The organism is Acinetobacter rongchengensis (assembly GCF_003611475.1).
Lineage (GTDB): Bacteria > Pseudomonadota > Gammaproteobacteria > Pseudomonadales > Moraxellaceae > Acinetobacter > Acinetobacter rongchengensis.
On the sequence record NZ_RAXT01000022.1, the window covers coordinates 1 to 47,825 of the forward strand.

Consider the following 47,825-nt stretch of genomic DNA (forward strand, 5'->3'; position numbering starts at 1 on the left):
TGGTGTGATTGCTAAACCTTTAATCATGGTGATGATTCCTTATTTTGTTAAATATTTACGAAGTCACGATATTTACTGTAAAGCACTACCTCTTCACCTATTCCCGTTCAGCCTGATCAATCACCTCTATATTCATCGGTCACAAGAGATTGAGTGCATCAAAGATTTACGCAAAGCTTCTCCAACGCCCTTTCTCTGTTATTTGGAGGGAGGGCAAGTGGGGCGGCTTTGCGCATTTTTTAGGTTTAAGGAGGAGGGCTAGAGTTGGTTAAGAACTTGAATGAATATTAAATCTGCGACTACCAATACGGGTTTGAGGATACTGATCTAATAATTCGGGCTGTGCTTGGAGTAATGCTTTCTGGTCTAACACCACACTATCCTTCGATTTCTTCCATGTCACACTGCCCTGACTAAATATGGCTTTTTCAGCATCCTTCATTAATATCTGAATACGATGCTTGAGATAGTCATATTTGGTTTGATGATGTGCTAGATGCTTCTCCTCATTCAGTAGATCAGTAAAAAGTTGATCTACTCCTGACAAAGTAGATAAATCCACAGTTTGTAAAGGTATATGCTGCGGGTATAAGAGTTGCAAAGCTTTTGCTGCGGATTCACTAGCATCGACATGAGGTGGTATATCGTTTTCTACACAAGACCAGAAGATTTTTTCTGAAGCAATCAGACGATTGATCACAATTTCATTGCGTTCAACTTTATATATCTTGGCTTCATGTCCACAGATTAAGACACAGATATGAGCTGCTTGTTTACCTGTAACAGCCAATTGATGCTGTACTTGAATGAGCACATACATAGGCACACCTTCTCGCCAATGCTTGGTTCCCCACTCTCCAACTGATTTACATTCTAGAAGTTGTACTTCATCACTGCCTACGACTGCATAATCCAGATTGGCTAACATAAAAGCTTTGTCTTCATCTGGATGTTGTAAAACTGCATTGACCCGACGAACCTTATTACCAGTACGCTGTTGATAGTAATCTGCAATCAGCGGTTCTAACTTGTTCCCCCAATACAAAGGTGAATAATGGTTCTTAAAAGGTTGATCTGGAGGCGCTTGCATTCGACCTGTTTTAACCATCCATAGTTCCAACATCGACATATGTGGATTTAAACCACAAGCTGCTGCGGCATCACTACTTCCAATGCCTTGTTTTCTTACTTGTAACCATTGCTCACGACTCATACCTTTGGTTTTAGCCAAACGTTTAGCTGAATTTGGCTGTGATCTAGAAGTCAAAGCGGTTTGGGGTGGATTTAGGTTTAAAGCCAAATGAGCGATTGCATGACTTGATGAGGTTTGAGTATTTGGATTCATCATATTCTCCATATCTGTAAAAAATTAAAAATTTGGGCATAAAAAAAGCCGCACCTGGGGGAGGTGCGGCAAAAGGAAAAACGACTTATTAAAATTGATTCAGGAAAGGTTCAGCTTAGGCTATTCATTTAATAAATGAGCCCCTATGTATGTTGAATTTAAGCCACCATTCTTAACGCTTGCTCTACTCCTCGTTGTTTAATGGCTGCCCCCATACCAAACCAAGCCGAATCCAATCGATGGTCGATACTCATCGCTCGTCGTTCATGGTCACAGAACTCTGTAATGGCACAAAGTAAACCGTAAGCTGTATCTTTGGCTGAACTGAGTTCTGCCCCACGCCCTTGTCCATTGAACATCGTCATGACTTTTGACATTGCTCGTCCATTCGGCTCAGTTTTACTGTCTGATCGAGATGAATTTATTTGGTTAGGTATTGCAACATTACGATAGAACTGAATGATGCTTTCATCCTGTTCAGCAATGCTTAGATTGGTATTGTTAAACACCGCATCGAAGTAAGCTGCGGCTTCTTGCTGTGTTACCTTCCGTTGACTGAGTTGCTTCATCTCGTACATATGCTCATCCCATGTACGAACTGAAACACCCAATTGCTGCTTTACTTTTTCTGCATCGAAACGAGTGCTGTGTGGGACTTTAACAATGCCTGCACTATTCTGCCCTTTTAGCGCAATCGCCAAAGTGTTATTACAGACCACTCGAATTGAAGTGAATTGTGCAGTTGTAGCAAGTGTTCCATCACAAGCCGTTGCTAATAGAATATAGCCATTACTGACATCCTTGCCTTTTAAGGCTGCGGTCTGCCCAGTCTTAGCCAATGCCCAGAACTTCTTACCGCCTTTGAGTACACCTGCTGTCTCAAGTTCAAAACCTGATTGTTCAGTGAGGTCTCGATAAAACTCCAAAATAGAACTTGGTTGCACTTCTTGAAAGCGTTGGCTAACAACAGATAACGGTGCATGGGTATCAGAACGATACAAAACTCGTTGCTCTTCAAAAGGCATAATAATACTCTGACCTTTCTCATTCTGAGCCATATAGCTGACATTGGAGGATTCAATGCGCCAGTCCATACCTGCTTGCTTCGCCCAAACTTCAATTGGCTGATCTGGAGTAAGCTGATTACCTAGACCATGCCAAGGGGTTTCACCGACATACGCCATTTGTTCAAGTTGATGTGCCATGATGATTTCCCCTGTCCCTAGTTGAAATTGTGCTGACAATTGTTGCAATGGAAATAGCCCGTTGGTCGCTGTGGTTGTGAGGGTTGAATAAAACTATCAATCAAGCCACCAACAACAGCACCAGCCAATCCACTCAATAACGGTGAAAAAGGTGTAGGCAAACTTTTAGCAATGCTTGCCCCAATACCTGCACCTGCCATCGAAGAAAAACCGTTATTACTAGACTGCTGTGTGGTTGCACGACTGATATTTTCTGAATAACAATATGGACATGTAATATTCATAAGATATACCTCATTAAATGAAAAAAGGCTTATCGATGGATAAGCCTATGTTTTTGAATGTAGGGAAAAAGAAAACATTCAATCTTCATGTTAATGATGTATATCTATGATTTTTTAGGATCAACCAAACGTCCTCATTTTCCTACAGACCTTAACCCTTAAATACTGTTCTTCTTTTTCTGGTCGTACAAGATATTTAAGTGTGGTCAACATATTCTCAACTTGTTGAACATCTTTAGTTTTAATCATACCAATACCTAGCGTACCTTTTTTCTCAAACTGGCGTAAATATGCAACCGAATGGCAATTAAAATAATATCCCTGTTGAACAGTAATTTTCTGCCATATCTCATTTACACGCTTTGCAATCCCATAGCCGCTATTATGCTCATGTCCTTTATAAACCAAAAGTAGATGGCAGTGATACCCCTTGTCCGCACCCTGCTCTAAAGCCCAAGCATACTCAATCAGCCCATCAAAGATTCTATCCTGATTATGGATATACTGTCTTAACGTCCGCATATCATGATCAAAATCCTCAATACCGATCAAATGACGATATTCTCTCTTATACATCAGGTCTAGTCTTACCACTAAAATTCGAGCATAACGTTTAGACACAGCTTGCATACGTTCAATTAATTGCTTGGTATTTTCACCCTCACTATACCGATGATCTCTGAGCTTACGCTTATGTTTTTTGACATAATTATCAAATCGACATTGAATATAATCAAATGATAGTTTTTTTAATTGATGCTCCAACTCATCTTCACAACCAAGATAATCATTCATCTCATAGCGCAATTCGATAAATGCTTCAATACACCCAAAATAGTTATAATCAGGATTATAGATCTTATCGAAATCAATTAATAATCTGGTTAACTTATTAAAAAAACCTCTAGTTTGTTTTTTATATTTGCAAGTATCAAGAACAAAATCCTCAACCCCCATCAATAAATCTGATTCACTAACACCCACTAGATCACCCTTTACAATAATTAAGACCATATAATAGGCAAGTTTTTGTCAATTTTATAATCCACATTACTAGAATCAAGAAATATGTATTAATTAATAATATTAATAACCCACATTAAAAACCATGAATTACCATTAAAAAAAGATAGGAAACCACTTTAAAAACCTTACCACACATGAAAAAAATAAAATAAATACATTATAATTATAAAAAATAAGGATTATCTTGAAGATTGAATTATCTGACGCTTGTGAGGTATTTCTTGTACAATAAATTGAGATCTAAGCAAGATAATTACATTGCTCAATGAATCACATCAAAGTTTGATTCAAGTAAAGATACCCCCTACTTGTCCAGATAGCCCCACGCACAATACCACCTACAAAAAACATTTGGGAAAATAATGGGAAAATGTAGGGAATAAGACGGAAAATTTACTTGAAGCTCTAGCGAATAAATCTAAAATTTAAGAGTAAGTTTTTCGTAAAGAGATGAATAAATGACCGAGCCTAAATATATTTACAAACTAAATTCAGTAATCAAACAACTGAAAGATGAAGACCTTGTTCCAGCATTATTCCTAATGGAAATGGATAAGGAGTTTAATATTTTTTATGGTTTTAATAGAGAATTAGATAAAAAATTAATGCGCAATTTTAATCAAATAATAAATTCCTCCAAAGAACTTAATGAGATTAGAAAAACAATATTAAATTACTACTCTACTCAAGATCAGAAATATATAGATGACTTCACAGGAGAGGTAGAAGATCTTAATTTTCAATTACCAAACCGTGGTAAAGATATATTAAAGTATCAATCAAACCCAAGACTTCTAGCTTTTGCACTAAATTACTACAATGTACAATTTAGGTATGAAGACAATATTATTAACAAAATAAATAATCCTTTTTATAAATTTCTATTTATTATTTATTGCCATCCAATTTATAGTCAACGTACGACAGATTTAAATAGAATTGAGGATAGATTTAGTGGAATTATAAATAGCCATCCTATTCACTTTCAAAAAAATGATACGATTGATTTCTATATATGGGCAAAAAACTATATGGATGATAATGATAAGTATGATAGCAAAGTCTATACACCTATAACGAATGAGGAATATCGAACTACTGTAAATATTATCTTTGACAAATTATTTGATGAGAATAAAGATATCTATGCAGCTTTAAAAGAAAAGCTATCAAATGCTTGGTATCAGAAAAAGTATCGTCAAAAAAATAAAGGTAAAAAGGCTCACCATTATGTTTTACAAAAAAATACGTTAATTGCTCTAGAGAGCCTAGCTTCAAAGAGGAAGTTGACTCATGAAAAAATTATTGAAAATTTAATTAATGAGCATTACGTTAAAGAGTGTGCAGACCCTAATTCTGGTGACTCACTATATTAATCTAAAAATAAATTAAAAAAGGGGAAGTAGCCCCCTTTTTTTTATAAAATGAATATATAGAATAATTAGGATATATTAATGTATTTCTACTATTTAAACAATCTCGAAACCAGTTGCATACTGATTCATTATTTTGATAATAACTATAAATGGTTCTTGATGTCTTGAATTCAAACCCATATCTTTTCATTATTAAACGTGCAGTATCAGCATAAGTATTTTTAGCCACATCATATATATTTTCATTTTCGGGTTCTTGATGTATTGCATCACTTTCTGAGTATTCCAAAGCATAGTCTATATATAATGCACTTATAAATCCAACACATCCTTTAAGATCATCAAAAAATATTTTTTGATGACCTAACCTACCAACTACATTAAAAATATAATCAAAAAAATCTTTTTCAAAATCAAAATTTTGTTTCGATATACTTTTATAACTTACATCAATTAAAGATTTTAATTTTGTTAGTAAGGTTGCAAATAAAATATCATCCTCCATCTCTTTTACATCCTTTTTAAAATTAAAACCAAAATCCATTAAACTCATTTTATCTTTTATATAAATTTGATTTTTAATTATTTCAAATTCAATAAATAACATTGCTCTAAAAAATATATCCAAAGATTGTTTTTCAATCTCTTTTTCAGCATCACCATTATTTAAACCATTCTTATTTGATGATATTAATTTTTCAGAAAATACACCTCTATATTTTTTTATTTTTAGAATATCTTTACTTAACAAACATATTAACACCCCCATAGACATAGCATTATACTCATAGTAAAGACAAAATCCAACTAGCTTACAGGTAAAATATTTATTTATATTTTTAAATTTGTCTATTAAAAAGCCTAAATCCTTCAAAAAATCAACTTCCAAGAATCCGCAATCTACAACTTGACATAATACTTTTTCAAAAAGTTTATTGGCGTTCTTAAGTAATCCAAAGTTATTTACGTCACAAAGCATACTCCCCTGTATTTCAAAACCACATAAAAGGAAGTGCTTATATAATGCTGCTTTTTCCCCATCATAGCCTTGTGCTAAATTTATATCATCAACTGCTGATAAAATAAGCCAATACTGTATTTCTCTATCTTGCGTAAAGTTTAACGAAAACACAAAATCATGGTAGTACAAGTAGTCCAAGACATTTAATACAGCTCTTCTTGTTTCAGAATTAATTTTCATTGTCAATACAAAAGTAGATTCAATTTCAAAAGTTATTGTCGCTGATTTCCCACCTTTTTTACAATAACAAACATCAAGTACGCCTTAGGACGGAACAAAAAAAACCGCCCTAATAGATTGATAAATACACAATTTAATACGTTTAAAGGGATCAGTTATGAAAAATGCAACTATTAAGACTTCAGACTACTTATTTATGCAGTTTAGAACTGCTACACCAACACTCGACCAAGTCTGTGATATCTATTATCCACACCTCAGTAAAGCCAAGCGACTTGAAAAAGTTCGGAACGGAGAATTTCCTTTTTTCTGTTTTAAGCTCGATACAAGCCAGAAAGCACCATACTTTGTTGATATTATTGATTTGGCTTTTGTGCTTGAGGAAAAATATAAAGATCAACGGGATGATTTTGACAACCTTAATTGAACAGTTTTAAAACCTGTTCAACTCCCATAATATTTTTTCTGACCTTTACAGATACATACCGCTCAAGACTACTCCACGAATCATGCAGACTCACTTGCTGGATTTGTGGAATAGTCCTTCCTCTTTCTGCCAAACGTGTACAACCTTCATGACGTAAATCATGAAAATGTAAGTCATCTATTCCTAACAGCTTACAAGCCTTTCTAAATTCACTTCCCATAGTCTTCGGGCTTAATGGCACTAGCAGGTTTTCATCATAGCCTCGTTTTAACATCCGATGACGAACATCTCCATCAAGCAATAAATCAATCATTTGCTGACAATCATCATGAACACTAAACTCTTTATGGTTTCCTTTAGAGCCATTCGGATTTTTTAAATCCCGAATCTTCCATAATTTATTCGTTTCATCATAGTCATCCAGTTGCATCCGTGTAATTTCCGCTTCCCGCCTACAAGAGAAAATCGCAAACCACATGATTAAGTGCATAGGGTAACTGTAAGATGAGTGATTCCATTTTCTGAAAAAATACTTTGTAAGGCTTTCAAGCTCATCAAAAGTAGGTAGTCTATCTCTTTTTTGACTAGATGATATTTGGCGAGTCTTTCTCAATTGAGCAGTAGTTTTATCAAATGTTGGTAAATCTACTTTTAAATTCCACATGATTGAAGCATGGCTTAATACTCCCCTGATGTGCAATAACTCATGCTGTAATGTGCTGGTGGCTATTGGCTGTAAATTCAGCTTATCAATTCCCTTTTTCCGTAGCGACACATGGCTGGAAATATGGGTTGAACCTATTTCTGTAACCATATTCTGAGCAATAGGTAACTTCTGAATCAATTTAAGCGAATATGTTTTAGTACGCCCATATTGGTCGCCAACCTCTGCCAAATATTTGGTAATCGCATCATCTAAGGTCAAATCTACCAAGTTTTCCTGACCAAACAGAATCTCTGGATTTTCATCAATTTCTGCTTCACGTTTACCAATCCACAAACTAGCTAATCGCTTTGTAGAAAATGTCTGGCTTTCTTTAAATGCAGGAAATCCTTTTTTATTGATTCTGATCTCCGCACGATAACGGATTGTTCCATCCTTGAGTTTTCGTTGTGCTATAGTACCCACAAAATTTACGCCATAGAAAAATTTACGCCATTATGGCGTAAAAATGGCGTAAATTCTAATCGAAACGGTGCGAATTAGGCGTGAATGGTTGCAAATAATTTAGTATCAACATCAACATAAATGGATGATTTTTAATGATTAAATCAGACACTCTTGAAAATACTAAAGATTTCAGAATCAGCGTAGCGCCGATGATGGATTGGACGACAAAAGATTACCGTTTCTTTGCGCGCTTATTTAATCCCAATATCATTCTTTATACAGAAATGGTCACTACAGGTGCTATTTTGTTTGGTGGTGCAAATCGACATCTTGATTATAACCATGAAGAACACCCTATCGTGTTACAACTGGGTGGCTCAAATCCCAAAGACCTCGCCACCTGTAGCAAAATGGCACAAGACTGGGGCTATGATGAAGTTAATTTAAATGTGGGCTGTCCAAGTGACCGTGTACAAAACAATAAAATCGGTGCATGTCTCATGGCTGAACCTGATCTTGTCGCTGAATGTATTGCCGAAATGCAAAATGCAGTAGATATTCCAGTCACTGTCAAACACCGTATTGGTATTGATGACATGCAATCTTATGAAGAAATGCTACATTTTGTAGATACCGTGGCAAAAACAGGTTGTCATAACTTTATTGTGCATGCCCGAATTGCACTACTTCAGGGACTTTCCCCAAAAGAAAATCGTGACGTCCCACCACTACGTTATGAAGATGTTTATCGTTTAAAACAAGAGCGTCCAAATCTACTTATCGAAATTAATGGTGGAATTAAAACTTTTGCAGAAACACAATACCATCTACAACATGTCGATGGAGTCATGATTGGCCGTGAAGCCTATCATAATCCCTATCTTTTGGCTGAAATTGGTCAATTATGGAACTTGGATCTACCTGATCGTTTTGAAATTATCGATCAAATGTTGCCGTACATTGCTCAACGTATGCAAGAAGGTGCGCCATTATCGATTATCACTCGTCATATTTTGGGTTTATTTCAAAACCTTCCAGGTGCTCGAAAATGGCGTCAGGCTTTAAGCGGTGGCAATGCCAAGACTTTTGCTGATGTTGAAAATGCTATTCTCAACATCAAAGAAGCAATGAAACGAACTGAAGATTATCTAATTAAACATCAAGTTCAATCTTAACGACTTAACCTAAATGATAAATGCTCAATCTCAAATTGGACTTTTATCATTTAAATCTGATCAATTTATAACACTGAACTTACAGTAGTTGATAATGCTTTTTGCTCAAAAGCGCAAGAGGCTGGATCTGGCACATCACCTTTACGTTGCGCGGCCTGATATTCTTTTTGTGCTTTTGCTAAGTCTGCTAAAAACTGTTTTTGCGTATGCAGTTGTGCCACAGTCATAGCAGCCATATTTTTGCCTTCAATAATGTCACTTTGCCAATGTACATTACACACCAATCGGCTTTCTGCAAATGCTCGCCCCCGTAAGAAAATATGATTGGCACGTTGTGGCGCGATTTCACTCATAATCAATGCCCAACCCCAACCAACGGCTGAGTGCCCTGAAGGATAAGAGCCATCGGAAGATAATTTCTCTTTATCTTCGGTATAAGTAATGCCATATTTTTCACGATCTGCAGCTGAAATTGTACAAATATTCTGACCATTAGTTATAAAAGGACGTGCACGTTGATATTTATTTTTTGCCGTATATGTAGACAAGCCTAAATCAACCAAAGAAGTCTCTAATATTTTATAAATGGTTGGGGTCTTTTCTTGGCTAATGTTAATATTGGCTGAACAAGAAAAAGCTTTCGCTGCACTCGGGAAAAATAAATTACTGTCATAACCTGCCTGTTTCCATCGATCAGAACCATACAGCATTAAAGCATTTTTATTGACAAACTCATCATTGGCTTGGGTCACAGAGCCCTCAACAGGTGGAAGTGGTAAAACCATTGCACTATCCACGCTAGATTCAGTTAAATAACCGTGATGTGCAGCTCTCAATTCTTTTTCATAGTCACTACTCTCTGCATGAGTAATGGTAGTTGCCAATGCCAAAAGAAGGAATCTAATGGGTTTAATGCTTCTCATATCGACCTCTATTCATGGTTATTTGTACTGCTATTTCTACTTTTTCTAGTTGTTAAGATATTCATTCTCAATAGAATTAACTATCATTAACATAGCATAATTTTAGACCAAGATAGAGGTACGCTTATTAAAATTAAGAATTCTTAAAATTTTTAATAAACATGAAACACATATAAAAGTCTGTTTAAGGTTTTGTGTGAATGACCTCTAATTTTTTCAACACTTCCGCCACCGCAATCATGGCAAAACTTGATGTAACGACTACAGCAGAACCATACCCCCCACAGCGTAACCCTGCGCTTGCACAGACATCTGCACTCGAAAATGGATTATCGATCGAATAAACACAAGTAATGCCAAACTTCTCTTTTGGTTTTTTACAAATCCCTTTCGAGCGTAGCTGTGCACGTAACTTTGCCAGCATCGGATCTTGTTCGGTCTTTGATAAATCCGCAACCCGTATTTTAAGTGGATCTAATTTTCCACCTGCTCCACCTGAAACAATCAGTGGAATTTTATTAAAACGACAATGTAACATCAGTGCCAATTTTGCTTTGACATCATCAATACAGTCTAAAATTAGGTCTGGAACATTTTCTAAAATTTCTTTTATATTTTCAGGTGTTAAATAATCTTCAATTAAATTTATTTTGATTCGTGGGTTAATCGAACGGCAACGCTCTGCCATCACTTCAATCTTTTCCTGACCTAAAGTAGACGTCATAGCAGGCAATTGTCGATTAATATTCGAGGCTGCAATTGAATCCATATCAACCAATGTTAACTCTCCGACACCTGTACGTGCCAAAGCTTCTACAGCCCAAGAACCGACCCCTCCAATTCCAATCACCATCACATGACTTTTTTCATAGTGATTGAATGCATCATCCCCATAAATCTTGGCTACACCTGCAAAACGGCGGTCATATTCATCATCTTGGAGAAGTTCGGTCATGTTCCACATCAATTCAAAAGTATATTCCGCTATTTTACTCATTTATCCAAAAGGTGTCTTGTTTAAGATCAACAAAAAAACCTGCAACAAAGCAGGGCTTGGAGAACTGAAACATTGAGTAAACTTGCATCAAGAAGCAATCAAATGACGCAAGACATAATGCAAAATTCCACCTGCTTTAAAGTATTCAACTTCATTCAAAGTATCGATACGACATAACACTTGAAAGTGATCTAGGCGACCATCAGCACGTTTAACCTCAATCTCTAGTATTTGATGGGGTTGAATAGCATCTGAAATTCCGACAATAGAAAGTTGCTCATGCCCTGTCAGTTGTAAGCTTTTGCGAGTTTGACCTTCGACAAATTGCAAAGGTAAAACGCCCATTCCCACCAAATTGGAACGATGAATACGTTCAAAACTTTCTGCAATCACCGCTTTAATACCCAATAAATTGGTTCCTTTAGCCGCCCAGTCTCGTGATGAGCCTGTGCCGTATTCCTTTCCAGCAATGATGACCAGCGGTGTACCATCATGTTGATATTTCATAGCAGCATCATAAATGGCCAGTTGTTCACCTGTCGGAACATAAAGCGTATTTCCACCTTCAGCTCCACCTAACATTTCATTTTTAATACGAATATTGGCAAATGTTCCCCGCATCATCACTTCATGATTCCCACGGCGTGAACCGTAAGAATTAAAATCAGTCGGGGCTACACCTTGTGCCTCTAGGTATCGTCCTGCTGGGCTATCCTTTTTAATATTCCCCGCTGGCGAAATATGATCCGTGGTCACTGAATCCCCTAACACAGCGAGAATTCTCGCATGTTCAATATTATGAAGTGCTTTAATCGGCTGATTGATTGCGTCGAAAAATGGTGGGTGTCGGATATATGTGGAATGAACATTCCATTCATAGGTTTGACTGTCTGGAATTTGAATGGCTTTCCATTGCTCATCACCTTCAAAAACAGCCGCATATTCTTTATGAAACATAGCTGTATTGACTTTTTGCAGTACTTCTTCAATTTCAGCTTGGGTCGGCCAAATATCTTTTAGATAAACATTCTGCCCGTTGTGATCGACACCTAAAGGTTCAACAGTAATATCATTCCGAATCGTACCCAATAATCCAAAAGCAACCACCAAAGGCGGTGAAGCCAACCAATTGGTTTTAACTAGAGGATGTACTCGCCCTTCAAAGTTACGATTCCCAGACAGTACAGATGCAACATTTAAGTCATAACATTGAATTGCATCTTCAATTGGCTTAGGCAGTGGCCCTGAATTACCAATACAGGTGGTACAACCATAACCCACCAAGTTATATCCAAGTTGATCTAAATAGCTCATTAAACCTGAGGCTTTGAGATAGTCTGTTACAACTTTAGACCCAGGAGCCAGTGAACTTTTTACCCAAGGTTTTCGTTGCAAACCACGCTCAACCGCTTTTTTAGCCAATAAGCCTGCAGCTAGCATCACACTTGGATTTGAGGTATTGGTGCATGACGTGATCGCTGAAATCACAATATCACCATGGACTAAAGGATAGCTTTTACCATTAATCACGCAATGAGGATGCTCGGCTTGCACGGTGGATTGTTTTGCATCAACGGCTGTCCCTGCGCCGCCTTCATTGATTAAACGTTCTTGATCAATTTTGGCAGGCTTAATATCCAGCTCAATCAGTTTTTGGAATGTTTGCGGGATATCTGATAATTTCACACGATCTTGAGGTCGTTTAGGACCTGCAACACTGGCTTCAACCGTCCCCATATCTAAAGATAATGTATCGGTAAAAATCGGTTCATCCCCAGCATGACGCCATAGACCTTGAGCTTTGCAATAAGCTTCGACCAATGCGATACGCTCTGCATCACGCCCTGTTAATTTTAAATACCCTAGGGTCACGTCATCAATCGGAAAGAAACCACATGTTGCACCATATTCAGGTGCCATATTGGCAATGGTGGCACGGTCTGCAAGTGGTAAATCCGCTAAACCATCACCATAAAATTCAACAAATTTTCCGACAACGCCTTTCTGACGCAACATTTGGGTAATGGTTAAAACAAGATCTGTTGCGGTGATTCCTTTGGGTAATTTTCCAGTCAGTTTAAAGCCAATCACTTCTGGAATCAGCATCGAAATCGGCTGTCCAAGCATGGCTGCTTCAGCTTCAATCCCACCTACCCCCCAACCTAGCACACCTAAACCATTGATCATCGTGGTATGAGAATCTGTACCCACTAAGGTATCGGGATATGCAAAAGTCTCGCCATCATCTTCACTTGACCAAACCACTTGGGCTAAATATTCAAGATTGACCTGATGACAAATCCCAGTCCCTGGCGGTACAACACTAAAATTATTAAATGCAGATTGTCCCCAACGTAGAAATTGATAACGCTCACCATTACGCTGCATTTCAATTTCAACATTCTCTGAAAAAGCATTTTTATTACCGAAATAATCAACCATTACAGAATGGTCAATCACTAAATCCACAGGTGATAACGGGTTGATCAGATTAGGATCTTTTCCTGCATCTTGCATCGCAGCACGCATGGCAGCCAAATCAACCACAGCAGGAACCCCTGTAAAATCCTGCATCAGCACTCGTGCAGGTCTGTATTGGATTTCTTGATCAGACGTTCGTGTTTTCTGCCAATTCACAATGGCTTCAACATGTGCCTTGTTCACCGTAATATCATCTTCAAATCTAAGTAAATTCTCTAATAATACTTTCAGTGATTTGGGGAGCTTAGATAGATCACCTAATGTCGATTGAACTTTTTCTAAACTGAAAATTTGATAGTCTTTTGAAGCGACCTTTAGATCTTTTAAAGCCTTGAAACTATTGATATGACTATACGTTGCCATAGGTGAATCCTCCGGCTGAGCATGATTTCCATTCGAACTTTTATTCTTCAGGTTGAACTTAAGTACAACACTATTCTTCTAATGTAAGCCAAATTTTGGCTAATCGTGTTATGAATTAGTTATTTTTCAGACTTATGCTCATTCAATCTGATAGAGCCAAAGCATGCAAAGAGTTTTGCCACAATTGTTGCGCAAGTTGCTGTTGTGGAAGCAATAATGTCTTTGCTAAGCCTTCCAACACATAAGGTAAATTGACTGGTGTATTACGTGTGTGATGTTCACTTGAGGTTTGACAGCATAAGGGCGTCATATCTGGACAATCCGTTTCAATAACCACATGTTCTGCACCAATCTCTTGAACCACACGCTGTAGCTTTTTTGCATTTGGATTGGTGATTTGCCCTGTTACGCCAATTTTAAATCCTAATTTAATGAAAGCTTTTGCCTCTTCAACGCCGCCACTAAAGGCGTGCGCAATTCCACCATTATTGAATTGATGCTGTTTCAACATTGCCAAAACATCTGCATGGGCTTTGCGAATATGTAAAAGAATCGGTTTATCAAATTGTTGTGCTAACTCAATTTGTGCAGCAAAAAAATCCTTTTGCTTTTGAAAAACTTCAGTTTGCTTATGCTGCTTTAAAAAAGTATCTAAACCAATCTCACCCACTGCAACACAATCATGTGTTTTAAGCATTTTTTCCAAATCATCTAAATATTCAAGTTGATGTTGTTCGATATAAAATGGATGCAGACCAGGGGCAAGATAACTTTTCGGTGCATTCACCAATTGATTTAGATAATGATGTGTATCAACTAAATCATGAAAACGCTCATGTAAAAAACCAATTAAAATCAAGCGTTCAACACCTACAGCCTTCGCTTGATACGCTAAAGTTTCCCGATCTGAATCAAAATCGGGAACATCGAAATGTGTATGCGTATCAAACAAAGACAAGGTCATTATGATTTCACTTTTGGATGAGTCGCAACAGACGAAGTAGCAGGTTGATCCACTTGCATTTCTGCTGGGAAATATTGTGGTTTTAACACCCCTTTTAACTGATCATAAGGAATGGTTAAGCGAGGTAATCCAACCACATAAGGCCCAATATCATATTCACCATATTGCAAGATCAAGCCTTGTTTACCTAGATAGAAGTTGTCCGTTAATTTGAATTTCCAAGCTTGTTCATACTCTGCTACATTTTCAGCCAGTTTAGAATCAATGACCCACACCTTAAATGCATCATGTGCCAATTGTGTTAATTTACCTTTCTGATTGCTCTGTATAATTTGATCCAATGCAACTTGCTGTTTGGTTTTTAAATCAAAATTAAAATAAGTTTGTGCGGAAGAACCATGCGCTCCCCCTAAATAACTGCTGCTGTTTAATACCACAGTTGCTAATGGCAAATCTGCATTTAAAATTTTCGGACTAATCGTTAAACTCATTTGACCACTTGCACCTAAATTTTGTAATTCTTTCTGCAATTCAAGGAATGAATTGACATAAGGTTGTACTCGATCTTGCATTTGTTGCGCAGGTGTTTTACTGGCATTTTCCTGTATTTCACTTGCAGAAGATTGATTCTGATCTTGTTCTTTTTTAGTTTTGTTTAATTGAGCAATATCTAAAATATGATCCAAATTTTTTAAAATAGCTTGATCAAGAATTTCATCAACAAAAGGTTGATTGCTGTGTAAGCGATCTACAGAAAATTCAGGACAACTGTTTCCACCGCACTCAGGCAAACTCAGTTTGAGTTTTTCCGTATCACCTTGCAAAAGCATTGATGTATCAACAACTTGCGATGCAGCAGTTTGCTCTACAGGTTCCGTCTTTTTAGGATCAGGCTTTTGGCATCCAGTTAACCCCAAAATAACGACCAATATCGATAATGCCAAAGTATTCTTTTGATTCAACATCTCACAGACCTATCTGAGATTTAAAAATATGTATATTCAATAGCCTATTCCTCTCAATACAAATGCTCAATCCAAATTTGTATTGAATTAGAACATTATTGAAAAGGCTCAATGAACCTTACGCCAAAGCATTATTTAAAACATCTGTTGATAAACATCTGCTTTTAAAATTTGTTGGGTTTGCTCTTTACTCAAATAAATATCAAGCTGCGTACCCTCTTTAACGATCTCACTGGCACGATAATGTAAACCGACACCTTCACCATCAAAGAACCAATCTGCTTGTCCCCAATATAGTTTTTTCGGTGCTTGTTTTTTCACATCAACATCTTGTTTATCTAACCATTCTTGATATTTAGCTTGTACCCAACTATTCAATACATTTTGTTGCTTAGGCTGAATCACCTCGAGAATGCTCAAGGCTTTTTTTAACTTGCGATCCCCAACAAAGAAATATTGACGCTCTTTAATGCTGATATCGGCTTGCACTGTATTGATAGAAATTTGCAGTAAAACATATTGATTCCGCTGTGAAGCCATGCGTGTTTGCATATGCAATTCAAAAGCTTTATTTTTTGGAAACTCCGCTTGCCAAACATCCGACTTTTTCACAAAAGCATTAATCGCTTGTTGTAACGTCATATTTTGCTTCAAATCAATCTGTGCCTGAATCACATGTGATTGATTATTTGCAATCCACTGATTTAACCATTCATCTTGGGTTTTAATGGTTTGAATATCGATTTCAATACAATTTTTCTTTTCACAAAATGGCAGTGCATAGTCAGCTTTACTTTCCTGAATATTTAAATAAGGTAATACTTCTGCTGCATCTTGTTGCGTATGAGCTTGCTGAGTCACAGAATCATTTTGATCTTTTTTTGAATCACACGCCACCAAAAGCAGTGTGCTTAGACAAAGTATTGATGTTATTTTTTTTGTAAATTGCATGACACGGGTCCCAACCTCAGAAGCCTAGTATTCTGATACAAAAACAGCTTCACAAGGAAGCTGTTTTTACATTTTTAAATGTGTTTATTCAAACTTAGTGCTCTCTTGTCGCACGGAATTGAATATCAGGATAACGTTCTTGCATCAATTGTAGATTGACACGACTCGGTGCAAGATAAGTTAAATGACCACCACCATCAACTGAAAGTTGATCATGGGCTTTTTTCTTAAACTCGTTGAATTTTTTCTCGTCATCACAAGATACCCAACGTACTGTATTGATATTTACAGGTTCGTAAATACAGTCCACTTTGTATTCTTCTTTCAAACGATATGCAACAACATCAAACTGCAACACACCTACCGCACCAACAATTAAGTCATTGTTGATTTGTGGCATAAACACCTGAGTTGCACCTTCTTCTGAAAGTTCTTTTAAACCTTTTTGAAGCTGTTTGGATTTCAAAGGATCTTTCAGACGAACACGGCGGAACATCTCAGGAGCAAAGTGCGGAATCCCAGTAAAGTGAAGATTTTCACCCGCTGTGAACGTATCACCAATTTGGATCGTACCATGGTTGTGTAAACCAATAATATCGCCTGGCCATGCTTCTTCAAGCTGTTCACGCTCGCCCGCAAGGAAAGTCAATGCATCACTGATACGTACATCTTTACCGATACGCACATGATTCATTTTCATACCTTTTTCATATTTGCCTGAGCAAATACGCATAAAGGCAATACGGTCACGGTGCTTTGGATCCATATTGGCTTGAATTTTAAAGACAAAGCCACTAAAACCCTCTTCTGTAGCTTCTACTGCACGTTCTTCTGTTGGATGCGCTTTAGGTTCTGGCGCCCATTGAATAAATGTATTTAACACATGATCTACAGCAAAGTTACCCAAAGCTGTACCGAACAAAACTGGGGTTTGGCGCCCTGCTAAAAACTCAGCATGGTCTAAAGGATCATTCGCCATTTGGACAAGCTCTAAAGACTCTTCAAATGCGGCAAACGCTAACTCACCGACACGGTCTCGTAAATCAGGATAATCATAGCCCTCACGAATTTCGATATCGGTAATGGTTGAACCAAAACCTGCCTTATAGACATAGAACTTATTTTCTAACAGGTTATATACCCCTGCAAAATCTCGTCCAGTACCCATTGGCCATGTTAATGGAACACATTTGATTTTCAATACATTTTCAATTTCATCGAGCAGTTCTAATGGTTCGCGAATTTCACGGTCCATTTTGTTGACGAATGAAATGATGGGGGTGTCACGCATACGACACACTTCCATCAATTTAATGGTACGTTCTTCGACACCTTTTGCACCATCAATCACCATCAATGCTGAGTCAACCGCAGTTAATGTACGATAAGTATCTTCTGAGAAGTCTTCATGCCCTGGTGTATCAAGTAAATTGATCACGTGATTTTTATAAGGGAATTGCATTACAGATGTGGTAATCGAAATACCACGTTCTTTTTCCATTTCCATCCAGTCAGATGTGGCTGCTCGATCTGACTTACGGCTTTTTACCATTCCCGCAATCTGAATTGCTTTACCCCAAAGTAACAGTTTTTCTGTCATTGTGGTTTTACCCGCATCTGGGTGGGAAATGATGGCGAACGTACGTCGCTGAGCGACTTGAGTCGCTAATTCATTTTGAAAGCTCATGCAAAATACCTACTGCGAACACGCAGTTATAAGGATCAAAACTGACCCAAATCTAAAATTGGCAATATTGTAGCAGAATTACGTCATGCTACGCTGTAATCTTGAAAGTAGTTTTAACTACAGTGCCGAGTGTTCACATTGGTAAATACCTTATTTTCATGTTTAAAAGGTTTTTAGCTTTTCAAGCTATAGCGCTGCTTCGGGCTTTTCGGTTTATCTGAAATAGTCCGTTCAATCAAATTTGCTTCTATCGCAGGATTTAAGTAATTTTTTGGAATGTAGATCGATGGGTTACCCCCTACCAATTGAATTAATTCAGCCAAAGTATAGTCTTCTTGCTTGATTGCTGAAATTAACCGTTGTACTTGATCATTCATTCCTTGATAAGCATGTATGTCAGCTTGAGCGGTAGCATGACCGCTATCCTGATCGGTATCAGTTAAAACTAAGGATTGCATCTAAAATCATTTACAACACGAATCAGATAACTTAAAACCATTCAACGCATCAATTCATATCAAGCAAATACAGGGTAACATGATTCCAAACGATCGACAGGCAAAGGCATTCCAAGCAAATAACCTTGTAACTGCTGACAGCCTAAACGTTTTAAAATCTCAGCTTGCTGCTCAGTTTCCACACCTTCAGCTGTCACAATAAGCCCTAAACGAATAGCCAGTTGAATAATACTTTCCAAAATAATTTCTTCTTTTGAACCCACACTTAAATTACGAATAAATTCACGATCTATTTTCAATTCATCGACAGGTAAATCTTTTAAATATAAAAAGCTCGAATGCCCAGTTCCAAAATCATCAATAGCCAGTTTAATACCTAAATTTCTTAATTTTTCAAAAGTTTGAATACTACTTGAAATATGATGCATCGCAGTAGATTCTGTTATTTCAATAATTAAATTACCACGTTTAACATTATATTTGTTAATCAGTTTTTCTAGAGACTCGATCAAGTGTTTATGTTCAAACTGCACAGCGGAAAGATTGACTGCAATCGGGCCAAAAGCATATTGCTTCTCCTCCCATTCTCTCATTTGCATACAAGCTTGTTCCAGCGCCCAATACCCCATTCGAATGATTAACCCAGTCTGCTCTGCACCATCGATAAACATACCTGGTGCAAGTAGCCCTAGTGTAGGATGCTTCCACCGAATCAAAGCTTCAACGCCACAAATCTGATAATTTGAAGTAAACTTAGGTTGATAGAATAATATAAATTGTTGATCTTCAACGGCTTTATAAAGATCATTGATCAGTTTAGATTGGCTTCTACTTAAAAGCTGTTGATCCGAAGAATTACTATACACACTAAATGTATTTCGTCCTTGCTCTTTTGATTGCATCATTGCTGAATCAGCATTGATCAACAAATCTTGCAAGCTTTTTCCATTATCAGGGAAAAAAACAACTCCAATACTTGCGGATATATTAATTTCCTTGCCTGAAATTTGAAAACTGTCTTGGATTTTTTGTAGGATTAAATCTGCAATTTGTTCGGTTTTTGCTCTATTTACTTTTTCTGCGATCAGAATAAATTCATCACCACCAATCCGAATCAGCTTTTGTCCTTCTTCTAATAATGGGTACAAACGCTGGGCTAATTTAACCAACAACTCATCACCAACATGGTGTCCAAATGCATCATTTACCGACTTAAAACGATCTAAATCTATATAGATCAAAGCAATTTTAGATTTTCTTTCTTTGCTCTGTAAAAATAGAGCATCTGTATATTCAACGAGAAATAGACGATTGGGTAATTTGGTTAGATTATCTTGTAGTGCCAAACTTTCCAGTTCTTTATTGGCTTGTAGTAGTTGTAAATTACGTTCTTCCAATCTTTTTTCTAAAATTGCAACACTAAATGCAGAGACTAAAACTAAACTCGTCACAAAAATGATTGTGAACAATAGGACATCTTGTCGCTCCTGACCATAATGTGTCGCATGAAGCATATCTCCCACTGGATATAATATCGCAGCAGCCATGCCAGTATAATGCATGCCAGATATTGTAAAAGCGATCATAAATGCAACCGCAACTTTATATAATGTCTTGTGATGGAATGTATTTTTATATTTAAAAGCGAGCCAAAAAGAGAGCCCTGAGCCACTAATTGCAATCAGTACAGAAAATACCACCAATGGAATATTATAATAAAGTATTTGATCAGGAATATTTAAGCCCATCATACCGACATAGTGCATTCCTGAAACGCCTAAACCCATTAACATCGCGCCTAAAATCAGACGTAAAATAGGTAAGGTATCACGCGTAGTCAGCCAAACCGCAAATGTAGAAGCGATTGCAGCAATAATATAGGAAATAATGGTTAAACTAAGATCAAACGAATAGCCTTCAGGCAAATGACAAGCAAGCATACCAATAAAATGCATTGCCCAAACAGCAAAACCAAAGATCATTCCGCAAATACATAGCATTATTTTTTTAATATGTGCGGCATGTTGCTTAAATATGAGTTGTTCCAATGAAATAGCCACGTAACAAATGATTGCTGCAGCAGATACAGAACCTATTACGAGGTTACTATCATAACTCATATAACTCATACAATATTTCTTCCCGTAATCAATCTATTTTTTTGTTATAAGAAGCCCCTAGAAATACGACGCATAACTGCGATCAGGTTCACCTTTTTTAAATATCATTAGTTCTCCTTAAAATATCACTATCCTATTGAACGTCAAGTTATTTTTTATAGCAAAAGAGAAAAAAGCATATATTAAATATGCTTTTTAATTTGCCTAAATACTCTATTTAGTTATTTGCTTTTTAGACTTGCCATATCCATTAAAACATTGGCAGCTTCAGTCACAAAAGTTTCTTCTTCGGCCAATGCTGGACGTTGATTTGCCTTCATTTTTGCTCTCGATTCTGCCAGTGCATCTAAACTCGCCTGATAACTTTCCCAATTTGAGTAAGGTTTCAAACCTGTTTCTGTACGGCGTTTATTTTCTGCGGCTAATGTTTTCGCTTCAAGCGCATTTAACTCAGCTTTACGTAAATCGATATCCAAAGATGTCTTTTTTTGATCTTTCGCTTGCTGTGCAATCGCTTTACGTGTTTCTAAGTACTGAAATTGCGGATCTACAGCAACACGTAGTTTTGATTTTTCGCCCAATTGTGCCACATAAGGCTGAATTGAACCTTCACGCTTAAATGGTGCAGTTGGAATGGTATCCCATTTCAAAGCATTTTTAGCTTTGCGTTCGCCAAACTCTTCATCATAAATATCGACCAACTTAATGTCTGGAATTACCCCCTTATTCTGAGTACTTCCACCCGTCACTCGATAAAACTTACGCTGCGTTAAAGTTGCCTGACCATAAGCCAAACTGTCCAATTGAACCTGTGCCGTTCCCTTACCAGTTGTGGTACTTCCCAGCACAATCGCACGATCATAATCTTGTAATGCAGCTGAGTAAATTTCACTCGCAGATGCAGATGCTAAATTAACCAACACGGCCAATGGTCCTGCATAAGTTTGAGCGCCACCATCCGTGTCTTCAAACACGCTTACATTTCCATTACCATCGCGAATTTGAACAACTGGCCCTTCTTTGATCACTTGTCCAATCATTTTGGCAACTTCTTCTAAAGAACCGCCTGGGTTATTACGCAAATCAATGATAATGCCTTCAACATTTTGAGAAGCCAGTGATTTCAAAGCATTATTGGTATCTTCTGCAACTGAACGATATTCAGTGCCTGCACGACGAGCGCGATAGTTTAAATAGAATGACGGAATTTCCAATACACCGAATTTATGCTTCACACCATTACGTGTTACATCCACCGTGCGTGAGCGCACACCTGCATCTTCTTCCTGAATCACATCACGGGTAATGGTGACGACTCTCGCCTGATTCATCGATGCACCAGCCGCTAAAAGTTTGACTGAAACTTTAGTGCCACGCTTACCACGAATTAATCCCACAATTTCTGAACTTGGCCAACCGATCACATCGACCATTTTTTCACCATCCTGAGCAACACCGATGATGCGGTCACCTGATTTGACCTGCCCTGTTTTACTTGCAGGCCCACCATCCACAATAGTTTCAATCTTGGTATAATCTTCATTACCACGTTCAGGGCGAATAGAAACCCCGATGCCTTCCAGTTGTAAGGTCGTTTGGCGATTCAACTCCATTGCATCTACTGGTGGGAAATAGTTGCTGTGTGGGTCATAAGTCAGTGTCATTGCATTTAAAATACGTTCTAACACATCATCACTTTTGGTTCGGCCAATTCGCTCTAATTGACGAGTATAACGCTTGGTCAAGGTTTGAACTGGAGTTAAATCTTCAGATGAAGCAAGGTCTTGCCCATTCGCTAAAGAGGGATCATCTTTTAAGGCTTTTTGTTTAGCCTGATCTTCTTGTTTGGCAATGGTCAAGTTGATTAACTGTGAAACCAACATCTTACGCCAATAGTGTTCAAGTTCTTCTTTATTTTTAAAGAATGCTGCTTTTTCACGATCGGTGTCAATAAATTCATTTGGCTGATGAAGGTTTTGTGTTTTCTTAAGCTCAGCCAATTCAAACTCATAAAACTCTTTTAACCGAGCACGATATTGCGCATGAATTTCATAAGGCGCAGACAAATTCCCTGCTTTTAGGGCCGCACCTAATGTTGGACCATATTTTTTCTTATAGTTTTCAACTTCGGAAGCTAAAAATAACGTGTGCTCAGGATCAAGACTATCGATATACATTTCCAAAATACGATTTGATGTATTGGCATCTAAACGCATATTTAAATAATGTTGACGATCAATCAACGTGGCGAGCTGTCGCGTAACCAAAGCCTGCTCTTGCGTAGGATGAATTGACTGAGAAACATTTGTAGCATTGGTTTCAGCCATTGCCTGATTGATGGTATGCGAAAAAAATAAACCACCAGTTGCCAGAGCTATAGCGCAAGCGAGAGTTTGAAGTTTCATAAATTCTTAATTTTTCCTTGGGTTTTCCAATTTCTATATCGTTTTTCAATCTGAACTCAACAGTTTCAAAATCTTAAACGACTTTATCTGTTTATGTTGTGTAGTTTTATCATAATCTGTGCAGACTAAATGTAGCAAATCATTGCAGAAATCGGGTATTGTTTCTAAGTTTCGATAAATACAACCACGGATTCTTATGATCGGCGCATTGATGCTTGATATAGCAGGCACAAAACTTACTCAAGAAGATATTGAACTATTACAAGCTCCGCAAGTCGGCGGCATGATTTTATTTTCAAGAAATATAGAATCACCTGCACAAGTCCGTGCATTAACTGATCATATGCGCCAAATTCGCCCTGATATTCTGATCGCTGTAGATCAAGAAGGTGGTCGTGTACAAAGGCTCAGAACAGGTTTTACACTTCTTCCAGCAATGGGACATTTTGGTGAGCTTTACTTAACGCAACCTGAAAAAGCTTTAGATTTGGCTGAAAAGTGTGGCTGGTTAATGGCTACCGAAGTGCTTGCAGTTGGTATTGATTTTAGTTTTGCTCCTGTTTTAGATATCAATGCAATTAGTGATGTCATTGGTGATCGTGCTTTTGCAAAAAATGTGCAAGATATTGTGCCACTTGCAAGTGCTTTTATGGCAGGTATGCAACGTGCGGGTATGGCGACCACAGGCAAGCATTTTCCAGGTCATGGCTCAGTCAAAGCCGATTCACATATTGCAGCAGCCATTGATCACCGTGAATATCAAGAAATTTATAACAATGACATGCAAAGCTTTATCCAATTGCAGGCTCAACTGAATGCACTCATGCCAGCACATGTGATTTATGAAAAAGTCGATCCAAATCCAGCGGGTTTTTCACCATATTGGATTCAAAAAATACTGCGCCAAGAATTGAAATTTGATGGTGTGTTATTTTCAGATGATTTGAGTATGCAAGCAGCTTGTGTTGCGGGTCATGCCGATGCACGTATCCGTGCTGCTTTAGCTGCAGGTTGCGATATGGGCTTGGTTTGTAATGATCGTGAATCTGCATGCACTGCATTGATAGGTATTGAAAATTTACCCTTACCCAACCAAGAACGTTTAGAACGTATGCGTGGCAAAATTCCACACATTCAGATTGGTTCACAACTCGATTTAGGAAATGAATGGCAATCTGTCAGAAAAGTCATTGAAGATTTTAAAAATTCCCTTTAAAAAGAACAGGAACACTTCGGTGTTCCTTTTTTGATGTTCATTATGAATTGTAATCAAAACTAGAAAAACAAAAGTTAAGGATAACTATGTCAAATATGTCAGAACAACAGCTTTCCAAACATCGTCATATTTCATTTACAGCCCATTACACAGGCTATATTTGGTATCAAATGGGGATTTCACACCCCTTACTAGCAACATCTAAAGGCAAAACTTTAGCTATGATTGCGCATCCAATTGAAAGCTGGGGCGAAAAATATGTGGGCGGTAGTATGCGTACTACCCTCAAAGAACGACATACCATGTTGGATGAACGTCTAAAGCAACTGATTGCACAATCTCCAGACTTACAAGTTTTAGAAATTGCAGCTGGCTTATCTCCACGTGGCTGGTGGTTTAGACAACATTATCCAACGATTGATTATCGTGAACTTGATTTACCAGACATGGCAAAAACCAAGCAAACTGCACTCAAACAAATTGATGCGCACAGCCCAGATGTACTTTCTGTCGATTTATTTACAGCGGATTTTCAAAAAGCCTTTGAAGTATTTGATACCCATCGCCCGCTTGTGGTCATCAGTGAAGGCTTAATTAATTATTTTAATAAAGATCTGTTACAGCAATTGATCCAATCCATTGCACATTACGGGAAAGACTTTAAAGCTTTGCATTATTTAACTGATCTCTATCCTGAACCTGTCAAAAATAAACTGGCAAAAGTCATTTGGAACAGTAGTAAACTATTAAAAGTGATGTCTCGCAGCGCTTTCAGCTTTCACTTTGTTCGTCCTGAAGAAGCAAGAAATTTTATACAGCAGGCAGGTTTTAGTACGGTTAAAGTCATTCAACCTCGTCTTTATTTTCAGCAAAATACTACTGATCTAAACCCTGAAGAGCATTTGGGTGACTTGGTTTGGATGATTGATGCTCAGTTGTAAAACCATTGACATTCGTCGCATAAAACTCAATACGAACAAATTTTTTGCTCAATAGCACACAATAAACCCATGCAATTCAAAAGCATCTTTAGAAAAGAAAAAAACCAGTCTATTGACTGGTTTTTTACCCTCTAACCGTTTTAGATCAAACGATCTCGTCGACGTGTTCTTCTTGGTTCTGACGTGCCACAAAACGCAATAAGCGATCTGCATTTTCAAAACTACCATGTTTAAACAATGCTCGAACACCTTGTTCAGAAGTTTCAAAAATTAAGCACTCAATCGCAAACTCACCTTCATCATCACTTAAATTTAGCGCCAAATCACGTGGATGATCACTCACAAAAGTTAAATCATCTTGATTATTCAACTTCATCCATAAACCAAAATAGTTTAAATCGACGATTTCAACATTTACAACATGCTCAGAATGGCGATGCGTCAATTGACGCTGTGATTGCAGTACTTTAATACGCGCTTCACCACGACGTTCTAACTTCTGCATCTCTTCACGTGTCAGATTGATGATGCCATCCAAACCTTGAATCGATTCACCTTTTAAATAAGTGGTAAATAAAGTCATGGTTTCTTTACGACGTTGCAACTGTGGTACATGATCAGCATTGGCAATCATCGCAAACTGCATATCAGGACATTGCAATGCAAAATGTGCATTTTCATGGGGTAATGTAAAACTGTCATACTGACCACATGCAACCAATGTATCTGTTTGTGGAACAGGTACATGATTTAAGCGTAATAAACGGTTGCAGTTAATTTCGTAGCGTTCTTGCTCAGTATTTGAAAACTCAGCCATTTGTCTAAAAAACAATCTTTTCGCTGTCGGTGACATCCGTGTTTTATCAAGCTTGGCATGATTCACCAAATATAAAATCACAGCTTGCCCAAACTCATCCATGCGCTGTTCTTTCATCAGCATCAATGATTCTTCTAATAGCATGCGCCAACTCTTACGCGTTTCTTGCATCACGCCCATGAGAATCATTTTTTCAACAAGCTCAGAACGCTGATGCGCAAAAAAAGAAGCAATCACTGAACCCAACGAAATCCCAACAACATCAACTTTAGAAATTCCAACAATGTCTAACCATTCGCCTAACATGCAAGAAAGGTCAGGCAACTCTAATGTCCCCGCTGAACGACCTGTGTCTACATTGGTGATTTGTTGATTTGCGCCCATCGACGGTAAATCAATCAGAATGACTGGCCCACTTTCAAAGAACTGTTCAACACAATACTTATAAGAGTTAAAATTTTGAAATGCCCCCCCAACAATCACAATAGGGGTATTGTGTATGGTTTTTGGATCCGCAATCGCCATATATTCAATTTTCCAACCATCAATCCACGTGGTCCGAGGCGGTTGTTTAAAACTGTGTTTGTGATATAGATCGAAAAAACCAAAACTTGTAAAAGATTGGTGTGATTCATTGTCCATTTGGATAATGGAATTCATATCCTTCCTCCATCCCTGCTTTATTCTTTTAATATGCAAGATAGTTTAACTCACATTATTATCGCTAATAGTAATACAAGGTGTGTTTTGTATTACGTCAATGTCCTTATTGTTTCATTCTATACAGATGTGTGATTTATACGCAATCGCTAAATTGACCGCTCATCTAGTTTAAAGGGCAAAAAGATTGCAAAATATTTATCCCTTGCGTTTTTGAAGCGCTTTATTTCAACACAATGCTCTTCCTTGCCCGTGCATAGACTGTTACTATCAAAGCGATATTTTTAATGATCAAATAAACCGCTATGCAAGATTCAATTGAACAGTATATGCAAACTGTAGGAAAACAAGCTCGCCAAGCTGCTGCTGTTTTGGCTGGTACAACTACACTTGTAAAAAATAATGCCTTATCTGCTATTTATACTGCTTTAGAAAATAGTGAACCCCAAATTTTAGCTGCCAATCAAATTGACATGACTAAAGGTCGTGAAAATAACTTGGATAGTGCTTTACTTGATCGTCTTGAACTCACGCCCACACGCTTTAAAGGGATGTTACAAGGCTTAAAAGATGTTATTGCTTTAATTGACCCGATTGGGGAAATTACAGATTTAGCTTATCGCCCGTCTGGCATTCAAATTGGTAAAATGCGTGTGCCTTTAGGTGTGGTTGGTATGATCTATGAGTCACGTCCCAACGTTACGCTAGAAGCGGCTTCTTTAGCATTAAAATCTGCCAACGCTATCATTTTACGTGGTGGTTCTGAAGCATTGAACTCAAACCAAGCTATTGCTCAGGCAATCCAACACGGTTTAAAAGCAGTTGGCTTACCAGAAACATGCGTACAAGTGATTAATACCATTGATCGTGCTGCTGTAGGGCAATTGATCACCCTGTCTGAGTATGTGGATGTTATTGTTCCACGTGGCGGTAAAGGCTTGATTGAGCGTATTACCAATGAAGCAACGATTCCAGTGATTAAACATTTAGACGGTAATTGCCATGTTTTTGTTGAAGCGCAAGCTGATCTACACAAAGCATTACCGATTGCACTCAATGCAAAAACACATCGTTACGGCGTTTGTAATGCCATGGAAACGTTGTTGGTTGATGAAAAAATTGCTGAAGAATTTTTACCACGTATTGCAGAACTGTATGCTGAAAAGCAAGTTGAACTTCGTGGTTGCTTGAAGGTTCAAAAAATCTTAGGCGCATCGGTCAAACCTGCCAGCGAAGAAGATTGGTATGAAGAGTATTTAGGGCCAATTTTAGCGGTAAAAGTTGTTTCAGGCATTGAAGAAGCAATTCAGCATATCAATAAATATGGTTCACATCATACCGATGCCATCATCACTGAAAACTTCAGCTTAGCACGTCAATTCTTGACCCGTGTAGATTCAAGCTCAGTTATGGTGAATGCTTCGACTCGCTTTGCCGATGGTTTTGAATATGGTCTAGGTGCTGAAATCGGGATCTCTACTGACAAAATTCATGCCCGTGGTCCTGTTGGCTTAGAAGGCTTAACCTCACAAAAATGGATTGTTTTGGGCGATGGTCAAATTCGTCAATAACTCAATCTAAAAAAACTCATCCAAACTCAGTATTTATACTCCGTAAATACTGAGTTTTTTATCATATTCAAATTCATAATTTTGAAATCTACACTTACAAGAAACTATATTTTCTAGATAGATAAAAAACATAATGAATGCTAACTTCACTAATTAAATGAATAATTAATTGATAAATATTAGGTATTAATTATTTTCAGGTCGATAGTTCTAAAGTCTAATCACCTAAAGTCTAGCTAGGACAAAAAATCTACACATGGTAAAACATACGCACTGATCTCATTTACCCTATTTATAAAAAGTGTAATCAGATCAATCAGGAAGACTTTTCAAATTACAATTTCGGGTATTAAAACGTGTCTACATCAGTATTAGTAATTAACTGTGGTTCTTCATCAATCAAATATGCGCTTATTTCTGAAGATCGTGAAAATCGCATCTTTGGTTTAGCAGAAAACTTAGGCTCTGCTGATGCACGTATTAAAGGAATCACGAAAGGGAATCAACCACTTGAATTACCGATTCCTTACGCTGACCATGAAAAAGCTTTAGAAACGATTTTAGGTCGTTTATCTGAATATAAACCACAAGCGATTGGTCATCGTGTTGTTCATGGTGGAACTCTCACTGAAGCTAAACTTTTAACACCAGAAATTATCGAAAAAATTCGTGAAGCAACGCCTCTTGCACCACTGCATAATCCAGCAAATCTTGTAGGTATTAATGCAACAATGCATTTATTCCCAGAATTACCACAAGTTGCTGTATTTGATACTGCATTCCACCAAACGATGCCACCGCATGCCTATCGCTATGCATTACCTAAGTCGCTCTATACAGACTACAATGTCCGTCGTTATGGTTTCCATGGTACGAGTCATGCTTATGTTTCTGAACGCGGTTCTGAACTTGCGGGTAGCTTTAAACAAGGCGGTTGGTTAACAGCACATCTAGGCAATGGTAGCTCAACTTGTGCAGTTTGGAATGGACAAAGTGTTGATACATCTATGGGTTTAACGCCACTTGAAGGCGTGGTCATGGGAACACGAAGCGGAGATGTAGACCCTGGTATTCACAGCTTCCTTGCTGCAAACCTAGGTTGGGATGTTTATAAAATTGATAAAATGCTCAATAGCCAATCAGGTTTACTCGGTCTATCGGGGCTTTCAAATGATATGCGTACGTTGATTGAAGCGTCTGAACAAGGCAATGAAGATGCAACCTTAGCCATTGAAGTTTTCTGCTATCGTTTAGCAAAATCATTGGCTGCTTTAAGTTGTGCTCTACCGCATATTGATGGTTTATTCTTCACTGGTGGGATTGGTGAAAACTCAGCTTATATCCGTGAAAAAACCGTTGCTTACTTACCTCACTTTGGTTTTGACCTCAGTAAGGATAAAAATAACAACCTTAAACGCGGTACAGAAGGTCGTATTGATGCAGGTCAAGGTCCTCAAATTTGGGTTATTCCTACAGATGAAGAAGGACGCATTGCAAAAGAAACTGTCAATGTTGTAGAACATGAGGTACAACAGACTACAAAAAAGTCTGAATCTGAGGTTGCGACAGCTTAAGCTGTCGTAACACTTTCATTTATTTTCAAATATCTTTATTTTTCAAGAATCGTCTATGAAAACAATTTTATTGGTTCCTACTGGGGAAGGCGTTGGTTTAACCTCTGCTTGTTTAGGTCTTGTTTATGCTTTGGAATGCCAAGGTGTAAAATCTGGTTTTTTAAAACCTTTTTCACAAGAGCTCACAACTGAACCTGATCGTACGACTGCACTATATCGCCATATCTCTAATTCAGAAACAGTTGAACCGATTTCTTTTGCAAAAATCACTCAGCAATTGAATGCCAATGAAACAGATGAACTTCTAGAAGAAGCTGTCAGTCTGCATCGTCAAATTGCAAAATTACATGACATTATTATTGTTGAAGGTCTCGTTCCAACTTCACGTGATTCTTTTGCAAGTGATTTAAATGCTTCTTTGGCACAAGCTTTAGATGCCAAAGTGATCTTTGTTAGTAATGCAGATATTAACAAACCTGAACAAACGGCTGAAAAAATAGAAATTCAACTGCGTAATTTTGGTGGCGCATCTTCGTCACGTAATGCGGGCATCTTGTTGATGCGTACTCGTGGGTTACCTGCCGATTCTGCACAAATTCCCGTAACGATTGATACAGATTTACGCTTAATCAGCGATATTCAAAAATTCAGTGCTGAAATCCAAAAAAGCCATGCACATCTTGGTTCCGCACAATTACCAATCATTGGCATGGTGCCATTCAGTGATACTTTAAGTGTACCTCGTGTTTCAGATCTTGCAAAACAAATCCAAGCAACATGGATTAATGAAGGTAAAGCAGCGACACGTCGTGTATTACACAGTAGTTTAATTGCATCCAATATTGAACATGAACTGGATAAGTTCATTGCAGGGGAACTGATTATCAGTGCTTCTGACCGCATTGACGTACTATTGGCAAGTAGCTTAGCCACCAGTAATGGTATCCCTTTAGCAGGTTTGGTATTAACAGAGCATTATGAACCGAATGCTTTGGTTCTTGAGTTCTGCCAAGCTGCGATAAAAAATGGTCTACCGATTTTACATACACCGCTGAGTACTTTTGAAACAGCTCAACAGCTTTCTAATTTAAGTAATGAAATCCCTGTTGATGATATCCAACGTGCAGACCAAGTCACCCGCTTTGTATCAAGCCACATTGATCCTGTTTGGTTGGCTCAAATGCTTAATGGTGATTACAAACCGCGCCTTTCTCCTTCTGCATTCCGTCATGAATTGGTACAAAAATCAATTGCTGCGAAAAAGCGTATAGTACTGCCTGAGGGAGATGAGCCACGTACTGTTCAAGCTGCTGCAATCTGCCAATCACGTGGTATTGCTCAATGTATTTTATTAGCCAAACCTGAAGCCGTGATGGATGTTGCTAAAGCACGCAATATTGAATTACCTTTTGACTTAGAAATCATTGACCCTGACCTGATTCGTGAAAATTATGTCACTAAAATGGTTGAACTTCGTAAAGGCAAAATTAACGAACTCCAAGCACGTGAACAACTTCAAGATACTGTGGTTTTAGGTACCATGATGTTGGCGCTCGATCAAGTTGATGGCTTGGTTTCTGGTGCGATACATACCACTGCGAATACAGTACGCCCTGCTTTTCAATTGATTAAAACTGCACCAGACTATTCTTTAGTATCTTCTATCTTTTTCATGTTGTTACCTGATGAAGTTTATGTCTACGGTGACTGTGCAATCAACCCCGATCCTGATGCAGAACAGTTAGCTGAGATTGCCATCCAATCTGCGGATTCAGCAAAAGCTTTTGGTATTGACCCTCGTATTGCGATGATTTCTTATTCAACGGGGACTTCTGGCGCAGGTGCAGACGTTGAAAAAGTGGCTAAAGCGACTGAAATTGCCAAGCAACGCCGTCCTGATTTACTCATAGATGGTCCGCTTCAGTATGATGCGGCATCCGTTGAAAGTGTGGGGCGCTCTAAAGCACCTGACTCTAAAGTTGCAGGCCGTGCCAATGTGTTTATTTTCCCTGACCTCAATACAGGGAATACAACATATAAAGCCGTTCAGCGTTCTGCCAATGTTGTGAGTGTAGGCCCAATGTTGCAAGGTTTAAATAAACCTGTAAATGACTTATCTCGTGGCGCACTGGTCGATGATATTGTATTTACCATTGCTTTAACTGCAATCCAAGCAGAGCAACAAGAAGTCTAAATCTAAGACTTTAAAATTGATATAAAAGTCATATCAATATAAAAAGCCATCCAATCGAACAATTGGATGGCTTTGTTTTTAATAGGTCAAATGATTTTTAGAAACACATAGAATATAAATACTGGGTATGAATATTCTATGTTTAGCAAATACTTCGCAATGTGAACAATGACTTAGAAAAAATAGTTCACTCGGAATAAATAATTGCGTGGCGTTCCTGGCATAGAACTCGAACGCCAGTATTCTTTATCTGTTAAATTATTGACTGCAAGCGTTGCGCCCCACTTCTCATCTTTATAACCAACTGCAGCATCTACACGAGTAAAATCGGGCATTTTTGCCGTATTCTTATCTGTCGTATAATAAGAGCCGACATAGGTTGCCCCCATTTCCCCATACCAATTTTGAGTCGGTAAATAACGGACAAATAAATTGCCCGTATTCTCAGAAATACCACCTAATCGGTTACCTTTTAAATTATCAGCTTCTTTTACATTACGACTATCATCTTTCCATTTCGCATCAGTAAAGCCATAACCGCCACGAACGTAGAGATTTTCTAGTAGTTTACCAATAAAACTAAACTCGACACCTTTGGATTGTTGCTTCTGCCCCACTTCCCATTCATCTGGTTTATTGATCGAATCAGGCTGATAACGAATATTGTTTTTGGTAATATCATAGATAGAAAGTTGTGTATTCAAATTCCCATCTAACCAATCACTTTTCACCCCAATTTCATACTGCTCGTTATATTGCGGTTCTGCATCATATAAATTTGGATTGATCGATGCACTCACGCCTAACAAGCCTCGACCGCCATATGGTGAAAAACTTTTACTATAAGATGCATAAAAACTTTGACTTTCAACAGGTTGCCAAACAAAACCAATATTCGGACTTACACTGTCATCATTATAAGATCGTGTACTATTTTTACGAACATCATGGGTTTTAAAATCATAACTGTCATATCTAAGACCTAACATCATTTTGTATTTTTCATTGAATGAAATCAGATCTTGCAGGAAGAAACTCAGCGCATTGGCATCTGTTTGACTGTGCGATGTTTCGTCAGGACGTTTACCATTCAACGCAGTCCAGCTTGGAGACAAGAAACTGTCCGTTGTATCAAACGGATTGACATAACGATAATAAATTCCCGCCTTTTCTCCACTCGAATAGTTTCCAAGGATGGGTTCTCGTTTTTCATTCGACCAATCACTACCAAACATGACTTTGTGATCTAAAATACCTGTTTTAAATTGGCCCGTTATATCAAACGTATTCACCAATGTTTTATTTGTTGTTTGTTGCCAAGCATAGTTTTGGCGGATTTTACCCTGCCAATCACATGGCTTACCGTCATTTTGTAGTCCCGCTGTTGAACACCATGTTCCAGCAAAGAAGTTATCAAAATCTTGGAATGCTTCACGATGACTAAGTGCCCAATGAAACTTCCAGTCAGGTGCAAATTCATATTTTAAATCGGTTCTAAATGACTTTGTTTCATCGACAATATTATCATTTGGCCCAGCAAAACCTGTTTTAATCGAAACACCTGCGGGTAGATTTACATATTCTGGCCCACGATCAGGTGTTCTATTTAAACTGTCATAGGTGAATTCGGTTGTCCAAAGCAACTTTTCATCATCACTACGATAAGTCACACTCGGTGACAGCATTTCCTGATTAAATCCAATACCTGAACGAAAGCTGTTGCTATCGGACTTCTCCCCCACCAAGCGCACTGCCCAGTTATCCGTTAAAGCTCGATTAAAATCAAGGGTTCCGCCTACGTTATCGTAAGAACCTACATAAGCGCCAACTGAACTTTTAGAATCAAAATTAGCGACTTTAGTCACCATGTTAATGACACCGCCACCTGCGCTACGACCATAAAGTACCGATGCTGGACCTTTTAGAATTTCAATCCGTTCAATGTTTGCCGTACTACGACGATATTGTCCACTTTCACGTACACCATCACGGTAAATATCATTGGTATCTGCATTAAATCCACGAATGGAAATACCGTCATTTCGTGCATCATAGCTTGTCGAAACACCCGGTGTACCTTGTAACATCACGCTTAAATCATTTGCACCATAAAGCTTGTATTTTGATACATCAATCGTATCAATCGTTTGTGGAATATCTTTTTTATCTAAGCCATTTCGTGTGACATTTGCTTGTTTATAGTCGACATAAGTCTTGATTGGATCGCCTTCCTCCATTGCCTCAATCACAATGGTTGGAAGTGTTGCAGAACTACTTTTTTGTGTTTCATTAATCTCTGAATTGGCAAAAACTGTAGAAGAAACAAAGAAAAAACCTGTTGATAACATCATCAAGGTTAAGCTTTTTTGGGCGAATGGCATGTTGCACCGAAAATATAGTGATAATAATTATCATTATATTATATATTTATAAAACTTTACAAAACATATTAATCCAGCTACAAAATAAACCACTTTTATACTATATTAGCTCAAAATTACGCTGAGAAACTGAAAAATGCCAAGTAATTTCTCATATTACGAATTTATGTTAATTTTTTTCAACCAGAATATGCCTTGATTAGACAATAAAAACAGACCATCACGATTAAGATTAAGCAGTTTACAGATTCTAAAATTTTCATGATTTTTATCTAAAAAATTGCAAAAATATAATCGACGGATGAATGTTTTAACGTTGCTAAATACTTTGTATTTCAATATCTTTAAAGCCAATGGATAAAACATAATTTGAACAGAAAATAAAAACTGGTAACGATAGCAATGAATGAAACAAGTACAAGCAAATTTCCTTTTGGACGAAATTTTTATTTCATTCAGTTCTCTGCAATTTTTAACAGTGTTGCTTCTCGTTGCACACATCTTGCACTGGCTTGGTGGGTACTTTCTATCACCCATGATGCAACTGCTTTTGCCATTTTTGTTGCTGTAGGTTCTGCGGCTGATATTTTAGCACGTGGATTATTTGGCTCACTTGGTGATACTTACGATAAGCAAAAGCTGATTTCGATTTGCTATTTGATGAGTTTAATTTCATCAGTGGTTATTGCTCTACTCGCTACAGCAAATTTGTATTGGTCAGGACTGCTCATTTTTTGCCAAGTGATCGCTGGTTTAGCTATAGGAATCCGTGAACCATTACAAAATAGTATTATTCCTTTTCAAGTCACAAAAGATCAACTTTCTCAAGCCATTCAATGGCGTTCAGCAGCCATTACCATTGTCACTTTCTGTTCACCGATTATCGGTACAGGACTGATTTCAATCATCGGTGCACAAAACACACTTTGGTTTGGTGTCGGATTGATTGTTTTTTCAATCCTTTTATTAAAATGGGTTAAACATTCAGACTCATCTTTAAGACAAGAACAGATTCCTAAACGTCCAAAATGGTATAGTGGATTTTCTGCAATTTCACGTTTACCTCCTGAAATCAGCATAATTAAAATTACTTTTTTTATGAATTTAGGACTATTTTCATTTTTAGGTGTCGTCTTACCTGCATTCTTTTATCAAAATTACAGCAAAAGTCCTTGGCTATTTGGAATCGCAGATACTTTTTTTGCTATCGGTATGTTTATCGGTGCAACAAAAATTGGCGCGATGGCAAATGCACATTTTGGTCGTGCAACCACCACTTATTTTGGATATTTGGCTTTAGGTTTGGGTGTTTTTATTGCTGCGCTGATGTGCCAAGTGTTAAGCGTTTTTCATCTCGTTTATTTTCTAGTGTTATGTTTTGGCATGGGGCTAGCTGGCTGTGGCTTAATGGTGGCTGTGACCAATACCAGTTTTATGCGTAGCGCTGCATCTCCAAATCATTTTCTAAATAGAATCAGTGCATCATCAACTTTTGGTACAGGTATTGCTAGTCCACTCGGTGTTGTAGTTGCAGGTCTGTTTATCACTTATTTAGGGCTATATACCACAATGATTGTCTTAAGTTTGATCATTTTATCTGCTTCAATCGTATCATTTTTGAGTTCAAACCTTCGACAAATATTGGCTTTACCTGAAGATGAAATTCATGGGGCTTATTCTCGCTTTTATCCTAAAGCTTTTGATAAAAATGAGCAGATTGTGTTGAATGAAGATGTTGTGTAAATGTTTATCTTGGGGCGTTTAATTTGGACATGATTTTATTAAAATAAGTATGAAAATTTTAAACAGAAAAGAAGACGTATTTTTAAAATTTAGATATAAAAAAAGAAGATAAAGCGTTAGGCTTGATCTTCTTTCTGACCATAAATCCAAGTTGCTGCAATAAAGGTACTAAAAGCTACAACCATCAGAACACTTAACATTGTCATATTTCATCACTCTATTGTGTTGGATCTATTATGTGAAAGTTTTATGACAACTTTATGACAACACTGTCATATTTTAAAAAATTATTAAATTATTTTTTAAACAATAAAAAACAATATCTTATAATTAAAAACTTATTCCATTCGTTAAAATTTATCAACTTTATTTCAAAATATACGCTGTTCATGACAGAAAATAACAGCCAAGTATGAGCATAAATTATAAGTGTTATTCATTAAACTTTAGCCCAAATTCTCAGCAAAGTACCCACAAATCTTGCTTTATCACGTATAATTTAGCCCGCTAGCTATCAGCCCGCTCAAGAGATTTTCGATATGACAACTATTATCAAGCAAGATGACTTGATCACATCGGTCAAGGATGCGCTTCAGTTCATTTCTTACTATCACCCACAAGACTTCATCCAAGCGATGAGCCGTGCTTATGATCGTGAAGAGAACAAAGCCGCAAAGGATGCAATTGCACAAATCTTAATTAACTCACGTATGTGTGCAGAAGGTCATCGTCCAATCTGTCAAGATACTGGTATTGTTAACGTATTTGTTGATGTGGGCTTAGATGTTAAATTTGATTTAACCATGAGCTTAGATGATGCAATCAATGAAGGTGTACGCCAAGGTTATTTAGAAAATAGTAACGTTCTTCGTGCATCTGTACTTGCTGATCCTGCTTTTGGTCGTAAGAACACCAAAGACAATACCCCTGCTGTGATTCATTACAAACTCGTTCCGGGGAATAAAGTCGATATTACTGTTGCTGCTAAAGGTGGCGGTTCAGAAAATAAATCGAAACTTGCCATGTTAAACCCTTCTGATTCTATCGTGGATTGGGTACTCAAAACTGTTCCAACCATGGGTGCAGGTTGGTGTCCTCCGGGTATGTTGGGTATCGGTATTGGTGGTACCGCTGAAAAAGCCATGATGCTTGCAAAAGAATCACTCATGGAAGAAATCAACATGGACGAGTTGCTTCGTCGTGGTCCTGAAAATAAAATTGAAGAGCTTCGTATTGAAATCTTCGAAAAGGTGAATGCACTCGGTATCGGTGCACAAGGTCTTGGTGGTTTAACTACGGTTCTTGATATTAAAATCAAAGATTACCCTTGCCATGCTGCGGGCAAACCCGTCGGGATGATTCCGAACTGTGCTGCAACTCGTCATGCACATTTCCAATTAGATGGTTCTGGTGTTGCACATATTCAAGCACCTAAACTTTCTGATTATCCTGAAGTAACTTGGGATTCTTCATCCTCTAAACGTGTTGACCTAGACAACATTACTCAAGAAGAAATGAATTCTTGGCAGCCGGGTGACACATTATTGTTGAATGGTACCATCTATACAGGTCGTGATGCTGCACATAAGCGTATGTGTGAAATGTTGGATAATGGCGAAGAGCTTCCAGTCGATCTTAAAGGTAAATTTATTTACTACGTTGGCCCTGTAGACCCTGTACGTGATGAAGTGGTTGGCCCTGCTGGTCCTACAACTGCTACACGTATGGACAAATTTACACGCCAAGTTTTAGAAGCAACAGGCTTGTTCGGTATGATCGGTAAAGCGGATCGCGGCCCTACAGCAATTGAAGCAATCAAAGACAACAAAGCAACTTATTTAATGGCTGTTGGTGGTGCTGCTTACTTAGTTTCTAAAGCAGTTCGTCAAGCAGAAGTTGTAGCATTTGCTGATCTAGGAATGGAAGCAATCTACAAATTTGTGGTTGAAGACATGCCTGTATCGGTTGCTGTTGATGTGAATGGTACTTCTATTCATGCAACAGCACCAAAAATCTGGCAAGCTAAAATTGGGAAAATTCCAGTAGTCGATGCTGCTGCAAACTAATCCATCATTCTTCTCAGATTCAGCTTGAATCTTGATAAAAAAGCACTCTATGATTAGTAGGGTGCTTTTTTAATTTGGACTAAATAATGAAAATAAAACAATGGATCACATCACTTCTATTTACCAGTTTATTCTTGGGAATCCAATCGAGTTGTTTTGCCAGTCCTGCAACAGATAAAAGTATCGATAAACTGATGCAGCTTTCAAATATTTCCGAAATATTTAAGCAAAGTACAAGAGACATGCAACCTTATTTTGATCAACAAGCGGAAGATCTTGTACGTCAGGTGACTGGTGCTCAAACCTTCAATATTGATCAACAAAATGCAGTCTTACAGATCAGTGCGCTATATAGCGAAGTTCAACAGCGGATTACTACAGATCCTAAATTCATAGATGTGTTTAAAACACTGTTCAAAAAAACATTTACAGAAGAAGAAGTTCAAGCCAATATCGCATTTCTGAGTACACCACTTGGACAATCAATCAATCAAAAAATGAATCTACTGATGTCTGAAATCATGCTAGAAACAACAAAATTTTCTCAAGAGCAGATGCTCAAAGAAGAAAATCAAAAGTTGATTAAACAAAAAATGGAAGCGATCTTAGTACCTTTGGTTCAAGGGCGAGAAGACTGAATTTATAAATATATCCGATTCTAAACCGAATGCTCATCAAGGAATAAAACATGAAAGTTATCAAATATTTGATTTGTGGTCTGATTTGCTGCTCTGCCAATTTCAGTTTTGCAGCTCCAGCAAAACCTCAAGATGTTGAAAAATTGATTAGTGTGATGAATTTAAATCAACTGATCCAAGACACACTTAAACAGATTCGTCCACAGTTAGATCAGCAAGCTTATGTCATCGTACAAAGTGTTGTAAAGCATGAAAATTTAAGTCCGCAAGAACAAGTCATCGCAAACCAATTGGCAGATAAGCTCTATACACAAAGTCAAAAAATGTTAGCGTGGGATAAATTAAAACCTGTTTATTCAAAAATTTATGGTGATGTATTTAGTGCCGAAGAAGTTAAGGCCCAGATAGATTTTTATTCAAGCTCGGTGGGTCAATCGATTTTACAAAAAACACCACTTGTCGCTCAGGAAAGCATGAAAATTATGAATGACCAACTAAACTCAGTCATGCAAACTTCACAGCAAGATTTTGAGGACATTGCAAAACAGTTAAATGAGTTAAAAAAGAAGGCCAATTGAGACCTGAAAAAATTTAAGAGAGAAAGACAAAACGATAAAAAAAGTAAATAAAACTGAGTCGTAAAATCAAAAAAGATGATCCTAGGATCATCTTTTTTTACTCATGAATCAGTAATATAGAGTTCATCATTACCAAGTCATTGGATTCCAGATTTTGAATGGTTGAGTTAAGTGTACATCATCACTCACCTTATAATCTTCACCTTTGATTTTTTCTTTAGGCTTAATCACACGACCATCTGCTGTGACTTCTGCGACAAAGTTTAATCCTGGTGACTTCAACTGAGTCATCGCAATTTCTTTCAAAGCTTGTCGTGTTGGCATTTGCATTAAAGGGCCGACACGTAGCAAACCTGCTTCGCCATTGGGTCCACCACGAAACTTCTCTTCCTCATATTTCACAAAATATTGCCCACCAGCCTCAACAGAAAAATAAGCAACTTTCGGTTTTTGGAAATGCAATACCCCCAAAGGACGACTTAAACTTAATTTATAATCCCCTTCTGCTAACTCAACCCAGTAATAATGGTTACTGATGAGACTTGGGATATGTTCACCATTTAAAAAGAAGCTGGTTGGAATGATTTCTTGTCTGTTCCATCGACTATCTGGGCGATAAAAATAAACCACCGCAGCTTGTGGATTTTGAGGCTTCACCAGTTTGAAATATTGTCCTGGTTTTTGCTTCATCCAAGAGCCAGCAGAAAATGAAGCTATCTTATATTGATCAAGTTTTTCATGAAGAAATGAGTCTTCTTTCTTCAAATCAATGGGATCTAAAGTTGAAACAACTTTTACAGATTGCTGTTCAACTGATTGATGACTTTGACAAGCTGCTAAACCACAACTGACCAAAATAACTAAACCGACGTGACGCATGATTATCCCTCACCGCGTATTTTTTATTTTTCGTTCTTGATAAACACTATTTTCGCCATTGAGCTTAACATTTCAATGACCATTTAAAAATAAAAAACGTGTAAATAGTCAAGCTAATTACACGTTTCGGATGAATTGCATCAGTTATTTAAACAAAATCCACTGAATTAAGCAGATTTTGTATCAAGTACCTTTAAATCCACTTTCTCGACATCAATTTGTTCTTGCTTTGGTTGACGTTCTGCTTGATAAACAGGTTCAGCTTTATCATTAATCACAGCCTCATTGATAATGACCGTACCAACATCTTGACGACTTGGTAAGTCATACATCGTTTCAAGCAATACATTTTCAAGAATAGAACGTAAACCACGCGCACCTGTATTACGCTCAAGCGCCTTTTTCGCCACTGCACGTAAAGCAGAGTCTTCAAAAATCAGGTCGACATTTTCCATCTCAAATAGGTATTGATACTGACGTGTTAAAGCATTTTTAGGTTCAGTCAAAATCTGCATCAACGCTTCTTCATCAAGCTCTTCCAGCGTTGCAATAACAGGTAAACGACCAATGAATTCTGGAATTAAACCAAAACGAACCAAATCGGCAGCTTCAACTTGACGGAACAATTCAGATAACTTTTTACTGTCATCTTTATTTTTCACATCTGCGGTGAAACCAATACCACCCTTTTCTTGACGTTGTTGTACAACCTTTTCAAGACCTGAGAACGCACCACCGCAAATAAACAAGATATTTGCAGTATCCACTTGAATAAACTCTTGTTGCGGATGCTTACGACCACCTTGTGGTGGAATCGATGCAACGGTACCTTCAATCATTTTTAACAATGCTTGCTGTACACCCTCACCCGATACATCACGAGTAATCGATGGATTTTCAGATTTACGGGTAATTTTATCAATTTCATCAATGTAAATAATGCCCTTTTGTGCCTTTTCTACATCGTAATCCGCTTTTTGCAATAACTTTTGAATAATGTTTTCAACATCTTCACCGACATAACCCGCTTCGGTCAATGTCGTTGCATCTGCCATAGCAAACGGAACATCAAGCAAACGCGCAAGTGTCTGTGCAAGTAAAGTTTTGCCTGAACCTGTCGGTCCGATCAGCAAAATATTACTTTTCGCAATTTCAACAGCATCAGCAGGTTTATGACCTGTTTGACTCACTTTTAGACGTTTGTAATGGTTATATACAGCAACTGAAAGCGTTTTCTTTGCGGTATCTTGACCAATCACATACTGATCCAATGCCGCACGAATTTCATGTGGTTTTGGCAATGGACGTGTCGCCCAATCACCTGTTTCCACTTGTTGACTGGTCTGGACTAAATCTAAGCACACATCCACACATTCATTACAAATGTATGCGTCCTCGCCTGCAATCAGTTTACCGACTTCAGACTGCGTTTTACCGCAAAATGAACAATGCTTTTGTCCTTGAGGAAGATCGGACATTTTCACTCCAAATTTTTAAATCTTGTCTTAAACGTTTAGTTTTGAGGGCGTTTACTTAACACCTGATCGACTAAACCATATTCTTTCGCTTGCTCTGCAGTCATGAAATTATCACGATCTGTATCTTTCGCAACGCGTTCGTAATCTTGACCACTGTGTTCTGCCATCAAACGATTTAAACGTTCTTTGATGAACAGAATCTCACGTGCATGAATTTCAATATCAGATGCTTGACCACGAAAACCACCCAATGGTTGGTGAATCATCACACGTGCATTTTCTAAACAATAACGTTTACCTTTTGCACCAGCATTCAATAAGAATGCACCCATAGATGCAGCCTGCCCCATACAATAGGTCACAACATCAGGCTTAATAAACTGCATGGTGTCATAAATAGCCATACCCGCAGTCACAGAACCACCTGGTGAGTTGATATATAGATGGATATCTTTGTCAGGATTTTCTGCTTCCAAGAACAACATTTGCGCAACAATTAAGTTCGCCATGTTGTCTTCAACTTCACCTGTTAAAAAAATCACTCGCTCACGTAAAAGACGTGAAAAAATATCGAAAGAACGCTCACCACGAGAAGACTGTTCTACGACCATTGGTACTAAAGCGTTTTCAATTGATGGAACATACATATGTTATTTATTCCTGAATTTTTGTTACTGCACTCATAGTCACAATATGAGGGATAATGACTGAAAATGCAAAATATTCCCAACCAAATATCCGATATTTTTTGCATCGGTATTGTGAATGAAGCAAACAAGCTCATGTTAAATCACATAAAAAAAGGCGCCGAAGCGCCCTCTTTCATCGAAGAACTTAGCCTTGTTGACGCGCTTGTTGTTCTTTCAATAAGTCTTGGTAACTTACCACTTCTTCAGTGACTTTAGCAGCAGCTAAAATGTGATCTACAACTTGATCTTCTAATACAACGCCTTCAATTTGAGCACGTTGCTGTTTATCCGTTTTGAAGTATTCAATCACTTCAGTCGGATCTTCATAAGAAGAAGCCATATCTTCGATATAAGCATCTACACGAGTCGCATCCACTTCAAGTTTAGCATCAGCTAAAATTTTGCTGACCAATACGCCTAGTTTAACTGCTTTTTCAGCTTGTTCTTTAAACAAATCATCTGGAAGCATGCTGCTGTCAAATGCTTTAGCACCTTGAGCACCAAACTGTTGAGTGAATTGTTGAATCATTTGTTGACGTTGACGATCAATTTCTTGAGCCAACATAGATTCTGGAACTTCAACTTCGTTTGCAGCAACAAGTGCATCAAAAGTTGCACCTTTTACTTGGTTACGAAGACCATTTTTCACTTCACGTTCCATATTTTTGCGAACGTCAGCTTTTAATTTTTCAACGCCTTCTTCTTCAGAAATACCAAAGATTTTTAAGAATTCAGCATCAATTTCTGGAAGCTTTTGCTTTTCAACAAGTTTTACATTGATTTTGAATTGAGCAGCTTTACCAGCAAGGTTTTCAGCTTGGTAATCTTCAGGGAAAGTAACATCGATGACTTTCTCTTCGCCTTTCTTCATACCGACGATACCGTCTTCGAAGCCAGGGATCATACGACCAGAACCTAAAACAAGTTTAAAGTCTTCAGCAGCACCGCCTTCAAACTTCTCACCATCGACAGTACCTTCAAAATCGAAAGTCACTTGCATGTCTTTTTTAGCCATGCCTTTAGTTTCAGTCCACTCAGCACGTTGCTTTTGAAGATTTTCAAGCATTGCGTCAACATCTTTGTCAGTCACTTCAGATGTTTTACGTGAAACTTCAAGACCGCCAAATTTAACTTCAACTTCTGGATAAACTTCAACAGTTGCTTGATAAACTAAAGCATCATCTTTGTTTTCAACTTTATCGATATTTGGCATACCAACAGCGTTGATTTTTTCTTGTTGAATCGCTTCAAATACTGTGTCACGAATAATGTCGTTAACAACTTCTTGATAAATGCCAGCGCCATATTCACGACGTACAACATTTACAGGCACTTTACCTTGACGGAAGCCGTTAATCTTCACAGTTTTAGCAGTGCGTTTCAAGCGAGCTTCAAACTGCTCGTTAATACGGCTCGTCGGTACAGATACATTTAAACGACGGGCAACGCCCGAAACCGCTTCAGAAGTTACTTGCATGGCTTCCTCGATAGAATTTAATAATTACAGTTTTTAAAAAAGTGCCACATTATATGACAACATTAAAGGATATACAAAACAGGATGACGAAACTATAAAATTTTATCCTGTTTTATTCGATTATTTCGTTTTCTTTTATTTTTTTGAGCAAATGCTCAACTTTTGTATAATTTTTATTGCAAATGATAAACTTTATCATTATCATTAATGTGTTTTTAATATTTTATTAATTTTCATATATTTATCTCGTCCAGCTTGGAATTCTATTTATGAGTAAGTTCAACCTCCGCCCATTAAGCCTCGCTATTATAGGAATAACCGCAAGTTCTGCATTTGCAAATACGCAAACTCAGGATTCCTCCTCAACGCATCAACTTTCAACAATTGTGGTTTCAGCTGCGGGGTTTGAACAAGATATTAAAAATGCGCCAGCTACAATGACTGTGATTACTGCTGAGGATTTAAAAAATAAACGAATTAATTCAATAGCGGATGCGTTGATTGATGTCGAAGGTGTCGATATCAGTCCTACAGCAGGAAAAACAGGTGGTTTAAATATTCGTATTCGTGGTATGGATTCTGAATATACATTAGTTTTAGTCGATGGCCGTCGCCAAAACAGCACTGGAGACATTACACCAAATGGTTTTGGTGAGTCGAATAATAGTTTTATTCCACCAATTTCAGCGATTGAACGTATCGAAGTAATTCGTGGTCCCGCATCAACTTTATACGGTTCTGATGCAATGGGCGGTGTTGTTAATATTATTACAAAAAAAGTTTCAAATGAGTGGACTGGATCTTTCACATTAGATGGAACATTATTACCTAATAGTTCTGATTTTGGTAATCAATATTCTGCTGATGCATTTGTTTCGGGTCCAATCGTTAAAGACTTACTTGGGCTTCAAATTCGGGGAAGAAAAGCTGAAAGAAGCCAATCACATATCACTCGTACAGATGACAAAGATAATTCAACAGAATTAAACATGGGCAATAACCCAACAAAATCTGATTTAGAAACCATAGGATTACGTTTAACATTAACACCAACAGATCAACACGATCTTTCAGCTGAATATGAACAAACTGAACAATGGTATGACAATTCACTCGGACAACTAGGTACTTTGGGTGCAAATGGTGGTTATGACAAAGCACAAGAATATAACCGAGAAAAAATGATATTGGCGCATACATGGCGCAACAACATTGGCACTTTAGACTCTAGTATCACCAATACTCAAACTGAAACGATTGGACGCCTAATTCCTTCTCGTGCACAAAATGGTTCTACAGCAATTACCCCTCGCTTATTAGAAAGTGAAGACACCATTTTTGATACTAAATTTACAACCAAATTCTTTGACGCACATAACATTACAGTAGGCGGACAATGGTGGGATGCCAGTATTAAAGATGGTCTTAGAGCCAATAAAAAAGTTTCTTTTGAGCAACTTGGTTTATTTGCCGAAGATACATGGGGACTTACAGATTATCTAGCTTTAACGCTTGGTCTACGTTTTGATGATCATGATACTTTTGGGGATTTCTGGACTCCACGTGCATATTTAGTTTGGAATGCCAATGATAATTGGACTTTTAAAGGTGGTTATTCAGAAGGTTATAAAGCGCCACGATTAGAACGTTTAACCGATGGAATTTATAATGTCGGTGGACAAGGACGCATACCTTTATTTGGTAATCCTGATTTAAAACCAGAAACCAGTAAAAACTTTGAACTTGGCGCATACTTCAATAACATTTCAAATTTCAATGCCAATATCACAGCCTTTTATAATCAAGTCGAAGATAAAATTGTTTCTGGGCCAATTGAAGAAACGTGTGATGCGAATATAAACAAAGCCTTTTGTGAAGGAATAATGGCGAGTATTGGTACGCCATGGGTCATGCAATCAGGTGATAGTGGTAGTCGTTCGTGGACAATTTCACGTTCTGTAAATGCTGAAGAAGCTAAAATTTATGGTATTGAAACGGGTTTAAATTGGGAATTCCTTCCAGCTTGGAAATTAGGCTTAAATTACACTTGGACAGAAACTGAAATAAAAGACTCTAAAATTGGAAATCCACCTTTAAATGATACACCTAAGCATATTGTTAATGCTTCTTTAAAATGGCAAGCAGACGAAAACATACAAGTTTGGGCTCGAGGTGAATACAGAAGTGATCGAGCTCGTTTCACCTCTACTTACGAAAATCTAAGTACTGCAAATAAACAAGTATATGATGCTTTAGGCGATTATGAATCATATGCACTTTTACATGTCGGTTCGAATTTCTCAATCAATAATCAGTGGGACATTAGTGTTGCTTTATACAATGTATTTGATAAAAACTTCATTGATTATGAAAAAGTAGATTCAAGCTATTACAACCGATATAGCAATACTCAAGAAGGCCGTCGAGTTCAACTAAGTACTTCATTTAAATTCTAAATCTAAAATTTCAATGAGAAGCCCTGTTTTAACAGGGTTTTCTTTTTTTACCAAAAATCATATATTTAAAAACATATTGTTACACTATTTCATTTATTTTTTCACTTTATTGCAAATCTACAATCGTTAATTTCAATTCATATGAATTGGTATAAAAAACAAGAATCATTATTATTCGCATACAAATTTGCATTACTCTTTGTGAGTTCCAGTATGTCTTTTATCAAATCACGTAAAAAACTTGTTACTACAGCAATCGCCTCTTCTTTATCCGTCATCGCGACTACAGCTATTGCACAAGAAGAAACGGCTCAACTACCAACAATCAAAGCACAAGCGACAAGTGAACAAAGCTTAAAAGTAGACCAATCTGCAAATACAAAATTTGTAGCCCCTCTTTTAGATACGCCAAAATCTGTATCTGTGATTTCAAAACAACTGATTCAAGACACTCAAGTAACCACACTTGCAGATGCACTTCGTACTGTTCCAGGGATTACTTTAGGTGCAGGTGAAGGCGGTAATCCAAATGGTGACCGTCCATTCATCCGTGGCTATAACTCTGAAAGCTCAATGTTTGTAGATGGTGTACGTAATTCAACTTCACAAAACCGTGAAATGTTTGCAGTTGAACAAGTTGAAATTACCAAAGGTTCTGCGTCTGCTATGGGCGGTGCAGGTACAACTGGCGGCAGTATTAACATGATTTCTAAAGTTGCTAAACAAGGCGACTTTTTAGAAGGTTCTGTTGGTGCAGGGACAGATGATTACCAACGTATTACTTTAGATGGTAATAAAGATTTTGGTAATGGTATTGCTGCACGTGTTGCTGTTATGGGACACCACAATGACAAAGCTGGTCAAAAAGATGGTACCGAATATGCACGTGCCGGTATTGCGCCAAGCATTACTTTTGGCTTAGACAGTGATACACGTGCAACATTAAGTTACTACTACTTAAAAACTGACGATACGCCAGATTCAGGTATTCCATATAACAACC

General features: G+C 37.6%; 36 protein-coding genes and 1 pseudogene. 15 read left to right on the forward strand and 22 right to left on the reverse strand.

The window, feature by feature from the left end:
• A partial coding sequence (locus tag D7V20_RS20000; protein WP_213072511.1) for a hypothetical protein occupies window positions 1–262 on the forward strand: 262 nt, incomplete at its 5' end.
• Window positions 263–268: 6 nt separating this feature from the next.
• On the opposite strand, the gene D7V20_RS11120 is transcribed toward D7V20_RS20000, so the two are convergent.
• The 4 genes from D7V20_RS11120 to D7V20_RS11135 form a co-directional block, all read right to left on the reverse strand.
• Window positions 269–1,345: a YqaJ viral recombinase family nuclease gene (locus D7V20_RS11120; protein WP_120384359.1), complete on the reverse strand. Its 1,077-nt coding sequence runs from the start codon at window positions 1,343–1,345 to the stop codon at window positions 269–271.
• A gap of 158 nt (window positions 1,346–1,503) precedes the next feature.
• Complete coding sequence (locus D7V20_RS11125; protein WP_120384360.1) at window positions 1,504–2,550, reverse strand: DUF932 domain-containing protein; 1,047 nt, start codon at window positions 2,548–2,550, stop codon at window positions 1,504–1,506.
• A gap of 17 nt (window positions 2,551–2,567) precedes the next feature.
• On the reverse strand, window positions 2,568–2,834 hold the full coding sequence (locus D7V20_RS11130) for a hypothetical protein (RefSeq protein ID WP_120384361.1): 267 nt from the start codon (window positions 2,832–2,834) through the stop codon (window positions 2,568–2,570).
• A 120-nt stretch (window positions 2,835–2,954) separates the two neighbouring features.
• Complete coding sequence (locus D7V20_RS11135) at window positions 2,955–3,818, reverse strand: YagK/YfjJ domain-containing protein (RefSeq protein ID WP_234856459.1); 864 nt, start codon at window positions 3,816–3,818, stop codon at window positions 2,955–2,957.
• A 500-nt stretch (window positions 3,819–4,318) separates the two neighbouring features.
• Here D7V20_RS11135 and D7V20_RS11140 point away from each other — a divergent pair, with 500 nt between their 5' ends.
• Window positions 4,319–5,236: a hypothetical protein gene (locus D7V20_RS11140; RefSeq protein WP_120384363.1), complete on the forward strand. Its 918-nt coding sequence runs from the start codon at window positions 4,319–4,321 to the stop codon at window positions 5,234–5,236.
• A gap of 1 nt (window position 5,237) precedes the next feature.
• Here the strand turns inward: D7V20_RS11140 and D7V20_RS11145 are convergent, their stop codons facing one another.
• Window positions 5,238–6,437: a hypothetical protein gene (locus D7V20_RS11145; RefSeq protein ID WP_120384364.1), complete on the reverse strand. Its 1,200-nt coding sequence runs from the start codon at window positions 6,435–6,437 to the stop codon at window positions 5,238–5,240.
• Between the two features lie 157 nt (window positions 6,438–6,594).
• Between D7V20_RS11145 and D7V20_RS11150 the strand changes: the two genes are divergently transcribed.
• On the forward strand, window positions 6,595–6,864 hold the full coding sequence (locus D7V20_RS11150) for a pyocin activator PrtN family protein (RefSeq protein ID WP_112987389.1): 270 nt from the start codon (window positions 6,595–6,597) through the stop codon (window positions 6,862–6,864).
• Here D7V20_RS11150 and D7V20_RS11155 read toward each other — a convergent pair.
• The gene (locus D7V20_RS11155) at window positions 6,857–7,993 is read right to left on the reverse strand and encodes a tyrosine-type recombinase/integrase (RefSeq protein ID WP_120384365.1); all 1,137 of its coding nucleotides are present in this window, start codon (window positions 7,991–7,993) and stop codon (window positions 6,857–6,859) included. The two genes, D7V20_RS11150 and D7V20_RS11155, sit on opposite strands and share 8 nt — an antisense overlap.
• 134 nt (window positions 7,994–8,127) lie before the next feature.
• On the opposite strand from D7V20_RS11155, the gene dusA reads away from it, so the two are divergent.
• A complete protein-coding gene (gene dusA, locus D7V20_RS11160; protein ID WP_120384366.1) occupies window positions 8,128–9,150 on the forward strand; it encodes a tRNA dihydrouridine(20/20a) synthase DusA in 1,023 nt (340 codons plus the stop codon).
• 65 nt (window positions 9,151–9,215) lie between these two features.
• Here the strand turns inward: dusA and D7V20_RS11165 are convergent, their stop codons facing one another.
• The 10 genes and pseudogenes from D7V20_RS11165 to D7V20_RS11210 all read right to left on the reverse strand — a co-directional run bounded on the left by D7V20_RS11165 (window position 9,216) and on the right by D7V20_RS11210 (window position 23,464).
• Window positions 9,216–10,073 carry an acid phosphatase gene (locus D7V20_RS11165; RefSeq protein WP_120384367.1) on the reverse strand — a complete coding sequence of 286 codons (858 nt, stop codon included), beginning with the start codon at window positions 10,071–10,073 and terminating at the stop codon, window positions 9,216–9,218.
• 184 nt (window positions 10,074–10,257) lie between these two features.
• Window positions 10,258–11,028: a tRNA threonylcarbamoyladenosine dehydratase gene (locus D7V20_RS11170; RefSeq protein WP_120384368.1), complete on the reverse strand. Its 771-nt coding sequence runs from the start codon at window positions 11,026–11,028 to the stop codon at window positions 10,258–10,260.
• Window positions 11,029–11,157: 129 nt separating this feature from the next.
• Window positions 11,158–13,914: an aconitate hydratase AcnA gene (gene acnA / locus D7V20_RS11175; protein WP_120384369.1), complete on the reverse strand. Its 2,757-nt coding sequence runs from the start codon at window positions 13,912–13,914 to the stop codon at window positions 11,158–11,160.
• A gap of 142 nt (window positions 13,915–14,056) precedes the next feature.
• A complete protein-coding gene (locus D7V20_RS11180; RefSeq protein ID WP_120384370.1) occupies window positions 14,057–14,878 on the reverse strand; it encodes a TatD family hydrolase in 822 nt (273 codons plus the stop codon).
• The gene (locus D7V20_RS11185) at window positions 14,878–15,843 is read right to left on the reverse strand and encodes an RsiV family protein (protein WP_120384371.1); all 966 of its coding nucleotides are present in this window, start codon (window positions 15,841–15,843) and stop codon (window positions 14,878–14,880) included. The genes D7V20_RS11180 and D7V20_RS11185 overlap by 1 nt, the downstream gene beginning before the upstream one ends.
• Window positions 15,844–15,978: 135 nt before the next feature.
• Window positions 15,979–16,794, reverse strand: coding sequence for a hypothetical protein (locus tag D7V20_RS11190; RefSeq protein ID WP_120384372.1), 816 nt, complete (start codon window positions 16,792–16,794; stop codon window positions 15,979–15,981).
• Between the two features lie 94 nt (window positions 16,795–16,888).
• A complete protein-coding gene (locus tag D7V20_RS11195; protein WP_120384373.1) occupies window positions 16,889–18,481 on the reverse strand; it encodes a peptide chain release factor 3 in 1,593 nt (530 codons plus the stop codon).
• Between the two features lie 173 nt (window positions 18,482–18,654).
• Window positions 18,655–18,949 (reverse strand): annotated as a pseudogene (locus D7V20_RS11200) (Fic family protein); the annotation flags it as partial.
• Window positions 18,950–18,998: 49 nt separating this feature from the next.
• The gene (locus tag D7V20_RS11205) at window positions 18,999–21,068 is read right to left on the reverse strand and encodes a bifunctional diguanylate cyclase/phosphodiesterase (RefSeq protein WP_120384374.1); all 2,070 of its coding nucleotides are present in this window, start codon (window positions 21,066–21,068) and stop codon (window positions 18,999–19,001) included.
• Window positions 21,069–21,280: 212 nt separating this feature from the next.
• Window positions 21,281–23,464, reverse strand: a complete 2,184-nt coding sequence (locus D7V20_RS11210) for a carboxy terminal-processing peptidase (RefSeq protein ID WP_120384375.1) — start codon at window positions 23,462–23,464, stop codon at window positions 21,281–21,283.
• Between the two features lie 196 nt (window positions 23,465–23,660).
• On the opposite strand from D7V20_RS11210, the gene nagZ reads away from it, so the two are divergent.
• A complete protein-coding gene (gene nagZ, locus D7V20_RS11215) occupies window positions 23,661–24,680 on the forward strand; it encodes a beta-N-acetylhexosaminidase (protein WP_120384376.1) in 1,020 nt (339 codons plus the stop codon).
• Between the two features lie 95 nt (window positions 24,681–24,775).
• Window positions 24,776–25,621, forward strand: a complete 846-nt coding sequence (locus D7V20_RS11220; protein ID WP_120384390.1) for a class I SAM-dependent methyltransferase — start codon at window positions 24,776–24,778, stop codon at window positions 25,619–25,621.
• A 145-nt stretch (window positions 25,622–25,766) separates the two neighbouring features.
• On the opposite strand, the gene D7V20_RS11225 is transcribed toward D7V20_RS11220, so the two are convergent.
• On the reverse strand, window positions 25,767–27,098 hold the full coding sequence (locus tag D7V20_RS11225) for an alpha/beta fold hydrolase (protein WP_120384377.1): 1,332 nt from the start codon (window positions 27,096–27,098) through the stop codon (window positions 25,767–25,769).
• Window positions 27,099–27,403: 305 nt separating this feature from the next.
• Between D7V20_RS11225 and D7V20_RS11230 the strand changes: the two genes are divergently transcribed.
• The 3 genes from D7V20_RS11230 to pta all read left to right on the forward strand — a co-directional run bounded on the left by D7V20_RS11230 (window position 27,404) and on the right by pta (window position 32,437).
• Window positions 27,404–28,669 carry a glutamate-5-semialdehyde dehydrogenase gene (locus D7V20_RS11230; RefSeq protein ID WP_120384378.1) on the forward strand — a complete coding sequence of 422 codons (1,266 nt, stop codon included), beginning with the start codon at window positions 27,404–27,406 and terminating at the stop codon, window positions 28,667–28,669.
• A gap of 356 nt (window positions 28,670–29,025) precedes the next feature.
• Window positions 29,026–30,243 (forward strand): acetate/propionate family kinase, encoded by a 1,218-nt coding sequence (locus D7V20_RS11235; RefSeq protein ID WP_120384379.1) that lies wholly within the window; start codon window positions 29,026–29,028, stop codon window positions 30,241–30,243.
• Window positions 30,244–30,298: 55 nt separating this feature from the next.
• Window positions 30,299–32,437: a phosphate acetyltransferase gene (gene pta, locus D7V20_RS11240; RefSeq protein ID WP_120384380.1), complete on the forward strand. Its 2,139-nt coding sequence runs from the start codon at window positions 30,299–30,301 to the stop codon at window positions 32,435–32,437.
• Between the two features lie 173 nt (window positions 32,438–32,610).
• Here pta and D7V20_RS11245 read toward each other — a convergent pair whose 3' ends face one another.
• Window positions 32,611–34,818, reverse strand: a complete 2,208-nt coding sequence (locus D7V20_RS11245; RefSeq protein ID WP_120384381.1) for a TonB-dependent receptor — start codon at window positions 34,816–34,818, stop codon at window positions 32,611–32,613.
• Window positions 34,819–35,220: 402 nt separating this feature from the next.
• Here D7V20_RS11245 and D7V20_RS11250 point away from each other — a divergent pair, with 402 nt between their 5' ends.
• From D7V20_RS11250 to D7V20_RS11265, 4 genes are all read left to right on the forward strand, one after another.
• Complete coding sequence (locus D7V20_RS11250) at window positions 35,221–36,561, forward strand: MFS transporter (RefSeq protein ID WP_120384382.1); 1,341 nt, start codon at window positions 35,221–35,223, stop codon at window positions 36,559–36,561.
• A gap of 539 nt (window positions 36,562–37,100) precedes the next feature.
• Window positions 37,101–38,627, forward strand: coding sequence for a fumarate hydratase (locus D7V20_RS11255; RefSeq protein ID WP_120384383.1), 1,527 nt, complete (start codon window positions 37,101–37,103; stop codon window positions 38,625–38,627).
• An 86-nt stretch (window positions 38,628–38,713) separates the two neighbouring features.
• Window positions 38,714–39,265: a DUF2059 domain-containing protein gene (locus D7V20_RS11260; RefSeq protein WP_120384384.1), complete on the forward strand. Its 552-nt coding sequence runs from the start codon at window positions 38,714–38,716 to the stop codon at window positions 39,263–39,265.
• Window positions 39,266–39,315: 50 nt separating this feature from the next.
• Window positions 39,316–39,843: a DUF2059 domain-containing protein gene (locus tag D7V20_RS11265; protein ID WP_120384385.1), complete on the forward strand. Its 528-nt coding sequence runs from the start codon at window positions 39,316–39,318 to the stop codon at window positions 39,841–39,843.
• 129 nt (window positions 39,844–39,972) lie between these two features.
• Here the strand turns inward: D7V20_RS11265 and D7V20_RS11270 are convergent, their stop codons facing one another.
• From D7V20_RS11270 to tig, 4 genes are all read right to left on the reverse strand, one after another.
• Complete coding sequence (locus D7V20_RS11270) at window positions 39,973–40,722, reverse strand: DUF2846 domain-containing protein (RefSeq protein WP_120384386.1); 750 nt, start codon at window positions 40,720–40,722, stop codon at window positions 39,973–39,975.
• A 167-nt stretch (window positions 40,723–40,889) separates the two neighbouring features.
• On the reverse strand, window positions 40,890–42,200 hold the full coding sequence (clpX, locus tag D7V20_RS11275) for an ATP-dependent Clp protease ATP-binding subunit ClpX (protein WP_120384387.1): 1,311 nt from the start codon (window positions 42,198–42,200) through the stop codon (window positions 40,890–40,892).
• Between the two features lie 35 nt (window positions 42,201–42,235).
• Window positions 42,236–42,847 (reverse strand): ATP-dependent Clp endopeptidase proteolytic subunit ClpP, encoded by a 612-nt coding sequence (gene clpP / locus D7V20_RS11280; protein WP_010115288.1) that lies wholly within the window; start codon window positions 42,845–42,847, stop codon window positions 42,236–42,238.
• A gap of 187 nt (window positions 42,848–43,034) precedes the next feature.
• Window positions 43,035–44,366 carry a trigger factor gene (gene tig, locus D7V20_RS11285; RefSeq protein ID WP_120384388.1) on the reverse strand — a complete coding sequence of 444 codons (1,332 nt, stop codon included), beginning with the start codon at window positions 44,364–44,366 and terminating at the stop codon, window positions 43,035–43,037.
• A 269-nt stretch (window positions 44,367–44,635) separates the two neighbouring features.
• Between tig and D7V20_RS11290 the strand changes: the two genes are divergently transcribed.
• Together D7V20_RS11290 and D7V20_RS11295 are read left to right on the forward strand one after the other, a co-directional pair.
• The gene (locus D7V20_RS11290; RefSeq protein ID WP_120384389.1) at window positions 44,636–46,822 is read left to right on the forward strand and encodes a TonB-dependent receptor domain-containing protein; all 2,187 of its coding nucleotides are present in this window, start codon (window positions 44,636–44,638) and stop codon (window positions 46,820–46,822) included.
• A 213-nt stretch (window positions 46,823–47,035) separates the two neighbouring features.
• The coding region (locus D7V20_RS11295) for a TonB-dependent receptor (protein WP_171407804.1) at window positions 47,036–47,825 on the forward strand (790 nt) is incomplete at its 3' end.

Bases quoted from the DNA above. Each gene is read 5' to 3' on its own strand.
- D7V20_RS11150 (WP_112987389.1), top strand. From the start codon at position 6,595: ATGAAAAATGCAACTATTAAGACTTCAGACTACTTATTTATGCAGTTT.
- D7V20_RS11120 (WP_120384359.1), bottom strand. From the start codon at position 1,345: ATGAATCCAAATACTCAAACCTCATCAAGTCATGCAATCGCTCATTTG.
- D7V20_RS11260 (WP_120384384.1), top strand. From the start codon at position 38,714: ATGAAAATAAAACAATGGATCACATCACTTCTATTTACCAGTTTATTC.
- clpX (WP_120384387.1), bottom strand. From the start codon at position 42,200: ATGTCCGATCTTCCTCAAGGACAAAAGCATTGTTCATTTTGCGGTAAA.
- D7V20_RS11220 (WP_120384390.1), top strand. From the start codon at position 24,776: ATGTCAGAACAACAGCTTTCCAAACATCGTCATATTTCATTTACAGCC.
- D7V20_RS11130 (WP_120384361.1), bottom strand. From the start codon at position 2,834: ATGAATATTACATGTCCATATTGTTATTCAGAAAATATCAGTCGTGCA.
- D7V20_RS11290 (WP_120384389.1), top strand. From the start codon at position 44,636: ATGAGTAAGTTCAACCTCCGCCCATTAAGCCTCGCTATTATAGGAATA.
- D7V20_RS11250 (WP_120384382.1), top strand. From the start codon at position 35,221: ATGAATGAAACAAGTACAAGCAAATTTCCTTTTGGACGAAATTTTTAT.
- D7V20_RS11230 (WP_120384378.1), top strand. From the start codon at position 27,404: ATGCAAGATTCAATTGAACAGTATATGCAAACTGTAGGAAAACAAGCT.
- acnA (WP_120384369.1), bottom strand. From the start codon at position 13,914: ATGGCAACGTATAGTCATATCAATAGTTTCAAGGCTTTAAAAGATCTA.
- D7V20_RS11170 (WP_120384368.1), bottom strand. From the start codon at position 11,028: ATGACCGAACTTCTCCAAGATGATGAATATGACCGCCGTTTTGCAGGT.
- D7V20_RS11125 (WP_120384360.1), bottom strand. From the start codon at position 2,550: ATGGCACATCAACTTGAACAAATGGCGTATGTCGGTGAAACCCCTTGG.
- clpP (WP_010115288.1), bottom strand. From the start codon at position 42,847: ATGTATGTTCCATCAATTGAAAACGCTTTAGTACCAATGGTCGTAGAA.
- D7V20_RS11270 (WP_120384386.1), bottom strand. From the start codon at position 40,722: ATGCGTCACGTCGGTTTAGTTATTTTGGTCAGTTGTGGTTTAGCAGCT.
- D7V20_RS11210 (WP_120384375.1), bottom strand. From the start codon at position 23,464: ATGAAACTTCAAACTCTCGCTTGCGCTATAGCTCTGGCAACTGGTGGT.
- D7V20_RS11165 (WP_120384367.1), bottom strand. From the start codon at position 10,073: ATGAGAAGCATTAAACCCATTAGATTCCTTCTTTTGGCATTGGCAACT.
- D7V20_RS11205 (WP_120384374.1), bottom strand. From the start codon at position 21,068: ATGAGTTATATGAGTTATGATAGTAACCTCGTAATAGGTTCTGTATCT.
- D7V20_RS11190 (WP_120384372.1), bottom strand. From the start codon at position 16,794: ATGCAATTTACAAAAAAAATAACATCAATACTTTGTCTAAGCACACTG.
- D7V20_RS11185 (WP_120384371.1), bottom strand. From the start codon at position 15,843: ATGTTGAATCAAAAGAATACTTTGGCATTATCGATATTGGTCGTTATT.
- D7V20_RS11265 (WP_120384385.1), top strand. From the start codon at position 39,316: ATGAAAGTTATCAAATATTTGATTTGTGGTCTGATTTGCTGCTCTGCC.
- D7V20_RS11140 (WP_120384363.1), top strand. From the start codon at position 4,319: ATGACCGAGCCTAAATATATTTACAAACTAAATTCAGTAATCAAACAA.
- tig (WP_120384388.1), bottom strand. From the start codon at position 44,366: ATGCAAGTAACTTCTGAAGCGGTTTCGGGCGTTGCCCGTCGTTTAAAT.
- D7V20_RS11255 (WP_120384383.1), top strand. From the start codon at position 37,101: ATGACAACTATTATCAAGCAAGATGACTTGATCACATCGGTCAAGGAT.
- dusA (WP_120384366.1), top strand. From the start codon at position 8,128: ATGATTAAATCAGACACTCTTGAAAATACTAAAGATTTCAGAATCAGC.
- D7V20_RS11245 (WP_120384381.1), bottom strand. From the start codon at position 34,818: ATGCCATTCGCCCAAAAAAGCTTAACCTTGATGATGTTATCAACAGGT.
- nagZ (WP_120384376.1), top strand. From the start codon at position 23,661: ATGATCGGCGCATTGATGCTTGATATAGCAGGCACAAAACTTACTCAA.
- D7V20_RS11225 (WP_120384377.1), bottom strand. From the start codon at position 27,098: ATGAATTCCATTATCCAAATGGACAATGAATCACACCAATCTTTTACA.
- D7V20_RS11145 (WP_120384364.1), bottom strand. From the start codon at position 6,437: ATGAAAATTAATTCTGAAACAAGAAGAGCTGTATTAAATGTCTTGGAC.
- pta (WP_120384380.1), top strand. From the start codon at position 30,299: ATGAAAACAATTTTATTGGTTCCTACTGGGGAAGGCGTTGGTTTAACC.
- D7V20_RS11195 (WP_120384373.1), bottom strand. From the start codon at position 18,481: ATGAGCTTTCAAAATGAATTAGCGACTCAAGTCGCTCAGCGACGTACG.
- D7V20_RS11180 (WP_120384370.1), bottom strand. From the start codon at position 14,878: ATGACCTTGTCTTTGTTTGATACGCATACACATTTCGATGTTCCCGAT.